The 45518-nt window shown below is 33.9% G+C and carries 36 protein-coding genes and 1 pseudogene; 15 read left to right on the top strand and 22 right to left on the bottom strand.

Annotated features, from left to right (window positions below):
• Positions 1 to 378 precede the first annotated feature (378 nt).
• Both O9307_RS14050 and gyrA read right to left on the bottom strand, forming a co-directional pair.
• Positions 379 to 1650, bottom strand: a complete 1272-nt coding sequence (locus O9307_RS14050; RefSeq protein WP_298300444.1) for a tetratricopeptide repeat protein — start codon at positions 1648 to 1650, stop codon at positions 379 to 381.
• Between the two features lie 27 nt (positions 1651 to 1677).
• A complete protein-coding gene (gyrA, locus tag O9307_RS14045; RefSeq protein ID WP_298300441.1) occupies positions 1678 to 4305 on the bottom strand; it encodes a DNA gyrase subunit A in 2628 nt (875 codons plus the stop codon).
• A gap of 259 nt (positions 4306 to 4564) precedes the next feature.
• Between gyrA and O9307_RS14040 the strand changes: the two genes are divergently transcribed.
• The 6 genes and pseudogenes from O9307_RS14040 (at position 4565) to O9307_RS14015 (ending at position 13272) form a co-directional block, all read left to right on the top strand.
• Entirely contained in the window at positions 4565 to 7114 is a 2550-nt protein-coding gene (locus O9307_RS14040; protein ID WP_298300438.1) for an ATP-dependent Clp protease ATP-binding subunit, read from the top strand.
• A gap of 129 nt (positions 7115 to 7243) precedes the next feature.
• Positions 7244 to 8623: a 30S ribosomal protein S6--L-glutamate ligase gene (rimK, locus tag O9307_RS14035; RefSeq protein ID WP_298300434.1), complete on the top strand. Its 1380-nt coding sequence runs from the start codon at positions 7244 to 7246 to the stop codon at positions 8621 to 8623.
• Between the two features lie 351 nt (positions 8624 to 8974).
• Positions 8975 to 10771, top strand: a pseudogene (locus O9307_RS14030) (pyruvate formate lyase family protein); the annotation flags it as partial.
• Positions 10772 to 10774: 3 nt separating this feature from the next.
• Positions 10775 to 11209 (top strand): glycine radical domain-containing protein, encoded by a 435-nt coding sequence (locus O9307_RS14025; RefSeq protein ID WP_298300447.1) that lies wholly within the window; start codon positions 10775 to 10777, stop codon positions 11207 to 11209.
• A 93-nt stretch (positions 11210 to 11302) separates the two neighbouring features.
• The gene (gene pflA / locus O9307_RS14020) at positions 11303 to 12085 is read left to right on the top strand and encodes a pyruvate formate-lyase-activating protein (RefSeq protein ID WP_298300431.1); all 783 of its coding nucleotides are present in this window, start codon (positions 11303 to 11305) and stop codon (positions 12083 to 12085) included.
• A 29-nt stretch (positions 12086 to 12114) separates the two neighbouring features.
• Positions 12115 to 13272 (top strand): OFA family MFS transporter, encoded by a 1158-nt coding sequence (locus O9307_RS14015; RefSeq protein ID WP_298300429.1) that lies wholly within the window; start codon positions 12115 to 12117, stop codon positions 13270 to 13272.
• A gap of 111 nt (positions 13273 to 13383) precedes the next feature.
• On the opposite strand, the gene O9307_RS14010 is transcribed toward O9307_RS14015, so the two are convergent.
• The 11 genes from O9307_RS14010 to O9307_RS13960 all read right to left on the bottom strand — a co-directional run bounded on the left by O9307_RS14010 (position 13384) and on the right by O9307_RS13960 (position 24179).
• Positions 13384 to 13851 (bottom strand): CYTH domain-containing protein, encoded by a 468-nt coding sequence (locus O9307_RS14010; RefSeq protein ID WP_298300426.1) that lies wholly within the window; start codon positions 13849 to 13851, stop codon positions 13384 to 13386.
• Positions 13852 to 13865: 14 nt separating this feature from the next.
• Positions 13866 to 14912 (bottom strand): o-succinylbenzoate synthase, encoded by a 1047-nt coding sequence (locus O9307_RS14005; RefSeq protein ID WP_298300423.1) that lies wholly within the window; start codon positions 14910 to 14912, stop codon positions 13866 to 13868.
• Positions 14913 to 15310: 398 nt separating this feature from the next.
• Complete coding sequence (locus tag O9307_RS14000) at positions 15311 to 15724, bottom strand: PIN domain-containing protein (RefSeq protein ID WP_298300420.1); 414 nt, start codon at positions 15722 to 15724, stop codon at positions 15311 to 15313.
• Positions 15721 to 15969, bottom strand: coding sequence for a DUF6364 family protein (locus tag O9307_RS13995; protein ID WP_298300417.1), 249 nt, complete (start codon positions 15967 to 15969; stop codon positions 15721 to 15723). Before O9307_RS13995 ends, O9307_RS14000 begins: the two co-directional genes overlap by 4 nt.
• A gap of 167 nt (positions 15970 to 16136) precedes the next feature.
• On the bottom strand, positions 16137 to 17336 hold the full coding sequence (locus tag O9307_RS13990; protein WP_298300415.1) for a tetratricopeptide repeat protein: 1200 nt from the start codon (positions 17334 to 17336) through the stop codon (positions 16137 to 16139).
• A 518-nt stretch (positions 17337 to 17854) separates the two neighbouring features.
• A complete protein-coding gene (locus O9307_RS13985) occupies positions 17855 to 18532 on the bottom strand; it encodes a metal-dependent hydrolase (protein WP_298300412.1) in 678 nt (225 codons plus the stop codon).
• A gap of 48 nt (positions 18533 to 18580) precedes the next feature.
• Positions 18581 to 19543, bottom strand: coding sequence for a 1,4-dihydroxy-2-naphthoate octaprenyltransferase (gene menA / locus O9307_RS13980; protein ID WP_298300409.1), 963 nt, complete (start codon positions 19541 to 19543; stop codon positions 18581 to 18583).
• Positions 19544 to 19645: 102 nt separating this feature from the next.
• Positions 19646 to 21169: a PH domain-containing protein gene (locus O9307_RS13975; RefSeq protein ID WP_298300406.1), complete on the bottom strand. Its 1524-nt coding sequence runs from the start codon at positions 21167 to 21169 to the stop codon at positions 19646 to 19648.
• Entirely contained in the window at positions 21170 to 21685 is a 516-nt protein-coding gene (locus O9307_RS13970; protein WP_298300403.1) for a PH domain-containing protein, read from the bottom strand. It lies immediately after the preceding gene.
• A gap of 83 nt (positions 21686 to 21768) precedes the next feature.
• Positions 21769 to 22599 carry a 1,4-dihydroxy-2-naphthoyl-CoA synthase gene (locus tag O9307_RS13965; protein WP_298300400.1) on the bottom strand — a complete coding sequence of 277 codons (831 nt, stop codon included), beginning with the start codon at positions 22597 to 22599 and terminating at the stop codon, positions 21769 to 21771.
• Between the two features lie 725 nt (positions 22600 to 23324).
• A complete protein-coding gene (locus O9307_RS13960; RefSeq protein ID WP_159684370.1) occupies positions 23325 to 24179 on the bottom strand; it encodes a S1-like domain-containing RNA-binding protein in 855 nt (284 codons plus the stop codon).
• A 175-nt stretch (positions 24180 to 24354) separates the two neighbouring features.
• Here O9307_RS13960 and O9307_RS13955 point away from each other — a divergent pair, with 175 nt between their 5' ends.
• Positions 24355 to 25707: a M20/M25/M40 family metallo-hydrolase gene (locus O9307_RS13955; RefSeq protein ID WP_298300394.1), complete on the top strand. Its 1353-nt coding sequence runs from the start codon at positions 24355 to 24357 to the stop codon at positions 25705 to 25707.
• A gap of 220 nt (positions 25708 to 25927) precedes the next feature.
• Here O9307_RS13955 and O9307_RS13950 read toward each other — a convergent pair whose 3' ends face one another.
• The 7 genes from O9307_RS13950 to O9307_RS13920 form a co-directional block, all read right to left on the bottom strand.
• Positions 25928 to 26338: an ankyrin repeat domain-containing protein gene (locus O9307_RS13950; RefSeq protein ID WP_298300392.1), complete on the bottom strand. Its 411-nt coding sequence runs from the start codon at positions 26336 to 26338 to the stop codon at positions 25928 to 25930.
• A 295-nt stretch (positions 26339 to 26633) separates the two neighbouring features.
• Positions 26634 to 27335: a hypothetical protein gene (locus O9307_RS13945; RefSeq protein ID WP_298300390.1), complete on the bottom strand. Its 702-nt coding sequence runs from the start codon at positions 27333 to 27335 to the stop codon at positions 26634 to 26636.
• 229 nt (positions 27336 to 27564) lie between these two features.
• A complete protein-coding gene (locus O9307_RS13940) occupies positions 27565 to 28515 on the bottom strand; it encodes a phosphoribosylaminoimidazolesuccinocarboxamide synthase (protein ID WP_298300388.1) in 951 nt (316 codons plus the stop codon).
• A gap of 82 nt (positions 28516 to 28597) precedes the next feature.
• Entirely contained in the window at positions 28598 to 30955 is a 2358-nt protein-coding gene (locus O9307_RS13935) for a prolyl oligopeptidase family serine peptidase (RefSeq protein ID WP_298300386.1), read from the bottom strand.
• A 5-nt stretch (positions 30956 to 30960) separates the two neighbouring features.
• Entirely contained in the window at positions 30961 to 31569 is a 609-nt protein-coding gene (locus tag O9307_RS13930; protein WP_298300384.1) for a hypothetical protein, read from the bottom strand.
• Positions 31570 to 31611: 42 nt separating this feature from the next.
• Positions 31612 to 32415, bottom strand: a complete 804-nt coding sequence (locus tag O9307_RS13925; RefSeq protein WP_298300382.1) for a Cof-type HAD-IIB family hydrolase — start codon at positions 32413 to 32415, stop codon at positions 31612 to 31614.
• Between the two features lie 109 nt (positions 32416 to 32524).
• Positions 32525 to 33478 (bottom strand): PhoH family protein, encoded by a 954-nt coding sequence (locus O9307_RS13920; protein ID WP_298300380.1) that lies wholly within the window; start codon positions 33476 to 33478, stop codon positions 32525 to 32527.
• A 108-nt stretch (positions 33479 to 33586) separates the two neighbouring features.
• On the opposite strand from O9307_RS13920, the gene O9307_RS13915 reads away from it, so the two are divergent.
• The 5 genes from O9307_RS13915 (at position 33587) to dnaN (ending at position 38456) form a co-directional block, all read left to right on the top strand.
• Positions 33587 to 34414, top strand: a complete 828-nt coding sequence (locus tag O9307_RS13915; RefSeq protein ID WP_298300378.1) for an SAM-dependent chlorinase/fluorinase — start codon at positions 33587 to 33589, stop codon at positions 34412 to 34414.
• Positions 34415 to 34456: 42 nt separating this feature from the next.
• On the top strand, positions 34457 to 34753 hold the full coding sequence (locus O9307_RS13910) for an antibiotic biosynthesis monooxygenase family protein (RefSeq protein WP_298300375.1): 297 nt from the start codon (positions 34457 to 34459) through the stop codon (positions 34751 to 34753).
• 68 nt (positions 34754 to 34821) lie between these two features.
• A complete protein-coding gene (gene gldF, locus O9307_RS13905) occupies positions 34822 to 35547 on the top strand; it encodes a gliding motility-associated ABC transporter permease subunit GldF (protein ID WP_298300374.1) in 726 nt (241 codons plus the stop codon).
• Positions 35547 to 37232, top strand: a complete 1686-nt coding sequence (gene gldG / locus O9307_RS13900; protein WP_298300372.1) for a gliding motility-associated ABC transporter substrate-binding protein GldG — start codon at positions 35547 to 35549, stop codon at positions 37230 to 37232. Before gldF ends, gldG begins: the two co-directional genes overlap by 1 nt.
• A gap of 105 nt (positions 37233 to 37337) precedes the next feature.
• Positions 37338 to 38456, top strand: a complete 1119-nt coding sequence (gene dnaN / locus O9307_RS13895) for a DNA polymerase III subunit beta (RefSeq protein WP_298300370.1) — start codon at positions 37338 to 37340, stop codon at positions 38454 to 38456.
• 290 nt (positions 38457 to 38746) lie between these two features.
• On the opposite strand, the gene O9307_RS13890 is transcribed toward dnaN, so the two are convergent.
• Positions 38747 to 40519, bottom strand: a complete 1773-nt coding sequence (locus O9307_RS13890) for a DNA mismatch repair protein (RefSeq protein WP_298300368.1) — start codon at positions 40517 to 40519, stop codon at positions 38747 to 38749.
• Positions 40520 to 40841: 322 nt separating this feature from the next.
• Positions 40842 to 41687: a universal stress protein gene (locus O9307_RS13885; protein ID WP_298300367.1), complete on the bottom strand. Its 846-nt coding sequence runs from the start codon at positions 41685 to 41687 to the stop codon at positions 40842 to 40844.
• 195 nt (positions 41688 to 41882) lie between these two features.
• Between O9307_RS13885 and mnmE the strand changes: the two genes are divergently transcribed.
• The 3 genes from mnmE to O9307_RS13870 all read left to right on the top strand — a co-directional run bounded on the left by mnmE (position 41883) and on the right by O9307_RS13870 (position 45408).
• Positions 41883 to 43271, top strand: a complete 1389-nt coding sequence (gene mnmE / locus O9307_RS13880; protein ID WP_298300365.1) for a tRNA uridine-5-carboxymethylaminomethyl(34) synthesis GTPase MnmE — start codon at positions 41883 to 41885, stop codon at positions 43269 to 43271.
• A gap of 148 nt (positions 43272 to 43419) precedes the next feature.
• Complete coding sequence (locus tag O9307_RS13875) at positions 43420 to 44550, top strand: site-specific integrase (RefSeq protein ID WP_298300364.1); 1131 nt, start codon at positions 43420 to 43422, stop codon at positions 44548 to 44550.
• Between the two features lie 3 nt (positions 44551 to 44553).
• Positions 44554 to 45408: a hypothetical protein gene (locus tag O9307_RS13870; protein ID WP_298300362.1), complete on the top strand. Its 855-nt coding sequence runs from the start codon at positions 44554 to 44556 to the stop codon at positions 45406 to 45408.
• Positions 45409 to 45518 lie beyond the last annotated feature (110 nt).

Here is a 45518-nt window from a genome sequence, read left to right as displayed (position 1 = left end):
TTGGTTAGTTTCCAAAGGCATCGATAAATCAAGGCTCACCGGAAAAGGCTACGGCGAATCGCAACTCATCAACGATTGCGGCTGCGAACCAACCAACCAATCCAATTGCACCGAAGAACAACACCAAATGAACCGAAGAAGCGAGTTTATTATTACTGCACTTTAATAGGTTTTTCTAAACCAAAAAAATGCCCTCTGAATTTTTTCATGAGGGCATTTTTTTTTTGGAAGTAACAAAGCAGTAATAATCAAAAAAATAACCCAGATTTAAATCTGGGTCTAATTTTGATTGTATAAATTACTAATAGCAAAAGCTTTACTTAAACAAAATTGTTAATAAACAGTCAAAAACAATTTTACTTACAGCTCAAGAGAAAACTATTGAATTTTTGCTTTTAATTCTTTATACTCTGCGGTCATTTCTAAAGCACTATACACATTTAATAATGTTTTAGCAACATCAACATTTTTAGGATCTAACTCAACTGCTTTTTTAAGAAAAGGAATGGTACTTTTAAACAACTCTTCACGCTTCTTTTTCAATATATCATAACGCTTCATATCAGCTGTAGAAGTACCTAATTTATTCATTTCATCAATAATAGGCTTTTCGTTCTCTAATTTTAAAGCAGCAATATTAATATATGCATTAGTGTAAGCAGGGTTGATTTCAATCACTCTATCATAGTATTTCTCAGCGTCTACACTGTTTTTTGCATTAGCACTTAAAACACCAAGATTAAAAACTAAATCAGCATCATTAGGATTTTTTACTAAGATATCAGCAACTAATTTTTTATAAGTATCGAAATCTTTAGCTTCCAAATATAGATTAGCTTCGGTTAATGCCAAAGAAGTATCCTCTGGATTTGCTTTTCTGGCATCTGCAACAGCCTTTTGTGCTTCTATCGCCTTACCCTGTTGCACTAAAATCAATGCAATATTTTTGTAAATTTCTCCTCTTTTAGATGGAATTACTTCTGTTCTAGGTTTTTCGTGTGTTCCTAATTTGATCATACGATCTCTTTCTGCAGCCGTTAAGTACATATCCTCTTGAGAAGTTAACTTATTTACTGCAAAATAATTAGTTCCTTTTCCAGAATAATTTAATTTCTTTAACTCGTCATAATTTTTAAGAGCAGCATCATAATTTTTTGCATTTACATACGTTGAAGCTGCATAATATAAATTGATGGTATCTTTTTTATCCAATTGATAGGCATCATACAATTTTTTGGCTGCTACTTCATACTTATCGATTTTTGAATCAGCAATCGCCTCATTAATTAATTTGTATTTAATATCGATTACGGATTTTGTAGCTTGTGCCGTGTATTTTGATTTACCCGAAGCTTTCTCAACTTCTATTAAATCTTGGAAAGCACCCGCGGCTAATGATAGATTATTGTCTTTATCAATACTCTTATTAGCTAAATCTAACATTACATTTCCTTTCACAAAATAATACTGTGCTTTTTCAGCCTCAGTAGCATTTGTAATTACTGATTCAGCATCTAACAATATTGTTTTTGCTTCATCCGATTTACCCGCTTTTAATGCTTTTTCAGCGGCTTTAATTTGATCTTTTTGTGCAAAAGTGGCTACTGAGATCAACATCGTTGACGCGAGTAATACATATTTACTTTTCATGGTATTCTATTTTTATTTAATTATTTATTAATCTTCATCATTTACTTCATCCTCCTCTTCGTTGTCATCCTCAATTACTTCATCATCTTCGTCCTCATCATCTTCTTCGACTGTATCGTCTTCAAGAATTTCAAGTACAGGTTTTACACGTTCAACAGTTGAATTTTCAGAATTACCTTCTTCATCTGCTTCATCTTTCATTACTTTTGTTACTGCTGCAATTGAGTCATTTCCTTTTAAATTGATCAATTTTACTCCTTGAGTAGCACGTCCCATAACACGTAAATCCTCAATTGCCATTCTAATTGTTAAACCAGATTTATTAATTATCATTAAATCATCGGCATCTGTAACGGCATTAATTGAAATTAAATCCCCTGTTTTCTCAGTAATATTCAAAGTTTTAACTCCTTTTCCTCCACGATTGGTAATTCGGTATACATCTTCACCATCCTCATCAACTAATTTGGTACGTTTTCCATATCCATTTTCAGTTACAACCAAGATTTGAGAATCAGTAATATCTTCTTTATCCACAGTAACCATACCTATTACTTCATCTTTTTCATCTTTCAGAGTAATTCCTCGAACTCCCGAGGCCGTCCTACCCATCGGACGGGTTTTGGTTTCTTCAAAACGAACTAATTTTCCTGATTTAACCGCCAATATAATTTGGCTTTCACCATTAGTCAATTTTGCCGCTAATAACTCATCCCCTTCTTTGATTGTAATTGCAGCTACACCATTCACACGAGGTTTAGAATATTTCTCCAAAGAAGTTTTCTTAACCTGACCTTGTTTGGTAACCATAATCAAATTATGACTATTAATGTAGTCTTTATCTTTTAAATCTTGGGTACAAATATAAGCCTTTACTTTATCATCACTTTCAATATTCACTAAATTTTGAATCGCTCTACCTTTGGCTGTTTTCGTTCCTTCTGGAATTTCATAAACCCTCATCCAGAAACATTTGCCTTTTTGAGTAAAGAACATCATATATTGATGATTTGTAGCTACAAACATATGTTCTAAGAAATCTTGATCTCTTGTTCCAGCACTTTTTTGTCCAACCCCACCTCTATTTTGGGTTTTGTATTCGCTTAGATTTGTTCGTTTGATATAACCCGCATGAGAAATGGTCACAACTACACTTTCATCTGCAATTAAATCTTCTATACTAACATCACCTCCAGAATACTCAATTAATGAGCGACGAGCATCGCCATATTTATCTCTAATCTCGACTAACTCTTCTTTTATCAAGGCAGTTCTCAAATTCACATCTGCCAATAAAGCACGCAAGTGATCAATTAATTTCATGATTTCTTCGTACTCGGCTCTCAATTTATCTTGCTCAAGACCTGTTAACTGTCTCAATCGCATTTCAACAATTGCACGAGCTTGAATATCTGAAAGTTTAAACCTTTCAATTAATTTTTCTCTTGCTTCTTCTGTATTTTTAGAGGCTTTAATTAATGCAATAACCTCATCGATATTATCAGAAGCAATAATTAATCCTTCTAAAATATGTGCTCTCTCTTCAGCTTTCCTTAATTCGAATTGCGTTCTTCGAATTACAACATCATGACGGTGTTCTACAAAATAATGAATCAAATCTTTAAGATTCAGCATTTGCGGACGGCCATTGACTAAAGCAATATTATTAACACTAAAAGAAGATTGTAGTTGTGTATATTTATAAAGCGTATTTAAAACGACATTTGGGGTTGCATCACGCTTTAAAATATAAACGATACGCATACCATTTCTATCCGATTCGTCACGGATATTAGCAATACCATCGATTTTCTTTTCATTAACTAAGTCAGCTGTACGCTTGATCATATCAGCTTTATTAACTTGATATGGGATTTCAGTCACAATGATAGATTCTCTACCGTCAACCTCTTCAAAACCAACTTTGGCACGCATTACAATACGTCCTCTTCCCGTTTTGAATGCTTCACGAACTCCTTCATAACCATAAATTATACCTCCAGTAGGAAAATCAGGTGCTTTTATATGAGTGATTAATTCATCAATCTCAATTTCATTATTATCAATGTAGGCAAGCGTTCCGTTTATAACCTCAGTTAAATTATGAGGAGGCATATTAGTAGCCATACCCACCGCAATTCCAGTAGCTCCATTAATTAATAAGGTAGGAACACGAGTTGGCATTACTTTAGGCTCATATAAAGTATCGTCAAAATTCAATTGAAAATCAACTGTTTCTTTTTCGATATCTGCCATAATCTCTTCAGATATCTTGCGCATTCTCGCCTCTGTATAACGCATTGCTGCTGGACTATCTCCATCTACAGAACCAAAATTACCTTGTCCGTCTACCAACAAATAACGCATACTCCATTCTTGAGCCATACGAACCATTGCATCATAAACAGAAGTATCTCCGTGGGGATGATACTTTCCTAAAACTTCACCGACAATTCTCGCCGATTTTTTATGGGCTTTATTTGAAAAAACTCCTAAATCATACATTCCGTATAGCACTCTACGATGTACAGGTTTTAAACCATCTCTAACATCAGGAAGCGCTCTGGATACAATTACAGACATCGAATAATCGATGTATGCTGATTTCATTTCATCTTCTATGTTAATAGGAATTAACTTTTCTCCTTCAGACATAAGTTGTTATATTAAATAATTATATTAATTTCAAAACGTGCCAATATACGGCTTTTTGAAATTTTTTAAGGCATTTTAACAGCCTAATTTCTCTAATTTATTAACAATAAAAAAACACATAATAGTTAATAAATCACTTCAATTTTAACTTATAATTTAATATTATTTTTGTCACTTAGCTGACAGCTGATATTAGTAGGAATGATTTTTGTTTATAAATACTAATTCAGTAAATTTACAAATATAAAATAGATACCACATGGATGACAATTTTTCCCCTAGAGTAAAAGATGTTATTACGTACAGTAAAGAAGAAGCCTTACGATTAGGACATGACTTTATTGGTACTGAGCATTTGATGTTAGGCATTTTGCGTGATGGAAATGGAAAGGCTATCCATATTTTAAACAATTTGGATGTAGATTTAGAACATCTCCGAAGAAAAGTTGAAATTCTTAGCCCTGCAAGTCCTATCAGCCTAGAGATAAATCTTGAAAAAAAGAATTTACATTTAACACGCCAAGCTGAAAGAGCTTTAAAAACAACCTTTCTTGAAGCCAAAGTGTTTCAAAGCACTTCTATAAGTACTGCACATCTGCTTTTGTGCATTTTGAGAAACGAAAACGATCCTACAACCAAGCTATTGAATAAACTAAAAATAGATTATGATTTAGCTAAAGAACAATATTTGAACATGACTCCAAACGAACAAGATTTTATCGACAACTTGCCAAAAAGCGAATCATACAATGAAGATTCAGGACAAGATGACAGTCTTAAAGAAGGCACCTTCAATAATCCTGTAAACAAATCCAACAAAAAATCTAAAACCCCCGTTTTGGATAATTTTGGTAGAGATTTAACCGAAATGGCCGAAGAAGGAAAATTAGACCCTGTAGTAGGTCGTGAGAAAGAAATTGAACGTGTTTCCCAAATTTTAAGCCGTCGCAAAAAGAATAACCCGCTTTTAATTGGTGAGCCTGGAGTTGGAAAATCTGCTATTGCAGAAGGATTAGCTTTGAGAATCATTCAAAAGAAAGTTTCTAGAATCTTATTCAATAAGCGAGTAGTTACTCTTGATTTAGCCAGTCTTGTAGCAGGAACAAAATACAGAGGACAATTTGAAGAACGTATGAAAGCCGTTATGAATGAGTTGGAAAAAAACGATGACATTATCTTATTTATAGACGAAATTCATACGATTGTTGGTGCAGGTGGAGCAACAGGTTCATTGGACGCATCAAATATGTTCAAACCTGCCTTAGCAAGAGGTGAAATTCAATGTATAGGCGCAACTACATTAGATGAATATCGCCAATACATAGAAAAAGATGGCGCTTTAGAAAGACGTTTCCAAAAAGTAATTGTAGAACCAACTTCAGTTGAGGAAACCATTACTATTTTGAACAATATCAAAGATAAATACGAATCCCATCACAATGTAACTTATTCTTCTGAAGCCATTGAAGCTTGTGTAAAACTAACTGACAGATATATGTCGGAACGCTTTTTACCAGACAAAGCTATTGATGCTCTTGACGAAGCAGGTTCAAGAGTTCATATAACTAACATAGATGTTCCAAAGCAGATTTTAGATTTGGAGCGTCAATTAGAAGACGTACGTGAGTTGAAGAATTTGGTTGTCAAAAAACAAAAATATGAAGAAGCGGCTAAATTACGTGATGATGAAAAACGAATTGAAAAAGATTTAGCTATTGCCCAAGAACAATGGGAAGAAGACTCAAAAAATAACCGAATCAACGTTACAGAAGACAATGTTGCCGATGTAGTTTCTATGATGACCGGCATTCCTGTTAACCGAATTGCACAGACTGAAAGCAATAAATTAGCTAAATTACCAGAGCTTATTCAAAATAAAGTAATTGGACAAAATGAAGCAGTTTTAAAAATTGCTCGCTCAATCCAAAGGAATAGAGCCGGTTTAAAGGACCCAAACAAACCAATTGGTTCCTTCATTTTCCTAGGTCAAACTGGTGTTGGAAAAACGCAATTAGCCAAAGTACTTGCGAAAGAATTGTTCGATTCTGAAGAAGCTTTAATCAGAATCGATATGAGTGAGTATATGGAAAAATTCGCTATTTCAAGATTAGTTGGAGCACCTCCGGGATATGTTGGTTACGAAGAAGGCGGACAATTGACCGAAAAAGTACGAAGAAAACCATATTGTGTAGTGCTTTTGGATGAAATAGAAAAAGCACATCCTGATGTATTTAATATGATGTTGCAAGTATTAGACGATGGATTCTTAACCGATAGTTTAGGTCGCAAAATCGATTTTAAAAATACGATTATCATTATGACCTCAAATGTTGGTGCTAGACAGCTAAAAGATTTTGGTCAAGGTGTTGGATTTGGAACAGCAGCAAAAGTTGCTCAAGCTGAAGATAATTCAAAAAGTATTATTGAAAATGCATTGAAAAAAACCTTTGCACCTGAGTTTTTAAACCGAATCGACGATGTTATTGTTTTCAATTCATTAGAAAAAGAAGACATCAACTTGATTATCGAAATTGAATTAAAAAAACTATACGCTCGAATCAAAGATTTAGGATACACCTTGAATCTTTCTGATAAAGCAAAAGCATTTATTGCAGACAAAGGTTTTGACAAACAATTTGGCGCCAGACCATTAAAAAGAGCCATCCAAAAATATGTTGAAGACGCTCTAGCCGAAGAGATTATCACTTCAAAAATCAATGCTGGTGATGAAATCTTTATGGACATTGAAGAAGGTGCAACTGAGTTAACAGTGAACGTTAACAAAACAGAAGAACCTAAAAATCAATAGATTAAAAACAATTAATTATATCTAGCCCGTTATGTATTTTTACTACATAACGGGCTAATTCTTTATATTAATTTAACTTTTTTAAAAAACAAAAAGTTACTTTTGATGTTTTATTAAAATACTTGCTGTATGCTACAAAACAAAGTCATCTTAGGAAGCGAAGAATGGTGCTCTTTCCCTGACCTAAATATTCCCACTATCAAAGCTAGAGTCGATTCTGGAGCCAAAACATCGGCTTTGCACGCTATAAATATTGCTCCTTTTATCAAAAACGATAGTAATTGGGTGAAATTCGATATTAATCCCATCCAAAATAACAACAAAACTGTTATTCATTGTGAAGCGCCATTAGTAGACAAACGAATTGTAAAAAGTTCCAGTGGGTATAGAGAACAACGCTATGTTATTCAGACCTTATTAAAAATTGGAGATGACAGTTGGAACATAGAAATGACATTGACCAACAGAGATTCAATGGGATTTCGAATGCTTTTAGGTCGTGAAGCGATGAGTGGACGTGTTTTGGTAGACCCTGAGCAAAAATACTTATTAGGACAACCTTCAGTAGACAATCTAAAAGAATTATACAAGAATGCAGAAAAAGCAAGTTCTGGTTTACGAATTGGAGTTTTAGCTAGCAACCCCGAATTATACAGCAACAAACGAATCATGGAAGCTGGTGAAATGCGAGGACATGAAATGCATTTTTTGAATATCAAAGAATGTTATATGAAATTGGATGCCAAAACACCAGAAATTCATTATAGAGGTGGAAAAATTCTTAACCAATTTGATGCTATCATTCCAAGAATTCGTCCAAGCATTACTTTTTATGGTTGTGCTTTGACTCGTCAATTTGAGGCCTTAAAAGTTTTTTGTCTCAACTCTTCAACAGCGATAACACAATCTAGAGACAAGCTCTTTTCTTTACAATTATTACTTAACAATGGTGTTGACATTCCAACCACTGGATTTGCGAATTCTCCTTTAGACACCAATGATTTAATAAAAATGGTAGGTGGCCCACCTTTAATTGTAAAACTCCTCGAAGGTACACAAGGCAAAGGTGTAGTTTTGGCAGAAACTAAAAAAGCGGCAGAGAGTGTGATTAATGCATTCAAAAGCTTAAATGCAAATATACTAGTCCAAGAATTTATTAAGGAAGCTAACGGAAAAGACATTCGTTGTTTTGTAATTGATGGAAAAGTCGTTGCTGCCATTCAGCGTGAGGCAATGCCTGGTGAATTTAGAGCCAATATTCATCTTGGAGGTACCGCATCAATAATTAAGGTCACTAGCGAAGAAAAAAGAATCGCTATTAAAGCAGCTAAAGCAATGGATTTAAAAGTAGCTGGTGTAGACATTATTCGCTCTTCTAAAGGACCTTTATTGCTCGAAGTAAATAGTTCTCCTGGTCTAGAGGGAATTGAAGGCGCAACCAACAAGGATATTGCTGGTGAAATGATAAAAGCCATCGAAAAAAACTTTAAAAACAAAGTAATAGTTTAAAATAAACTAAAAAAGTCAAGGAGTCCACTTGAAATTTCTAAAAAAAAAATTCAAGTGGACTCCTTATTTTGGGTGCTCTAGCCAAAATTTAATCAAAAAATAATGCTTTTTTAAAAGAATTACGAAACAACCATCGAACATTATGAAATAGATGTTTTGTAAAAGTAAACAAAGCAAAAAAAAAGACTTGAATTTCTACCAATTCTGAGGTCTTTTATAGTAAAAGAAAAACATTTGACACTTTTAATTTCGCCCTTTTTTTCAACGCTTTCTTTTCGTAAATTTGAATGTATTCATTTGCATAAGTAATTGACTATAAGTATTTTAATAACATTGAAAAATAATAATGAAATGGAAATTGTAACAAATACAGCAACGTTTAAAAAGGGAAATTGGACTACAACGATTGATGTTTATGATTTTGTAGTAAAAAACATAAATCCGTATGAAGGAACAGCAGATTTTTTGGTTGGCCCTTCAAACAAAACCACAAAACTATGGGAGGCATGTAAACAACAATTATTAAAAGAAAGACAAAATAACGGTTGTTTAGCCATCGATACCGAGACCATCTCTAATATTACAGCTTTTGGTCCTGGATATATTGATAAAGAAAATGAAGTAATTGTTGGTCTTCAAACTGATGTTTTACTCAAAAGAGCCATGAAACCTTTTGGTGGCATCAAATTAGTAGAGTCAGCAGTTAAAGAAAAAGGGTTACAAGTATCAGAAAGAGTTTCAGACATCTTTAATTATGCTAAAGACCATAATCAAGCTGTCTTTGACGCTTATGATGCAGAAATCAAAATGTACCGCTCTAAACACGTTTTAACTGGCTTACCAGATAATTATGCTAGAGGAAGAATCATTGGTGACTTTAGACGTTTACCTTTATATGGAGCTGATGCATTAATTGAAGCAAAAAAAGCTGATTTTGCAAATGTTGTTGGAGAAATGAGCGAACACAAAGTGCGCTTACGCGAAGAAATCACCAGCCAAATCAAAGCATTAGAAGATATGAAAACTATGGCGCTATCTTATGGTGTCGATGTTTCTAAACCTGCTACTACTGCTTATGAAGCGGTTCAATTCACTTATTTAGCTTATTTAAGTGCCGTTAAAGAACAAGATGGTGCTGCAATGTCACTTGGTAACGTTTCGTCTTTCTTGGACATTTATATTGAATAAGATTTAAAAAGTGGTTTAATTACTGAAGAAGAAGCTCAAGAATTCATTGATCAATTCGTTATGAAACTTCGAGTTGTTCGCCATTTACGTCCAGGTGCTTATGACGAAATATTTGGTGGAGATCCAACATGGGTAACCGAAGCTATTGGAGGACAATTCCACGATGGTAGAACAAAAGTTACTAAAACTTCCTTCCGTTTTTTACAAACACTTTATAATTTAGGTGCTTCACCAGAACCTAACTTAACTATTCTTTGGTCACAGAACCTTCCAAAAGGATTCAAAGATTTCTGTGCTCAAGTTTCTATCGACACCTCTTCTCTACAATATGAGAACGATGATTTGATGAAAGCCAACAGAGGTTCTGATGACTACGGAATTGCTTGTTGTGTTTCTTATCAAAGAATTGGTAAATCAATTCAACATTTTGGAGCACGTGCCAACCTACCTAAAGCTTTATTAATGGCTTTAAATGGTGGACGCGAAGAAGACAAAGGAGCTTTAGTCATCAAAAACATTCCAGAAATGAATGATGAAGTGCTGGATTATGATAAAGTAATAACTGCTTTCAAAGCAACTCTAGCTGAAGTAGCTCGTGTGTATGCTAAATCAATGTTTATTATTCATTATATGCATGATAAATACTATTATGAAAGAGCTCAAATGGCTTTAATTGATAGTGATCCTGCTATTGATATTGCTTACGGTGCTGCTGGTATTTCAATCATTGCCGACTCGTTATCTGCTATCAAATACGCAAAAGTAAAACCTATCAGAAATGAACAAGGATTAACCGTAGATTTTAGCATAGAAGGTGACTTCCCTAAATTTGGTAATGATGATAACCGTGTAGATGATATTGCTATAGAAATCACAAGCTTATTCATTGAGGAATTAAGAAAACATAAAACATATAAAAATGCTACTCCAACCCTTTCTTTACTAACAATCACATCTAACGTGATGTATGGTACAAACACTGGAGCTACTCCTGATGGAAGAAAAGGTGGTGAATCATTTGCTCCTGGAGCTAATCCAATGCACGGAAGAGATGTAAATGGAGCTATCGCTTCTTTAAACTCTGTAAGTAAACTGAAATACAATGATGCTCAAGATGGTATTTCTTATACCTTTTCAATGATTCCTAAGTCATTAGGGTCTACAAAAGAAGATCAAATCTTGAACTTAAAAACTACTCTTGACGCTTACTTTGGAAGAGATGCACATCATTTGAATGTCAATGTTTTAAATAGAGAAACTTTGATGGATGCTTATGAACACCCAGAAAATTATCCTCAATTAACAATTCGTGTTTCTGGATATGCTGTAAACTTCGTTCGTTTGTCTAAAGCACATCAATTAGAAGTAATAAGCAGAACTTTCCACGATAGAATGTAATTAAGCATTAAATTCAATGTGAATGATTAACTTTAAAACCTGTTTAGAACCTATACTCTAAACAGGTTTTTTTTAATAAATTTCTTTTTGCCTATGTATTTTCCTGAACAATCCCAACATGATGAAGCCTTAAATAATGCAGATATTGATTTGCTCCGCATACATTCTTTAGAAACTTTTGGTACACATGATGGTCCTGGAATTCGAATGGTGATTTTTGTTCAAGGTTGTCAATTTAGATGTTTGTATTGTCAAAATCCCGATACATTAGATGTTCATGGAGGTTCTTTTATTCCTATTGATGAATTGGTTCAAAAAGCAATCAATCAAAAACTCTTTTTTGCAGAAACTGGTGGTGTAACCGTTTCTGGAGGAGAACCTTTACTTCAAAGAGCTAAATTGATTCCTTTTTTTGAAAAACTTCATCTTAATGGAATTTCAACTTGCCTAGATTCTAATGGCCGTGTATTAGACGAACAAACAAAAGAATTACTAGATAAAACCGATATTCTACTACTAGATGTTAAGCATATCAATAATGATTGGCATAAAAAACTCACTGGGTTAAAAAATAAAACTACATTAAAAGTTGCCAAATACCGTGAGCAAACTGGAAAAGCAATGTGGTTACGCTATGTTTTGGTACCTGGTTGGACTGATCAAGAAGAATATTTGCATGAATGGGGACAGTACTTTACTGATTTTAAAACAGTCGAAAGAGTAGAAATCATTCCTTTTCATCAGATGGGAAAACACAAATGGGATTTATTAAATTTCGAATATGCTTTTGCAGATGTAACATCACCAACAGAAGAAATTATCCAAAAAAAAACCGCTATTTTTCAACAATATTTCAAAAATGTTGTGGTGAAATAAACTAAAATTTTTCAAAATAATTATACAAAATGTCAAAAAATAAATATTTAATGGTAGTTGCAGGAATGATTATGCAACTGTCAATAGGCTCTATCTATGCCTACAGTAAATGGATAGAACCTTTATCCAAAGAATTGAATTGGGATGCCCACGACACCAAAACAGCTTTTAGTTTAGCCATTTGTTTCCTTGGACTTACGGCAGCATTTATGGGCAAATTTGCTCAGAAAATTGGACCAACCAAAGCTGGTAGTATTGGAGCTATCTTTATCGTAATTGGTTTAATTGGAAGTAGTTTTGCTGTAAAATGGAGTTCTATTGAACTGTTCTACCTAACTTTTGGTGTTCTACAAGGAATAGGCTTAGGATTTGGTTATGTTGTTCCAGTCTATACCGTTGTAAAATGGTTTCCAGACCGACCAGGTTTAGCCTCTGGTATAATTATTATGTCTTTTGCTTTGGGGTCTTTGTTGGCTTCTTTTATAATTAATCCATTGTATACTTCAGTTGGTTTATCGAATGCTTTTTTAATTTTAGGCATTGTATACGGAATCTGTATGTTATTAAGCGCTTTTTATTTAGCAAATCCAGTAGCCGAAAATACTTCAATAGAACATCCTACCGAATTGACAGCAAAAGAAATCATTAAAGACAAACGTTTTATTGCATTATGGTTATTACTCTTTTTAAATGTTTGTGGGGGTATTGCAATTATCTCAAAGGCAGCAATATTAGGAGAGGAAGTAGTAGGAATGAGTGCTACTCAAGCAACTTTATTTGTAGCCATAATAGGATTATTCAATGGTTTAGGACGTCTGTTTTGGTCCAGTATATCAGATAAAATTGGTTGTTGGTCAACCTTCATGATTTTTTTAACTGTAAACATGATTTGTTTTGCTATGATTCCTATCGCAGCTACAAATAGTACTTCATTTCAAATAGTTACTTATATTATAATTGCTGGCTATGGTGCAGGTTTTTCGACTATGCCATCGTTTGTAAAATCAATTTATGGTGCAGATAATTATGGACAAGTTTTTGGCTATATATTAACCGCTTGGTCTGCTGCAGCTTTTGTTGGCCCAATACTCTTGGGGTTGACTCATGAAATCACGATTTTCTATTTATTCTCGCTTCTAATCGGAATCGCTTTATTGGTTGGATTTTGGCTAAAAAAGATGATTTGATCTTGAAGATAAACTCATAAAAAAAGCGCTCAAAACACTATCTTTTGAGCACTTTTTTTTATGATTTTTTACAAAACGCATCTGTTTAGAATTTATGAATTTCTTTTGTGTTTACCAACTTTTAAACGGGTGCTCACTCAAATAGCCGTTGTAATAGCGGTGATTGTTGGTAACTTCTTCTCCTAACCATTCCGGTTTGAGAAAGGTTTCTGTCTCAGATGATAGTTCTATTTCCGCCATTACCAAGCCTTCATTTTCGCCATAAAAAACGTCCACTTCAATGACGTGATTTCCAGATTGAACTTCATAGCGCGTTTTATCAATGGTTCCTTTCTCGCACAAACGCATCAATTGCAGTGCTTCTTCAACAGGAATTTCTTTCTCCCATTCAAAACGCGACAAACCACTTTCATTACCTTTTCCTTTGATGGTCAAAAAACCTTTATCGGCTTTTATCCTCACGCGAACTGTTCGCTCTGGGTTTTTGCTAATATATCCCTGAGCTATTCGATTATGAGCAAAAGCTTGCGAAATAAAATCGTTTGAAGTAACCAAAAATTTTCTTTCTATTTCTATCATCTAGACTATTTTAATTATGAAAAAATGGCTTTATCAAAATGCCAATCTGAATTTTTCCTGTACCAAAGCTGTCCCTTTTCGACTTCCAAAGGACAATCAAAATTATTGGTATACAAAGCTCCAGTTCCTAAACCCTGAGGCATTTTTGAATTTTGAAGGTACGTCCATTGCGCAATGGCATTCAATCCAATATTACTTTCTAAAGCCGAAGTAATCCACCAGCCAATTTTATATTTATCAGCTAGACTAATCCATTCTTGAGTTCCTCTAAAACCACCCACAAAACTAGGTTTCAAAATAATGTATTGAGGTTGAATATCATTTAGTAATTGTTCTTTATCAGCAAGAGAAAACACACCTATGAGCTCTTCGTCTAAAGCAATAGGAAATGGAGTGGTTTTACATAGTTCTGCCATAGTGACAGTATTGTTTTTTGCTATCGGCTGCTCAATACTATGTAATTTAAAATCAGCTAATTGATTCAATTTATATAAAGCTTCATTTAAATTAAAAGCGCCATTTGCATCCACTCTAATTTCTATTTGATTTTCAGAAAAATGAGTACGAATATAAGCCAATAAAGCCAACTCTTTATCAAAATCAATGGCTCCGATTTTAAGTTTTATACAACTAAAACCTTGTGCAATTTTTTCTTCTATTTGGGCCTTCATAAAAGAAGGTTCGCCCATCCAAACAAGTCCATTAATCACTATAGATTGTGTGCCTGAGGTAAAATCAGAAGGAAAAAGCAAAAATGGATTTTCGCTTTTGAGCGACAAAAAAGCCATTTCGACACCAAATTGAATAGAAGGAAATTCTATTAAAGCTTCCCACAAAGCGCGCTCTCCTAAATGAATATTTTCGCAAACCCATTGCAATTTCGTTTCGTAATCAGGACGGTCATCGGCACTTAAACCTCTAAGAATCCCGCACTCTCCTATTCCCCATTTTCCATCTTCTTCCAGCAACAAAAACCAAGTTTCCTTAGTGGTCATAACGCCACGTGACGTTCCTGATGGACGTTTAAAATCAAGTAAGTATTTATGATAGGTTGCTTTCAAAATTGTGTCTTTCTAAACTATTATTATATTTTATTTACTATGCTAACCCGTTGGATGAAATGAGTTTTTACCACATAGGAGGAACATAAAATTTATAGCATTTAAAAGAAAAATATAGACGTTTTACTATTCACATAGCTCATCTATGTGAAAAATAGTGCTATTTCTATTTTTTTCTTTGACTATTTAGAACTAATCTATGATTTTTCTATGTGGTTATTTTTTTTTTAAAATTACCCAATGGGAGATATACTCTACTTTTTCTTGCTTCCCATTTTGGTACTAACAAGACTGAATCATCCTTTGTATTTCAAATTATCACAATAAATCAAAGACTAAAAATCTTTCTATAAGGCTAATTCCAAACTATTACTTACTAGCGGTTAGCAACAGCTGCATTATATAAGACTACTTAAATATTCTTCAGCTGTCATAATTGGAATTGTAGCATTCTTAAAATCTTTTCCGTTTCTAGTTATAATTATTGAGCAGTTAGATTGTAAAGCGGTAAAATATTGAACAGCATCCTCAAAATCTTTAAAATTCGAATTCAACGCTTTCTCAATTATTTCTTCAGTAACTTCACAGACCTCACAGATTATTTTAAACTTTCGAAGTTTATTCAGAACAGATTCGGAACTTTCGTATTTATTCAAAACATAATCTATTGTAGTGAAAGAAAGAGGCGAGACAATTATAGCCAATTTTTTTTGATCTGCCAAAGTAGCAACTTTAGCAATAGCATCAAAAAAAGGAACTCTTTCTCCCAACAAATCTAATATTACGTTAGTATCTAAAAAAATTCTGCTCATTTGTATTTTTGTTCTAAATAATCAGCACGATCTTTTTTATAATCATAATCAGCTGGAATTTCAATTCCCGAAGAAAGACTTTTTACAAAAGGTGAAATTTGTATGTCATTATTTTCTTTATCCGAAGTCAAAGAATTAAGGTAATTTTCAACAATTCGAGATAAGCTTATTTTTTTTTCAGAGGCATAATGTTTAGCTTTTTCAATTATTTCTTGGTCAAGCTTTAATGTGAGTTTAGTATCCATAGCAGAAAAAATTTATACGTACAAATATATAAATTTAAGACGGAAAAAATATGAGTTTCTATTTTTTTCGATTGCTGCTTAAATCTATATATACGATATAGAATCGTCTAATTATTCTTTTATAATTTTATGAATTAAATTACAATTTTAACTCTGCTAAGTCTACTCTACTTAAAAAGACTTAAAACACGCTCAAAATCATCAGATTTAATTCCTAGTTTTTGAAAGGTTTCGAAATCCACTTTTGTTTTCTCAACCCAACTCAAACTATCGGTGACATTTTGATTTTGATACTTTTTGTAAATCGCTTTGGCAGATTTGTAGTTGTCGTTTAACAAATAAGCGTGGGCTAAATTCAACTTAATCAACAACTCGGTATCATCTAAGCGTTCACCGTCTTGCAAAAACTTAATGGCTTTGCCATATTGTTTGGTCAACAAATAACTGGTTCCAATAGCATTATAATCTTGTACTTTGCCTTTGCCATCATTGATAATCATCTTTAGTTTGGTGATGGCTTCACCGTGTTTCCCTTGTTTTGCTAATTGGTTCGCCTGCTTTCTTGTGTCTGCATAGGTTGTATTGGACACACTAGATTCACCAAAACAGCTGTTACCAAAATCTTTAAAAGCTTTGTTACGCTCTTCTTTTAATAGCTTTTGAAATTCGGTGTGGGTGTATTTGTTTTGGATTTTATCTAAAACACAAACACAAAAATCATCCGAATTGGTCATTTTTTGCGCCATTGTTGAGGTTTTACATTGCTCGATAATGTTTTTACGATTGCTTGCGCTCCAGCCACGGCTCAATTTGTAATCCACCCAAGGCACAACCTCTAACACAATTTTTTGCTTCATAATCCAATTTTTGCTTTCGAAGCCAAACCAAATTGCATTGGATTGCAAACAAGTTGATTTATCTGTTGATAAGCGTTTGGCGTCTTTACTCAAAGGGGTTTCTTGTAAAAAGCAAGCCTCAGTTGTTTTGCCTGTTTTTTGATAATTTGAAGCAGCCCCATTTGATGAAAAAATAGCGTATTGGCATTTATCATCGCCTGATATTTTGGACAAGATAAACACCGCGCCCGCAGAACCTTGACTAATTCCTGTAGGATCTGGAATGGACTTCAGTAACGATACTAAACTCCCCGCCATTTGTTGGTTTTCATCAAGTAAAGTAATGCGATAAACCACTTCGGTAGTTCCGATGGGTAAGTCTTCTGTTTTGATGATGATTCGGTCTCTTGCAGCAACGATACTTTCTTTTGACGTTGCTCTTTCTTTGTCCCAATAGCCCGTTTTTTGAGCTAGAAGCGATTGAGAACAACAAAATACTGTAAAAAGTAAAAGGAATGTTTTTTTAATCATAATCCAATGGCATATTTTTTAACCACATAGAAACATAGAATTTATTATTCTTTTTAAAAGTAACCAATAGACGTTTTACTCTTCACATAGTTATTCTATGCGAAAAATTATCCTATTTCTATTGATTCTTTAGCGGATTAGCATTTTTCTATGATCCTATGTGGTTTATTTTTTATTAGAATTTCACTCAACGAACAAACAGTATTAAAATGTAAAAACAAAGCGTGATGAATGCACTTGGCCTCAATGTTATTAAATTAAGAGATTTTAGAGTGAAGATTAACGATTCTTGATTTTAGATTTTGGAGCATTAGAATAAAAATTAATTGAATTTCAAAATCTTATATATCAGCAATCATTTTATCATTTAACCTTAACTTAATGATTTTGCACTTGGCCCTGATGGGAACGGCATCCTTTACTGCCGGGGTTCGGCAGTAAAGATATAGTGGACAGCAGGACACGAGCGAAGCGAATTGACGAAGTAAACAGCTCCTAACTCTTACTATATCAAATGACTATAATTCTATCGACTCGCCAATGGATAAAAGCATCAAGTCTTTTCCTTTGTCAAAAAACTTCTTGATGGCTTGTTCGTGATTGATTTCGATGAAACCAAAAGTATCAAAATGACAGCCCAACACTTTGTCACATTCCACAAAATCTGAAGCAATAAGGGCATCTTCTATATCCATCGTGAAGCAATCCCCAATTGGCAAAATGGCCAAATCCAACTTGGTGCGCAGAGGAATTAACTTCATATCCATCGTTAGTGCCGTGTCGCCAGAGATGTAGATATTTTTGGATTCACCTTCGATAACAAATCCACCTGGATTGCCACCGTAAGTCCCGTCTGGGAAGGCGCTAGAGTGTACCGCAGCCACATATTTAACTTTTCCGAAATCGAAAGTCCAATTGCCGCCATGATTCATAGGGTGGAATTTTAGTTCTTTGGCGCCGTAATAATGGGCAATTTCCCAATTGGAAACAATCACTGCATTGGTGCGTTTAGCAATGGCCTCCACATCTTGCACATGGTCAAAATGAGCATGGGTAATCAAGATATAATCCGCTTTTAGTTCATTGACGTTAATATGACTGGCTTTGGGGTTTCCGGTGATAAATGGATCTACCAAAATATGCTTTCCCGCCACTTCAATTCCGATACAAGCGTGTCCGTAGAATGTAATTTTCATGATTTAATAATTAAAAGATTGAAAGATTAAAAAATTGAAAGATGCCTTTTATCGGCCACCCATAAAAGTATTCACAATAACATCTGAGAAGAAATAAATCATACATAATGAAAAAAGTACGGATAAAAAGAATGTACTTAAGGCTACTTTTTTCAATTCAGGATCTAATTCTTTGGGGTTGGTATTTTTTTTAACGGTATCTAAATGTTTTACTAAAGGGTAAAATGCAAGTAAAAACAAGTATTGGTCAATATTAAAATTATTGAGTAAAGCAAAAGCAACAAACACTACCATAGCAGTTATAATAAGAAAATAATGGTATTGTTTGGCTTTTTCTCCGCCCATTTGAACGACAATTGTATTCTTTCCAGACTTTTTATCCGAGGCTTCGTCACGCATATTATTTAAGTTAAGTACCGCAACACTCAATAATCCGATGCCAATGGCAGGCAAAAACAAATCGAAATCCAATTGTTTAGAATACAAAAAATTGACTCCAAGCGTGCTCACCAAGCCGAAGAACACAAACACAAAAACATCTCCGTATCCGCGATATCCATAAGCCGAAGTTCCTACCGTATATTTGATGGCTGAGGCAATAGCCAAAATTCCGAGCACTAAATAGAACAACGAATACACAAAATTGGTGTCTCTAAATGCAATATAAATTAAAGTAATGGAAGATAAAAGTGTTAGTACCGAAGTGATGATTATGGCACGCTTCATGGCTGGCGCTGAAATTACTCCACTTTGAATGGCGCGTTTGGGGCCTACTCTATCGTCGTTGTCGGTTCCTTTTACCCCGTCGCCATAATCGTTGGCAAAGTTTGACAAAACTTGTAAACCCAACGTGGTGAGCAAAGCAAAGCCTAAAATAGACCAATTGAACACTTCTGTTGGTGTTAAAACAGTTTCTGTTGGATGCGCTAAGGCATACATACTCCCTACAATTATTCCCGATACGGATAATGGCAAAGTTCTTAATCGTGCGGCTTGAATCCAGTGTTTCATTTTTTTTTGTTTTATTTTTTTTTGAAAAAATGTTTAAAAGTTGATTTACGCAAATTTACTTTTCTTGTATATTCTAAACTCTAACATATTTCTTTTACTACTTTACATCCAATTGCTATCGGATGTTTCTATTTCATACAACCAAAGATTAACATATTGCTGAATTGCGGTAAAATTACCTAATTGAAAATTAATTTTACCACCAGCGGTGTGTAAAGTTAAGGAACCGATATTACTGTTTTTATACCATAAAAGTTGTGAAGTTGTAATTGCTTGAATTTTGCTTGGAATAATAATTCTATTCGTTACATCCCAAGCTCCGTTTTGAAGAATAATAAAATCTTTGTTTATAAAGAGTCGGTTATTTTTAAAAGAAAAGAACTGAATCGTACCAAGAAAAACAACACCAAAAAAGACTAAAAAATCTACTTGAGGTAGCTCTGCAATCAATAATTTTCTTGTAAATAAAAACACTAAAAGCGGAAGCCCAATGGTTAAGAAGGCTGTAAAACCCAGTTTTCTATAATTAGGCTTTAACATGATTCCCTTTTCAGGAATTTTATTGAACAATAACTTCAAAATAGCCTCTTTTTCTGGTTCATTACAACCCGGAATTTCAATGGCTACTTTATGATTGTCTTTTTCACCACTTGTAGCTTGATTTATTCTAAGATGCAACACATTCATTTTTTTTTGAAAAAAGTTCTGCGTTATACTAGTCATTTGAACCTTTGAAGGTTTTACAATAGTAGTTTTAGTATTCAACAAGCCATAAGAGAGCAACAATGAACCTTTTTCTCTTGTGATTTTATAATTAAAGTAAGTAAAAACTATTTTTATTAAATTGATTAAAATAACTGCAAGGATAACAAAGCTGAATAAAGAAAGGAATGCCGTTACCATAGTACTTTCTTCAATATAATCTTCAAGATTTTCACCATTCAAAATATTTCGCCCTGTAAATTGTTTAATATGGTCGAAAACAGTGATAAAAAAAGCCAATAAAACAAAAAAACTTTTTATATAATTGGAGGTTACTCCCATCTTCAACAAACTCACTAAACTAATTTTTATAAACTTAGATTCACTTTTAGCCTTATTTTTATTAGATAAAGTAGCTACTACATTAATAGAATCCTCTTCACGAAACTCCTTTGAACCTTCATTTTCTAGTAATCGCCCCTTTAAATGTAGTGCTAATTCATAAGTTATTGCTTTGATATTGACCTCTTTATTATTAGAACCAGCGGTATCAACATCCAATTCATAAACATCAACTATTTTTTGTAGTAAGGACTGATTAATATTTACTTGTTGAATTTTATGAAGTTGAATAGTTGTTTTGGTTTTATTAAAAACACCCTCATTAATTATAAATTCATCATTTTCTTGATCAATATAGAATGTAAAGTTCCAATATTTCAAATAAGAGACCAAACCAACCATTGCTATAAAAAAAACTATTCCACCAATTAATAGGTAGCTTTTATTTGCGTCATTAAATTTATAGATCCAAAGCAATAAAATGGGCCAAAATGCTTTTACAAATCCTTGAAGAGAAAAAACAAACATTATTAAAACACCGGCTATCGACTGACGTTGTGGCTGATTAAAATCGGTTGTCATTTATAACTGTTTTTGAATTTTTCCCATCAATAATTGTTTTATATTTTCGGCCTGCATTTTTGCTATTCCGGGTATTTCTATATCACTTGAAGCACCTCCAGCTGTAAAAATCTCTAAGTTTACTAAACCAAAAAATCTAGAAATCAACCCTTCATTTATTGATACATGTTGTATTCTGTTATATGGAACGACATGAATGTTTGTAGCTATAATTCCAGATCTAAATAAAAGGTCATGATTCCTAAATGCAAATCCTTTTTTCATGAAACTAAGTCTAGAAATAAACAGTACAAAAAAAGCCATTACTGTATATATAAAATAAATTTCAGTAACAAAATCTGAAAGGTCTTCCTTATAGAAAAGTACAAACCCGATTATTACTCCAATTATCAAAAATAAAACGATCAAATTTATCAAGATTACTTTCCAATAATTCGGCTGTAATTCAGAAAAATCTACTTCTTCAAATTTTGGAAGCTTAGAGGTATCAATAACATCGTTTGTGAAATCTTTCATTTAATTTTAAAATTAAAAATTGAAGGTTTCAAAATATAAAAAATTGAAACCTCAAAACTATAAATTACAACAATAACTCCCTTTTAAGGCAACCATTTCTTTTCGAAATTTGGTTTGCGTTTTTCTAAGAATGCATTTCTACCTTCTTTGGCTTCTTCGGTCATATAAGCCAAGCGAGTGGCTTCGCCTGCAAAAACTTGTTGTCCCACCATACCGTCATCGGTTAGATTCATAGCAAATTTCAGCATTTTGATGGCCATTGGTGATTTTGCCAATACCTGCTGTGCCCATTGATAAGCGGTATCTTCTAATTCATCGTGAGGAATCACAGCATTGACCATTCCCATTTCAAACGCATCTTGAGCAGAATAATTTCGTCCCAAAAAGAATATTTCTCGTGCTTTTTTCTGTCCTACCATTTTAGCCAAGTATGCTGAGCCATAACCACCATCAAAACTGGTTACATCGGCATCAGTTTGTTTGAAAATAGCGTGTTCTTTGCTGGCTAGCGTCATGTCGCAAACCACATGCAAACTGTGTCCACCACCAACAGCCCATCCTGGCACCACTGCAATAACTACTTTTGGCATAAAACGGATTAAACGTTGTACTTCTAGAATGTTCAAACGATGTTGTCCATCATCTCCTACATAGCCTTGATGACCTCTGGCATTTTGGTCACCACCACTGCAGAATGAATACACTCCATCTTTGGTAGAAGGACCTTCGGCAGACAATAAGACTACTCCAATAGAAGTATCTTCTTGAGCATCATAAAAAGCTTGGTATAATTCGGAAGTCGTTTTAGGCCTGAAAGCGTTACGAACATTAGGTCTGTTGAATGCAATTCTAGCTACACCATTGCATTTCTTATAGGTTATATCTTCAAATTCTCTAGCGGTAATCCATTCCATTCGTTACAATTTTAAATTTTAGTGTAAAAATAAAGCATTTTTCTATTTTATACTATTCTTATTGAATAAGCTTTGGTAATCCTAATCTGACGAATCTTTTTGAAGTGTTAAAATTGGTCAGAAAATCAGATTTTTAACAAAGAGCAATCAAAAAAATAAGTACTTTTAATCATTGCTAATCAGCGTTGTACTTCTTTTTTTTGAGCTAAGATTAGCGCGGATTTTTTCACTGAATTATTAACCTTAAAAAATGAAAGCTTTTGAAATTATTTAAAAAAAATGTCGCTCAATTTTTTTCGGAAAGAATGATAAAATCTACTTCAAAAACAATTGAGCAAATGGTTGATTCGTTTGCAAAAAATACTAGAACATAATAGTAGCACCTACAGTTAACAATAAGCGTTTCAATTTGGTTACCTAAAAGAAATAAGGGAGTTTAACCACAATCGAATCCTTACAATTTATATAAGAACTAATGGTTTTATTGCAAGGTTAATTCTATTATTTTTGAACCAATCGAAAATTCCATTTAAAGACAAAACATTCAATAGGTATTTTACACTTAAGTTAATCTATTATAAGCAGTTACTTTACGTTAAAAACTGTTGTTTTTCAGGTGATACAAAGACCTTACGAATGCATCCTTTTTGAAGACAATATGTCATCAAAAGAGAAAAGGCTAACCGTATATCGATTAGCCTTTTTTTTATTTTATGCTGTTAGAATTACTCTTGAATCAAATAAATCCCGTCTTCTTTAATCTCGATTACTTTATCTCTGTATAATGCACCAATAGCTTTTTTGAATGTTTTTTTACTCATCTTCAAAACAGTTTTAATGTCTTCTGGATGCGAATTATCATTTAATCGCAAGAAACCGCGACTTGCTCTTAATTCATTCAAAATCTTTTCAGCATTAGGCTCAATGTTTTGATAACCTTGAATTTGCAACGAAACATCAATCTTATTATCAGGACGAATATTTTTGATGTAGCCTCGCATTCTGTCCCCAGTTCGGATGGCATCATCATACACTTCATCTTTATAAAGTAAACCTTTATGCTTTTCGTTGATGATTACGTTAATCCCAATCTCGGTAATATGCGAAACAATTAAATCTACTTCTTCTCCTTTTTCAACAGTAAGCACATCATTACTCAAAAACTGATTGGTTTTACTAGATGCAACCAATCGATTGGTTTTTTCATCCATATACAAATACACCAAATAACGCTTTCCTTTTTCCATAGGACGCGCTTGCTCTTTGAAGGGAACCAAAATATCTTTTTCCATTCCCCAATCCATAAAAGCACCTACTTGGTTGATGTAATTTACTCTTAGTAAAGCAAATTCATTCAATAAAATATAAGGCTCTAAAGTTGTTGCTACAGGTCGTTGTTCATGGTCTAAATACACAAAAACTATCAATTCCTCTCCAATTTCAAATTCGTTTGGAACATATTTGTTAGGCAAAAGAATATCGTGTATTCCTTCTGGGTCTTGCTCAGGGTTACCCAAAAACAAACCTACTTTGGTATCTCTTAAAATGGTTAGGGTATTGTATTTTCCTATTTGAATCATTTTCTTCTATTTTCTATGGCGCAAAGGTACAAAGACTTTGCTTTATTCTAGAGTTAAGCGTTGAGATTCTTCAATGTATCTTGTGAAGCTCATCATTGTACAAGTGTTAATCTCTAAATCAAAATACCTAAAACTATTTTAATTGTTTAAATTTGAAAAAATCAAACTAACTCCAATGAAACCAACTGTACTTTTTCAACTCTTTTTACTACTCTTTGTAGTTCCAAATTTACACTCTCAAAACACAACTTCCGACCCAGAAATCTTCAAAATGGTGAATGAAGTCAAAACCGAAAACCTAGAAGCCATTGTAAAGAAATTAGTTTCTTTTGGTACGCGACATACTTTAAGTGATACTAAAAGTAACACCCGCGGAATAGGTGCTGCTCAGCGCTGGGTAAAATCAGAATTTGACAAATACGCATTAGCTTCTAATGGGCGATTGACTTCTAAAATTGACTATTTCACCATCAAGGCCGATGGCAAACGAATCGCTGTGGATAGCGAACTAGGCAATGTAATGGCAACCCTAAAAGGAACTGACCCAACCGATAATCGTGTATTAATAATTAGTGGGCACTTGGATTCCCGTGCTTCTGATGTAATGGATGCCAAATCGGATGCGCCAGGAGCAAACGATGATGGTTCGGGAGTGGCTTGTGTAATGGAACTAGCCAGAATCATGAGCCAAAGAGAATTTCCGTTTACCCTTATATTCGTTACTGTAGTCGGAGAAGAACAAGGATTATATGGAGCAAAACATTTAGCTGATATAGCCAAAGAACAAAAATGGAACCTGATTGCCATGCTCAATAATGACATGATTGGCAATAGTTTATCAAGCGGTACACAACTGCGCGATAACACTCAAGTTCGCGTATTTAGCGAAACAATTCCTTATACCGAAACGGAGGCAGAAGCCAAAATGAGAAAAGCTACCAATCGCGACAATGATAGTCCGTCCCGACAATTGGCCCGTTATATCAAAACCGTCACCCAACAATACGTGCCTCAATTAGACATTCAATTGGTGTATAGAAATGACCGCTTTTTAAGAGGTGGTGACCACACTCCTTTTAGTCAAAACGGATTTACAGCGATTCGTTTTTGTGAAATGAATGAGAACTATGACCATCAACATCAAAACGTTCGTATAGAAAACAACATACAATATGGCGATTTACCCGAGTTCATGGACTTTGAATATATGCGCAAAGTAACCTGCTCTAATTTGTCTACTTTCAGCAATTTAGCTTGGTCACCAAAAGCACCAGAAAACGTCGGAATTGAAGTTAAAGAACTAACCAATTCATCGGTATTAGTTTGGCAAGCTCCACAAGGAAAACCCGTTTTTGGACACATCATTTTAATAAGAGAAACGAGTGCGTCCCATTGGCAAAAAGCAGTTTTCACAAAAGAAAACAAAATAGAAATCCCCTACTCAAAAGACAATTACTTCTTTGCCGTACAGTCTGTAGATGCTTTAGGACATGCTAGTTTGCCCGTATTTCCTATTCCGATTCGTTAAAATACGCATCGCATAGCTAAAAATGAAAAAGTTTTGATATTTTTGAAAACAACAAAAAAAACAATCATGAGAAATTCAAAATACTTAAAAGTAGTAGTCATTGTTTTAATCGTCCTTTTTCTGGTTGCAAGTGTAATCAGTTAAAACTATAATGATAATAAACGAAAAGAAGCGGCCTCGTTGAGACCGCTTCTTTTTTTTTGATTGATGATTGCTGTTATTAACGTTGAGCCACAGCGTTTTCTTTGTTCAATTGAAGAAAAACATAGGCTTCTTTTGCATTGGATAATTGTGCATACTTTAAAGCATCGGCACCAAAACTTGTTTTTTCTTCCACTTTTGCTCCTTTGGCAATTAGTAATTTCATGATTTCAACTTTGTTGTAGCGAGCTGCAATCATTAAAGGTGTCAAACCGTATGATTTTTCATTAACATCGGCTCCAAAGTCGATTAATTTTTTGATGAATTCCAAATCGCCTTTATAAATTGCGACGTGCAAAGGTGTTGCTTCTCCATATGAAGGAGTCATAACTTTTACTTTAGCAAATGATTTAACGTTTGCCGCTTCAACTTTTGTAGCAAAACTTGACAGTACTACTACTAAACCTAAACAGATGATTGCTTTTTTCATGATGATTGTGATTTTTGATTGATGATTTTTGTTATTATTTATTGATATAAATTCTATTCAAATGTATTCATTTTTTATTTATATGCATTACAAGGTACTATTTATTAACCAATATCTAACTTTATACTTAATGACTTGACATTTAAGACATTTCAAATTTAAAATACTCTATTTCAATAGACGTTATAGAATGGTTATTGTTACATTACATAAAAAATATTAACTTTTATTTTGCATTTATAATAAGTTTTACATTCATAAACTATTTGACTTAAGTAATCTAAATAACTAAATACTATTCGGTTAGCATTTGCTGTGGAGTCACTATAGGTTCATCAAACATTTGCAAGGTTTCAATCCAATTAAAATCTAGCGGCTGTTCTGACAAAGAACTGTCCTCACCTACCACACTAAAGTCTACACTATTGCTTTCTTTAGTTGATGAAGGTGAAACTATAGCTTCATCGTACATAGCTAACGTATTGATCCAATTAAAATCTAATGTTTTACCTTCGCTCTCTTCCGTTTCTTCGATGATTGCATTTTCTTGACGTACCTTATCATTAAAAGAAGTCTCTTTCTTTGCCACTACAGCTACTACAATCACTTCTTCTTTATTCGAAACAGTATTGCTTTCGTTATCAACTAAAGTTTGGGTTTCCTCACTATCATTTTCTTCAATGATTGCACTTTCAAAAGACCAACTTCTTTCTGTTGTTGGAACCAAAGTATAAACCACAGGTGATGCTTCTAAAACAAGTTCAGGTTTTACTAAAACTATTGGACTTTCCTTTTTAACTTCAAAATTTGTTTTAACCAATTTAATTTTAGTAAAATCTGCTGTTGCTTTTTGGTTTTTATTTTGTCCAAAACTAGTATTGATTTTGGCTGCTCTTCTAGTTCCTATTTTACCGAAATTATTTTTGTTTAAACGAATTTCTAAAGTTGAAATTAAAACTACTGATACTGCTACTGTGTAAATGATTGATGCTTTCATGATTTTTATTTTTTTAGTTTTTTAATTTGTTGTTTTAAATAATAATATCCTATGCAAATATATATCTTTTAAACAGTATCTTGTTTTGCATAGTACTTATATTTAACAAATAATTAACAAAACACAAAGGATAACCCCCTAAAACAAGGAAATTGAAGTATTTACAAACAAAAAAACCTCATACTATTTTCATAATATGAGGTTTTAAATAATATGTTTTAGTCTCGTTTTATCCTTTTAGATACTCCAAAACATTGTTTTCGATACGTTCATTTATATTTGTAATATCAGCTTTCACAAACTTTTCGCCAATAATATTTTCATACAATTCAATGTAACGATCAGAAACTGATTCGATGTATTCCTCTGTCATTTCTGGGATTTGCTGTCCTTCCTTACCTTGAAAACCATTTTCAATCAACCAACGACGCACAAACTCTTTAGATAATTGCTTTTGTTCTTCCCCTTTTTCCTGTCGTTCTTGGTAGCCTTCAGTATAAAAGTAACGAGAAGAATCTGGCGTATGAATTTCATCTATTAAAACAATTTGTCCCTCTTTGGTTTTACCAAACTCATATTTGGTATCCACTAAAATCAATCCACGACTAGCGGCAATTTCAGTACCACGTTGAAACAATGCACGTGTATAATTTTCTAATACAAGATAATCTTCCTCGGTCACAATACCATTTGACAAGATAGCTTCTCTTGATATATCAGCATCGTGTTCACCGTTATCTGCTTTTGTTGTTGGCGTAATTATAGGTTCAGGGAACTTATCGTTCTCTTTGAGTCCTTCTGCCATTGTTACTCCACAAAGAGTTCTTTTACCAGCGGCATACTCACGAGCGGCGTGACCCGATAGGTATCCTCTGATTACCATTTCTACTTTAAAAGGAGTACACAGATGACCAACAGCTACGCTTGGGTCTGGAGTAGCCACTAACCAATTTGGAACAATGTCTTTAGTCAACTCCATGAACTTAGTAGCAATTTGATTTAGAATTTGTCCTTTGTATGGAATCCCTTTAGGCAATACTACATCGAATGCTGAGAGTCTATCTGTAGCGACCATTACTAAAAGTTCATCGTTTATATTGTATACTTCACGAACTTTACCGCGATAAACGGATTTTTGATTCGGAAAATTAAAATTGGTAGTCGTAATCGTTGTACTCATTGTGTTGTTAGTTGTGTGTTTTTTTAAGATTGCAAATTTAAAACTATTTCTAGGAGGAAGCAAAGAAAAGCGTTGGTATAATTTACTTGGTCTCTTTTTTTCCGATGGTTGATTCGAACAATTGCAAAATTCTACTGTACTCGTCTATCCAAGAATAAGTTTCTCTAAATCCATGAGCTTCGACTGGAAATGAAGCCAAGCTCCAATTCTTCTTTCCTAGTTCGATAAAACGTTGAGAAATACGAACAATATCTTTGTATTCTACATTATCATCAACCATTCCGTGAAGCATTAACAGATTTCCTTCCAATTTGTCTGCGTAATATATTGGAGAGCTTTTTTGAAACGCAATAGGATCCGTTTCAGGGAAATTCAAAATATTACCCGTATAGCCATGATTGTAATGTGCCCAATCGGTTACAGAACGTAAAGCTGCTCCAGAGGCAAATTCTTTTGGAGTCGTTAGCATCGCCATCAAAGTAATAAAACCACCATAAGATCCGCCATAAATCCCTACCCTGTTTGGGTCAATTCCGTATTTGTCTACCAATACTTTTTTTCCATCTATATGATCTGAAAGGTCTTTTCCTCCCATAAAACGATAAATACCCGTTCTTACCTCTCTTCCATACCCATCACTACCCCTATAGTCTATATCCAATACGGTGTAACCTAAGTCGGTTAACAAATTGTGAAACATAAATTCTCTATGATAATTACTCCAATAATTGTGAGCATTTTGCAAATACCCAGCACCATGTACAAAAATTACTGCTGCTTTATTTGCTTTAGCTTCTTCTGGCTGGTACACTCTTGCATAAACGGTAGCCCCGTCTTGTGCTTTATAGGTAATCACTTCTGGTTTTCTCCATTTGTAGCTTTTGAAAGCTTCTGATGTTGAGCTTGTAATAGGACTAAGCTTTGCGTTTTTTACATTAGAAGCTACGTACAATTCCCATGGTTTATCTTTATAAGAATAACGAACCAATAATGTAGCTTCATCAGGAGACATACTTACTTCATGCGCTCCATCGGCAGTCAATATTGGTTGCAGAACGGTATCATTGACATTCAATTTATAAAACTCACGATTTCCAGGATGCGTAGTATTGGTCGACAAATAGAATGTTTTCTTATCTTTTGACAAGGTAACGTCACGAACTTCCCATTTGCCAGTTGTTACTTGTGTTTTCTTTTTTGTCTTCAAATTATAGGTATACAAATGAGAAAAACCCGTAGCTTCAGATTGGAAATAAATGGTTTCATTGTCATACAAAAAGCCCAAATTCCCCGAACCAAATGAATAGGAAGGAATGCCAGGTCCGCCAATCCAAGCCTCGTCATGTTGATGATCTATTTCTTCGAAAGTACCGTTTTCTAGATTGAGATTTACCAACCAACGCTCTTTGTTGTCTTGGCTTCGGATTTCTACCACCGCAAAGGAACCCGTTTCGTTGTAGACTGGCTCTTGTGCAATAATTAATTTTTCTTCTTTGTCTTTCTTTTTCAGATTATCATATAACGCATAATATTCTGGTTGCTCTTTGATATGCGATAATTTTGAAAAATTAATCATATATACCGTGTCTTTGGCTACATTATAAATTCCCATTTTAGAATTTACTAAGTTTTTGACAGATACTTTCTCTTTGGTATCTGGCCATTGGTTATAACCGTCAGCAGTGATAAAAACTTCCATTTTTTCGCTTTTATTTTTCGCTTCTTGTGTCAGTCTAAAAGTAGCAAACCTTCCATCAGGGCTCATCTTGAAAGCTCCCAAATCATCTTCGCCGTACAAATATTCTTTAGGGAAATCAGATTTAATGGCCTTGGCTCGATCTGCATTCCACTTCTTTTTGGCTTCTTGGTCTCTAATAAATTGAAATAACTCGGTTTGTTGTGTTTTCAAAAATGATTTTTCTTCCTCCTTTTTGGGTTTTGAAGTCCCTTTTTTGAAATTAGTCATCTGAAGTAACGTCCCTGCTTTGGTGTCGAACTGCATCAAATTATCATTTTGTCCAAAAAACAAAACTCCTTCTTTACTTCCTAACTCTAAATTAGTGATAGAAGCAGTAGTAGCATATATTTTTTTGGTCACTTTATCTTTAATACTATAAGAAAAAATAGCACCTTTGTTGCTATAATATCCGACAGTACCACTCTTGTTGATTTTGATATTGTATCGAGAGAAAGCAGCTTCTTCAGGTGTAGCCAATTTTGGTGCTGTGGCTCCTTTTTGCCAAAAATACGTACTTGCTCCCCATTCTTTGTCGGGATTCCATTCAAAAAAAACTTTTTGACCATCTACTGACCAACGAGGGTTTTCGGGTTGCCAGCCAATGAAATCATTTCCTTTCATGATTTCTTCTAACTTAAGTGATTGGTTATATCCGATGAAAGCGGTTAAAAGTAAAAAGAGGGGCCATTTTTTTTTAATCATTTGTTTTATTTTTTAATTAATTCTAAAAATCCTTCGCCGTTTGCATTAATCGACTTGATAAATTCTTCTTCGGTAACCGAATTCAATGTTCTAATATTTTCTATTGAAGTGAGACAAAAACCAGTTTCTGAAAAGACACTAGCATTCGAAAAATATACAATTACCTCACCATTATCATTCTTTTCTTTTAAAAATGCGGGGATCCAACTTCCATTAAATTGAAACAAAACAGGTATCTTTTCAGGTATTATCGGCGTTTCTTCATTTTTATCTTCATTTATTAACTTTTGCTTAGCCATCTCTTTGTGTTTTTCATATCCTGGTAGATAAATCTTTAACTTTTTATCAATAGAATCACTAATACGTTTAAAGAAGCTCAACCGTACCAAAAAGCCACAAATAAGCAGAAAAGAAAAAAGAAAAAGAACACCAAAAATATTAGCCATGTTTTTTCCTAAAATTGTATCCAAGCCTAAAAACTTAGCCATTCCACTACCGAACTTAGCAAAGAAACCAAAAGTTTTTTGAACGATAATCATTAAAACAAATAATGGTAATAAAAATAAAACTCCAGCAAATAAATTATTTTTGCAATTATCAATAAGTTTTTCCATGTGATAAAAAATTTGTTACTAGTTAAATTATTTGATATTTTTCTATAAAATATTTTGAGCGAGGTAAGTGGCTACCGCATTGTCATTATTAGAAGCTATTACTTCTAAATGTTGCAATTTGTCTTTTAAAGTATCCGGAGCATTTTGCATGATTACCCCTTTGGCTACAGCAGCCAGCATTCTTTCATCATTAAATCCGTCTCCAAAAGCAATGGCATTGTTAAGAGAGTAACCTTCTCTATTTACTATTTTTTCAATGGCGACACTTTTGTCTACCGACTTATCCATGAACTCTAAGCAAAAAGGCAAACTGAAAGCATGAGAAAGATACTCCGAATGATGCTCTAGAATTTGATCTTTTAAGTCTTGTAACACTTCGTGACTATCGTGCGTAAAAAATAGCTTTATTGCACTATAATCTGTTAAGCTATTGAAATCAACCACTTCTGGAGGATAAGACAAATCCCGCTGAAAACTATTGATTTTCTTATTCGTTTTGGATGTTAACCAAACTTTCTCTTTGAAAAGTACGGTAGTAATAGTAGAATCAATATCTAATTGAAAAACAGAAGCAACGATTTCACTTTTGATATCAAAAGCAAACAAAAGTTCATTATTGGGAGCATGAATTCTAGCACCATTTGAAGTGACAAGGTAGACCGGAATATTTAATCCTTTGATAATTGCCTTTGCGTCAAGGTGGTGTCTGCCAGTAGCTATGATAATTAGATATCCTTTTTGATGCAATTGATCAAAAACTGCTTTGGTTTCGGCTGTAATTTCGTGATTTGAATTGAGTAATGTTCCGTCTAGATCAGAAACTATTACTTTGATGTTTGAGTGCATATCCTTCATTATAAATCCCTCTTCTTCCTTTTTTTTGAATAAATAACAAAGCGAAAAGAACCGCTTAAAACTGGCAAATTCTTTTCGCTTGTTTAACTAAATTTAAAAGCTAATAATCATTATTCTCAATCTGTTTGTAAGCATCGATTACTTTTTTAACCAAACGATGACGAACGATATCTTTGTCATCCAAATAGATGATTCCAATGCCTTCTATATCTTTCAAAACTAATAAAGCTTCTTTAAGTCCCGAAATGGTTCTTCTAGGTAAATCAACTTGTCCCGGATCTCCAGTAATCATGAACTTAGCACATTTTCCCATACGTGTTAGAAACATCTTCATTTGTGAGTGTGTGGTGTTTTGTGCTTCATCCAAAATGACAAAAGCATGATCTAAGGTTCTACCTCTCATAAAAGCCAACGGTGCAATTTGAATGATTCCTTTAGTGATATAGTCCTCTAATTTTTCATTAGGCAACATATCTCGAAGCGCATCATATAAAGGTTGCATGTACGGATCCAGCTTTTCCTTCATATCCCCAGGCAAAAAACCTAAATTTTCACCTGCTTCTACGGCAGGTCGTGTCAATATGATTTTTTTGACTTGTTTTTCTTTTAAAGCCTTTACTGCCATGGCCACACCTGTATAGGTTTTCCCAGTTCCTGCAGGACCAACTGCAAATACCATATCGTTTTTATTTAAGGTATCTACCAACAATTGCTGGTTTGGCGTCATGGCTTTGATAATCTTGCCACCTACTCCATGTACTAGAATTTTGTCGTAATCAGCCATTTTTCGATTGTCTTGAGCGTCGTTCATAATCACTCTTTCAATCACATTCAAATCGATATTGTTGTATCTAGTAAAATGCAACATCAGTCTTTGGAATTGTTTTTCAAATTCATCCAGAACTTCTTTTTCCCCAAAAGCTTTCAGAGTAGACCCACGAGCCACTATTTTTAGCTTGGGATAATATTTTTTAATCATTTCAAGATGAGTATCTTGAGCGCCCCAAAACTCTTTCGGAGCGATGTCGTTTAACTCAATGGTTCTTTCGTTCAAAATGGAGTAGTATTTAATTAAAAAATAATAGCTGAAATTAGTAGCTTTGCATATCTCAAATTTAAGCAAAATAGCTTTAAATTGCCCGAAATAGTTATAAACAAAATTATGTCAATAATTACTCTTACTACCGATTACGGCTTAAAAGACTACTTTGTAGGTGCTCTTAAAGGTAAGATAATGTCGACAAATCCCAATACAACTATCATCGATTTATCTCACGAAATTGACCCATTCAATATCGTTGAAGCCAGTTATATTTTAAGTGCTGCTTATGCCAGTTTCCCCAAAGGAACCGTTCATCTAATTGGCGTAGATATTGAATTAAACAAAGAGAATCAACATATTGCCATCCAATGGAACGACCATTACTTCATTGCCGCCGATAATGGTATTTTGAGTATGTTGTGTCAAAAAATAGTACCACAAAAAATGGTCGCTATCAATATCCATGACCGTTTACATCATGGAGCATCAGATTTGGATGTATTTGTTCAAGTGGCCTGTCACTTAGCTAATGGCGGATTATTAAATGTGATTGGAAAAGAGATACAATCCATTAAAGAAGTAACCGAAATGCAAGTCGCCTTGAACGATCAAGGGAATCAATTATCAGGTTCTGTAATGTACATCGATCATTTTGGCAATGTGGTGACCAATATTACCAAAACTCAATTCACAGAAGCTGCCAAAGGACGAAATTTCGAGATTGTTTTAAAAACCAAAAGCATCAAAACAATCGTCTCAAATTATTCGTCAATTGCCGTTTCAGACAAATATCCAATGAAATATTACGAAGGAGAAAAACTGGCACTTTTCAACGAAGCTGGGTATTTAGAAATTGCCATCTATCGCAGTAACCCTTCAAAAGTAGGATCAGCACACAGTTTATTGGGATTAAATTATAGAGACACTATTACCATCAAGTTTTCATAAAACTCACCACAGAAATCATTAAAATTTAATATAAAAATCTACATGTTTGTACGAATCGTAAAATTGAGTTTTCATCCAGAACACCGAGCGGCTTTTTTGGCCAATTTTGATGTAATGAAAGACCAAATTCGGAATGCGCCTGGGAATCGTTTATTAGAATTGTATCAAGACAAATCCGATGAAAATGTGTTTTTCACTTACAGTTATTGGGAAACTGAAGCTGATTTAGAAAACTACAGACAATCGGCTTTATTTAATGACGTTTGGACGTTTACCAAGAAACTATTCAATGCCAAACCTGAAGCTTGGAGTGTTGATAAAGTAGTAAGTTTAGCTTAAATTTTCTGGTTTGAACTAGCATCAATAAACGCTTATACCGTTAAACAATTGAAATAAAAATTTAAAAAATGAAATCAATCGTAATTAGAGAAATAAAATCCTTTTTTGGCTCACCAGTGGGCTATTTGGTCATCGCCTTGTTTTTACTTATCAATGGTTTGTTCCTTTGGGTATTTGAAGGAGATTATAACATTCTCAATTCGGGCTTTGCAGATATGACACCTTTTTTTACTGTGGCTCCATGGATTTTACTTTTCTTAATTCCAGCAGTGACTATGCGAAGTTTTTCGGATGAAAAAAAACAAGGTACTTTAGAATTGTTATTGACCAAACCCTTGAGTATTTGGGAAATTACAAGCGGTAAATTTTTTGGAGCGGTACTTTTGATTGTACTCGCCATTTTACCCACTTTACTCTATGTCTATATTATTTCTAGTTTAGGTTTTCCAGAAGGTAATATTGACATGGGAAGTACCATTGGTTCCTATTTTGGGTTACTTTTCTTAATTGGTGGCTATACCTCAATTGGTATTTTTACTTCTACACTTTCTGAAAACCAAATTGTAGCGTTTATCATCGCTGTATTTTTGTGTTTTGTTTTTTATTTTGGTTTTGATGGATTGGCCAGTGTTTTTAACGGATGGAGTTCTTATATCACAGTTTTTGGGATGCAAGATCACTTTAAAAGTATGAGTAGAGGCGTTTTGGATACTCGAGACATTCTTTATTTTGTCAGCCTAACTATTTTATTTTTATCCTTTACTGTTTTTAACTTAAAATCTTTTAAAGCGTAATGAAGACTTCTAAAAAAAATAATCTTACTCAACTCCTTTATATTTTTGCAGTATTGCTGGCTTTGCAAGTAATAGGCTCTTTTTTCTTTTACCGTTTTGATTTGACCAAAGACAAAAGATACACTCTTTCTGCGACTTCATTGCACATTCTAAAAGAAGTTAAGAATCCATTAGCTGTAAAAGTGTACATGCAAGGAGATTTACCTGCAGAATTCAAGCGTTTGCAACAAGAAACCAAGCAAATTCTAGAAGAATTTCAGGCTTACAATAGCAATATTGTATTTGAATTTGTTGATCCGATGGAAAATAAAGAAGAAAGTATGGATCTCATTAAAGATTTGTACAAAAAAGGATTAACCCCAATTAACATTACTGTAGATGACAAAGGAAAACAATCCCAAGCCTTAGTTTTTCCTTGGGCAATTGCCACTTATGACAACAAGGAAGTTTCCATTCCTTTACTCAAAAACCAAATGGGAACGTCAACTACTCAAAAAGTAATAGGTTCGGTTCAGCATTTAGAATATTCCTTTTCAGATGCTTTTAATAAAATCACGAAGGCCAAACAGAAAAAAGTCGCTATCATCAAAGGAAATGGAGAGCTAAAAGAAGCTTTTATTGCTAAGTTTTTATTACAAGTGAGAGACAGTTATTTTATTGCCCCTTTCACACTTGACTCAGTAGCAAAAAATCCTTTAGGGAGTTTAGCATCACTAAAAGAATATGATTTAGCTGTTATCGCTAAACCTACAGAAGCTTTTAGCGAAAGCGAAAAACAAGTTTTAGATCAATACTTAATGAATGGCGGAAAAACGATTTGGTTAGTCGATCAGGTCGTTGCAGAAATGGATAGCCTTTACAATCCATCAGGAGCGAGTCTTGCCTACCCAAGAGACCTGAATGTAAATGACATGTTCTTTAAATACGGTATCCGTGTTAACCCAGATTTGGTAAAAGACGAGCAAGGAAGTCCAATCCAATTGGCATCTGGAGAACCAGGTAGCGCCACTCGTTTTCAACAATTCAATTGGAAGTACGCACCATTAGTGACACCAACGAGTAAGCATCCCATTGTAAAAAACTTAGGAGGTATCAAATTTGATTTTGCCAATGCCATAGACACTTTAAAAAATGGAATCAAAAAAACAATTTTGTTGCAATCCTCACCTTATTCTAAGCGAATAGGAACACCTACAGCAATAAATTTATCCATAGTTTCTGAAACCACAAGCCCTGCTGATTATCCCAATACAGGCGGGATTCCGATGGCTGTTTTATTAGAAGGTTCTTTTCATTCTGCTTTCGAGAATAGAATAAAAGCTTTTGAACAAGCTAATTTTCAATCCATTAGTAAGCCAACCAAAATGATTGTCATCTCTGATGGCGATATTCTTCGCAACCAATTGGATAAAAACCAACTTCCTGTAGAGCTAGGCTACGATCAACGCTCAGGAAATCTCTATGATAACAAAGATTTTCTGATGAATAGTGTAAATTACTTATTAGATGATAGCGGACTTATTAACATTAGAAGCAAAGATTTAGACCTTCCGTTATTGGATAAAGAAAAAGTATATGCCAATTACACCTCCATCCAAGTCTTAACTATCGGGCTTCCAATTCTAATTTTAGTCGTTTTCGGGGTACTATTTACCTATCTTCGCAAGCGCAAATATGCCCGTTAAGTGTTAATAAAAAAAATAAAAATATAAACTAGTTTAAGATATATTTGTAATCAGGTATTCTACCCTAGTTATTATAGAATCCAAGAAAAAAATAAAACAATACAGATGAAATTTATAGTATCGAGTTCGTACTTATTAAAACAATTGCAAGTTTTAGGTAGTGTAATCAACAGTAGCAATACTTTACCTATTTTAGATAACTTTTTATTCGAATTAGACAATAACCAACTGATGGTTTCAGCTTCTGATTTAGAGACCACCATGTCTGCCTCTTTAGCAATTGATTCCACCAGCAAAGGAAGTGTTGCAGTACCAGCAAAATTACTTTTAGAAATCTTAAAAACGTTCCCAGAACAACCTTTAACGTTTACTGTAGAAGAAAATAGCACTATAGAAATTAGTTCTAACTCTGGAAAATATGCTTTAGCTTATGCGCCAGGTGATGAATTTCCAAAGGCTGTTAGTCTTGATGAACCTTCAGTAACCCTTGTTCCTGCTGATGTTCTAGCAACTGCCATTAGCAAAACTATTTTTGCAGCTGGTAATGATGATTTACGTCCAGTTATGTCGGGAGTATTTTTTCAGTTCTCGCCACAAGGATTGATCTTTGTGGCAACAGATGCCCATAAACTAGTAAAATATGCTCGTACAGACGTTACCGCCTCTGAAGTAGCAGACTTTATAATGCCCAAAAAACCATTGACTATTTTAAAAAGTATTCTTTCTACTTCGGATGCGGAAGTGAAAATTGAATACAATGATAGCAATGCCACTTTCTCTTTTGACAATTACATTTTAATGTGCCGTTTAATCGACGGAAAATACCCAAATTACGAAGCGGTTATTCCAAAAGAAAACCCAAACAAATTAATCATCGATCGTACTTTGTTTTTAAGTTCAGTGCGTCGTGTGGCTATCTTTTCTAATAAAACAACACACCAAATTCGCTTGAAAATCGCTGGTGCAGAATTAAACGTATCTGCTGAAGATATTGATTACTCCAACAAAGCCGAAGAGCGTTTGACTTGTGATTATCAAGGAGACGATATGCAAATTGGCTACAACTCTCGATTCTTAACCGAAATGTTGACCAACCTTCAATCAGATATGATTATGCTTGAAATGTCTTTACCTAACCGCGCTGGAATTTTAACTCCAGTAGATGGTTTAGAAGAAGGCGAAACCGTTACCATGCTTGTAATGCCGGTTATGCTTAATAGCTAATCACTACTATTTTAAACTAACCAAAATCAATACTATTTCTTGAATCCGTAATGCCTAACCAGTTTTGCGGATTTTTTTTGGAGCAGAAAGAATGGGGATTTTCCAGAAACATCGTCCCGCTCTCCGCTGCAATCTTTGTTGCCGAACCCCAGCAACAAAGGATTTTCACTACGATCGGGGCTAAAAGGCAACATTATGTTTCTTTGCCCGCTCTTCAAAAAAACTAAAACTATAAACCAACGGATTAAAATCCGTTGCTACAATAGGAATCGTTCCTACGGAACTAAAGACTAGATGACACCCATCTTTTTCATCAAAAAGGTAGCACTCTTGTTTTGGCAAATACCTTCTCGCAATAGGTAATCGAAATGCAATTCGTCATTTTTAATTTCGACTTCGAAACATTTATTGGTTAATATTTCAGGGAATTCGTTGGTAGTCAAACACACTTCGATATCGTGGGTTGCGATCGCTCCAATCGCTTTCTTGCCAATCACTCTTTTGACCACCTCAATCGTTCCGCTACGCTTGTCATCGGAATTCGTGCCACGCAAAATTTCATCCAATAAAACAAAAGCAGGACTTTGGTCTAATCCATCCATAATTTGTTTGAGGCGCTTAATTTCTGCAAAAAAGTAGGATTCACTGTCCGATAACGAATCCGACAATCGCATCGATACTAACACTGGCAAAGGATGCACATTCGCTTGAGTAGCACAAACAGGCGCTCCCATTCCTGCCAAAACCATATTGACTCCCAAACTTCTCAAAAAAGTACTTTTGCCTGACATGTTGGAGCCAGTCAAAATCAAGAACGATTGCGGCTGAAAGGCAACAGTATTCCCTAATCTAGTTTTTGGGTTCAATAACGGATGACTCAACTTTTCAAAAGCAATTTTATATTCATCATTCAATTTTGGAAAAGCAAAATCAGGATTGTTGAATGAAAAATTGGCTAAACTATTGAGCATTTCAAATTCGCCAATTATAGCTAAGCTTTGTTCCAAATTGATGGCGTGATTTTTTTTCCAATTCACAATGGCTTTTAAAATATGAATATTATATAAGAAGAAACCATTAAAAAGTATAGCTATCAAGAAATTACTAGTGCTATCCATTTTTGAAAATAAATCAGATAATTGTTTTAACTGATGACTTACTTTGTGATTTTCATGCACTAATTGTTGTTGCAAATGATTTGCTTTCTGACTGCTGAACTTTTCATTTTCTATTTTTTCAATCAGTAAGCTGTAATTATGGACAATCGTATTGATTTCTGATGAATGCGCTGTTTCAGACAAAATTCGTTTTAGAAAGATACCGGCTACTGCTAAATTGACCATAAATAAGAGTCCGAAAAACTTAGCTAAAACCAAATTAAAGGTCAATCCATAACTTATACCCAAAACTACTAAAACAACTGGCGAAACATAAGCAAAAATCACTGCAAATCTAGACACTGACTCACTATTGAAAACACTCCAACGCAATAGTTTTTGATACATGGCTTCACAATCCTTCCCCACTTTGGCAGTTGCCAAAAAGCTTTGTCGCCAATCTAATTTTTCGCGTAATTCTTTTGTTGCTTCTTGAATTTCCTCAATTGCTGTAGCCGAATTTACATTTAACAATTGAGAAGCTAAGATTTTTTTTCCCATGAAAGTTCCGGTACGGTTCAGACTTTGGAATAAAGACTGTTGGCCGAAAATATCCAAATCATAAGCATACGGATGATGAAAATCATTGTACTCGATGCCGTCTTCAAAAGGGATGTTTTTACGTTCAAGAAAATCAATTTCATCAGCATTTATGGTAACTAAAGCTTGAGCGATATTCTTTTGGTACGCCACCCGAGTATGCCAACGCATTAAAACAAAAAAAACGACAACGGCTAAAACACCTAAAAATATCAAACTACTATTATTATTTTTTTGATAGCTATAAATAGTCAAAATCACAACTAAAACTGACCCTAAACGACCAAGACTGATACGATTGTAGTATTGTTGTAATTGTTTTACCTGAGCTTCATAAAGCGCTTTTTTTTGTATGTAAATTTCCATTGTATTCTTTAGAATGAAAAGCAAATATAAGTGTTTCAAAACTTATGAATGAAGAAAAAAATCAACCATAGATTAAGACTTCTTAGCAAAAAACTAAACACAGCTTGCACAGATTTCACAGATTAAAACTTTGTAAAAAAAAAACACGAATGAAAAAATCAATTGTGTGGTGTTATGCGTGAGGGATTGTAGTGGAGCTCTTTTTTTATCCCTTTTTTTCAAGGGATAAAAAAAAGCGGGAACGTAAAGCCCGACCCGAAGTTTTTACGTAGGGACACGCCCAAACTAAATATTTTCTCTTAGCTATATTTTTGTTTATTTTTTACGCTAAAGTCGTACCGCTTTGTAGCGCCAAAATGGGAATCTCGGAATAGTCTGAAAATTTTCGGGTGAGACTTGGACTAAATAATTCGACAAAAAAGTTGCGTTTGTAGGTCACCATGGCCAAAACATCAATGCTCTTTTGAGACACAAAATCAATAATGGTGCCTTGTACATCCTCTAGCGGAAGAATCGTAAACTGAACCGGTTCGTTGGCAAAATGAGTTTCCCATTCTTTGATGGTTTCTGGTTTTACATCGGATTGATTGGTTTTTACGTACAAGCATTTTACTTGTGCTTTCGTTTTTTTGGCAATGCTACAAACTAATTCTAAGGCTTTTTTGTCTTTTTCTCTAAACTTGGTGGTAAAACCAATGGTTGCAATTTTTTGATACGTTGCCGTGATGGGTACGCTCAAAACGGGTACTGAAACGGCTGACAAAACTGAGCCCGTATTTGTACCAACAAAAAATGTATCCCAACCCGTAGCTCCTGCGGTTCCCATGACCACAAAATTGATATTCTCTTCTTTGATTGCCATTTTAATATTGGTAACCAAATCTCCATCCATCAAACGATGGGTGATTTTGACTTTGGCCAAGCCTTCTTTTTCGGCTATGGCTCTCAGCTTTGGAATTTCGCCTTTGAAAGCATCAAATTCAGCCAATTGCAACGATTCATATATCATATAGTAGTTATCAGGCGTAAACTGACTATCTACTATAGGAAGCTGAAAAGTGTGCAATAGAACTAATTCTCCATCGACAACATCAGCCAAATGCAGGGCATGAACAAAAGCGTTAGTAGCCACTTCAGAGAAATCCGTTGGAAATAATATCTTTTTCATAGTAACTATAGTTTTAAGATTTATCGTTTAAATATTGTTTAAATATAAGAAACGTTTAATCCAATTCAACTGATATTTGTCAGTTTGCCATATATTTAACTGTAAGATAATCCTTTGATAACAAGTTGTGATTCGCAAAAGGAAATTGCAAAGCCAATACTTTTGCTTACTTTTGCAGGCAAATAGACACCTCCCATGATTCCAAACGATTCTATAGTTGCTTTAGCTACTCCTTCAGGTGCTGGAGCCATTGCCATCATTCGTATTTCTGGTCAAGATGCCATTCAAATTGGTCATACTGTTTTTCGTTCGATCAAAAACAAAGATTTGACTACTCAGAAAACGCATACCCTTCATTTGGGACATATCGTGGATGGTGCGAAAACGTTGGATCAGGTGTTGGTTTCGATTTTTAAAGGTCCAAATTCTTATACTGGAGAAAACACTATCGAAATTTCCTGTCATGGTTCTACGTATATTCAGCAACAAATTATTCAGTTGTTGTTGCGTAAAGGCTGCAGAATGGCCGATGCGGGTGAATTTACGCTTAGAGCATTTTTGAATGGAAAACTAGATTTATCCCAAGCCGAAGCCGTGGCCGATTTGATTTCGTCAGATAACGAAGCGAGTCATCAAATTGCGATGCAGCAAATGCGAGGCGGTTTTTCAAACGAAATAGCCAAATTGCGTGAAGAGCTATTGAATTTTGCCTCCCTTATCGAATTGGAATTGGATTTTGCCGAAGAAGATGTAGCATTTGCAGACAGAACTCAATTTTACGAATTAGTCAACCGCATCGAATTTGTATTGAAACGCTTGATTGATTCTTTTGCGGTGGGAAATGTTATCAAAAACGGAATTCCAGTTGCTATTGTGGGTGAACCCAATGTTGGAAAATCGACTTTATTGAACGCTTTACTAAATGAAGAACGCGCTATCGTTTCTGAAATTGCAGGAACTACACGTGACACTATCGAGGACGAATTGGTGATTGGTGGTATTGGTTTCCGATTTATTGATACGGCTGGTATTCGCGAGACTAACGATTATGTAGAGAGCATTGGGATTCAAAAGACTTTTGAAAAAATTGAGCAAGCGCAGGTCGTACTCTATATAAGCCCCCTAACCCCCAAAGGAGGAACTTTGGATGCCGTGAAGTTAGAACTTGAAAAAATAAAAAATCAGTATCCGTTAAAACCTTTGGTAGTAATCATGAATAAAAAAGATTTACTATCTGAAAATGAAATTCAAAGTATTCAAAATCAAATCCCAAATATTCTTTTGATTTCAGCCAAAAACAAAGAAGGTATCGAGGATTTAAAGCATCAATTACTTTCCTTCGTTAACACTGGTGCGCTACGAAATAATGAAACAATTGTTACCAATACAAGACATTACGATTCTTTACTTAAAGCCTTAGAGGAAATACAAAAAGTGAAATTTGGACTAGAAACCAATCTATCGAGTGACCTTATGGCTCTAGATATTCGTGAAGCCTTGTACCAATTTGGATTGATAACTGGGCAGGTTACGAATGATGAATTGTTGGGGAATATTTTTGCTAATTTTTGTATCGGGAAATAAAAGCACTTTCTTTAAGTTTCTTATTCTTTCTTTTAGTTGACTACCATTGATTTAGAGGTATTTTTATTTTCCTTTATTAACTTTAATTTATATATTTGGTACATTCAATGTACACCTCATAGTAAAAAAGGTGTAAAAATGTACACCTATGAATATTACTTTAAAGAAAAAAAAACTACAAAACGGTAGATACAGTTTATTCCTGGAATACTATAAAGGCTCTACTCAAAACTCAGAAGGTAAAAGAATTCATTTGAGGGATTTTGAGTATTTAAAAATGTATCCACATCAAGAGCCAAAAACTGCTGCTGAAAAAAAAGAAAATAAAGAAATTGATACTTTAAGCGAACAAATATTATCTATTCGAAAAGCTGAGTATTTTCAAGGTAGATTTGACATCAAAAACACCACTAAATCTAAAAAACAATTTTTAGACTTCTTTACTGAGAAAACTGAAGAAAAAATTGATTCTCCAAAAAACTATGGAAATTGGACAGCAACATTAATACATTTAAAAAAATGTATTTCTGCAAATTTGACATTTGATGAAGTAGATGAAAATTTTGTAAAAAGAGTTCGATTATACTTTGATAAAGAAGCAAAAACAAAAAGTGACACCCCCCTTTCTCTTAATTCGAAGTACTCCTATTTTAATAAATTTAAAGCATGTCTAAGATCAGCATTTGATGAAGGCTATTTATCTATTAACTATGCATCAAAGACAAAATCTTTTGAGCAAGCCGAAAGCCAAAGAGAATATTTAACTCATCAAGAGCTACAATCATTAGCAAACACTCCTTGTAAATATGAAGTTTTAAAACGAGCATTCATTGCTTCTTCCCTATCTGGCCTAAGATGGAGTGACATAAATACTTTAGTATGGTCAGAAGTTAGAGACGAGGACAATGGTGTGAGTAGGATAAATTTTCGTCAAGAGAAAACAGATGGCGTAGAATATCTCTACATATCAAAGCAAATCAGAGAATTGTTTGGAGAAAGACAAGCCCCATCTGAAAGAGTTTTTAAAGGCCTAAAATATAGTGCTGTTTACAACAATGAAATAGTCCGTTGGTGCAATCGTGCCGGAATATCAAAGCACATAACTTTCCACAGTGCAAGACATACGAATGCTGTACTTTTACTTGAAAACGGAGCTGATATCTATACTGTTTCTAAGAGATTAGGTCACCGTGAAATACGCACAACAGCAATTTATGCTAAAATTGTTGACCAAAAAATGAAAGAAGCTGCTAATTTAATACCTACTATCAATATCTAATCCATGGAAAAACACACTAAATATTTAAAATTTTACTTATTACTAATCATTACCCTAATAATTTTTTATACATATTCTTTTTCATATTTATCTTTAAACTATTTCTATATCATTACTATTTTAATAAAAACTATATTTTTAGGAATTGTATTTTTCAAATTAATAGTTACTTACAGTATTTATTTTGTCTACTACATGTTTAATTCCACATATCATGAGTACAATAAAATTGTCGAAAAACCTCGTTTACTATTTCATCTTATTTTTATTCCGCTTGCTTTAATTTTCTACAACAGTTTTTTAGAAATAATTCTTACCCATTTTAACTTTAAAGAATTACCTACTTATTGGTATACTAATTATATTCCACAAAATATTGAATCAAGCATATACTTAAGTGGCTTTACAGTTTCTATTTTGGTTGTTTTTTTTACAAGAACTAAGCAATTTGAAAACCTTTTAATACCACTAATTGAAAAAAAGTTAACTGATAAAACAATATTACTAGAATTTAACGAAAAAAGTGATTTGAAAAATTTATACGATAAAGAACTTATTAAAAATAATAGATGCGAAATTACTTTTGAAAATCTTAAACTTTTTTCAGAGGGACAAAAAATGAGTGAAAAAGCAAAATGGATTGATATAAAAGGACAAAAATCCACTAAAAAAGCTCCAAATAAAGAGATTAACTATGGTTTTATTTTTGATATGCTGCATGAAAATATAATTAAAGGAGGAATAAAAAATTTATCAACTGAAAGAAGAAAACTCGTTATGAATCTCATTGTAGATAATTTTCTAAAAGGAGACCAAGAAATAGTTTATAACCTGAACTCGATTAATAATTTGGGTTGAAAATATTGCACAAAAAGGTAAAATTTAGTATATTTAAATCTCTGACAATTAAATATTTAACTAAATTCTACCTTATGATTTGTTTCGATAAAATTACTGATATTTTTTCT

Source organism: Flavobacterium sp. (assembly GCF_027531905.1).
In the GTDB taxonomy this organism is placed as follows: Bacteria; Bacteroidota; Bacteroidia; order Flavobacteriales; family Flavobacteriaceae; genus Flavobacterium.
Note: the sequence above shows the minus strand (reverse complement) of the source record. Positions and strands in the feature narration are given on the sequence as shown.

What these genes read in the sequence shown, in the direction of transcription:
- O9307_RS14000 (WP_298300420.1), bottom strand. Translation starts at nt 15,724, where the DNA reads ATGAGCAGAATTTTTTTAGATACTAACGTAATATTAGATTTGTTGGGA.
- O9307_RS13915 (WP_298300378.1), top strand. Translation starts at nt 33,587, where the DNA reads ATGTCAATAATTACTCTTACTACCGATTACGGCTTAAAAGACTACTTT.
- O9307_RS13890 (WP_298300368.1), bottom strand. Translation starts at nt 40,519, where the DNA reads ATGGAAATTTACATACAAAAAAAAGCGCTTTATGAAGCTCAGGTAAAA.
- O9307_RS13925 (WP_298300382.1), bottom strand. Translation starts at nt 32,415, where the DNA reads ATGCACTCAAACATCAAAGTAATAGTTTCTGATCTAGACGGAACATTA.
- O9307_RS14025 (WP_298300447.1), top strand. Translation starts at nt 10,775, where the DNA reads ATGTATGGTACAAACACTGGAGCTACTCCTGATGGAAGAAAAGGTGGT.
- rimK (WP_298300434.1), top strand. Translation starts at nt 7,244, where the DNA reads ATGCTACAAAACAAAGTCATCTTAGGAAGCGAAGAATGGTGCTCTTTC.
- menA (WP_298300409.1), bottom strand. Translation starts at nt 19,543, where the DNA reads ATGAAACACTGGATTCAAGCCGCACGATTAAGAACTTTGCCATTATCC.
- dnaN (WP_298300370.1), top strand. Translation starts at nt 37,338, where the DNA reads ATGAAATTTATAGTATCGAGTTCGTACTTATTAAAACAATTGCAAGTT.
- O9307_RS14040 (WP_298300438.1), top strand. Translation starts at nt 4,565, where the DNA reads ATGGATGACAATTTTTCCCCTAGAGTAAAAGATGTTATTACGTACAGT.
- O9307_RS13910 (WP_298300375.1), top strand. Translation starts at nt 34,457, where the DNA reads ATGTTTGTACGAATCGTAAAATTGAGTTTTCATCCAGAACACCGAGCG.
- O9307_RS13995 (WP_298300417.1), bottom strand. Translation starts at nt 15,969, where the DNA reads ATGGATACTAAACTCACATTAAAGCTTGACCAAGAAATAATTGAAAAA.
- O9307_RS13975 (WP_298300406.1), bottom strand. Translation starts at nt 21,169, where the DNA reads ATGACAACCGATTTTAATCAGCCACAACGTCAGTCGATAGCCGGTGTT.
- O9307_RS13945 (WP_298300390.1), bottom strand. Translation starts at nt 27,335, where the DNA reads ATGAAAGCATCAATCATTTACACAGTAGCAGTATCAGTAGTTTTAATT.
- gyrA (WP_298300441.1), bottom strand. Translation starts at nt 4,305, where the DNA reads ATGTCTGAAGGAGAAAAGTTAATTCCTATTAACATAGAAGATGAAATG.
- O9307_RS13940 (WP_298300388.1), bottom strand. Translation starts at nt 28,515, where the DNA reads ATGAGTACAACGATTACGACTACCAATTTTAATTTTCCGAATCAAAAA.
- O9307_RS13930 (WP_298300384.1), bottom strand. Translation starts at nt 31,569, where the DNA reads ATGGAAAAACTTATTGATAATTGCAAAAATAATTTATTTGCTGGAGTT.
- O9307_RS13970 (WP_298300403.1), bottom strand. Translation starts at nt 21,685, where the DNA reads ATGAAAGATTTCACAAACGATGTTATTGATACCTCTAAGCTTCCAAAA.
- O9307_RS13965 (WP_298300400.1), bottom strand. Translation starts at nt 22,599, where the DNA reads ATGGAATGGATTACCGCTAGAGAATTTGAAGATATAACCTATAAGAAA.
- O9307_RS13885 (WP_298300367.1), bottom strand. Translation starts at nt 41,687, where the DNA reads ATGAAAAAGATATTATTTCCAACGGATTTCTCTGAAGTGGCTACTAAC.
- O9307_RS13870 (WP_298300362.1), top strand. Translation starts at nt 44,554, where the DNA reads ATGGAAAAACACACTAAATATTTAAAATTTTACTTATTACTAATCATT.
- pflA (WP_298300431.1), top strand. Translation starts at nt 11,303, where the DNA reads ATGTATTTTCCTGAACAATCCCAACATGATGAAGCCTTAAATAATGCA.
- O9307_RS14050 (WP_298300444.1), bottom strand. Translation starts at nt 1,650, where the DNA reads ATGAAAAGTAAATATGTATTACTCGCGTCAACGATGTTGATCTCAGTA.
- O9307_RS13875 (WP_298300364.1), top strand. Translation starts at nt 43,420, where the DNA reads ATGAATATTACTTTAAAGAAAAAAAAACTACAAAACGGTAGATACAGT.
- O9307_RS13990 (WP_298300415.1), bottom strand. Translation starts at nt 17,336, where the DNA reads ATGATTAAAAAAACATTCCTTTTACTTTTTACAGTATTTTGTTGTTCT.
- O9307_RS13955 (WP_298300394.1), top strand. Translation starts at nt 24,355, where the DNA reads ATGAAACCAACTGTACTTTTTCAACTCTTTTTACTACTCTTTGTAGTT.
- gldG (WP_298300372.1), top strand. Translation starts at nt 35,547, where the DNA reads ATGAAGACTTCTAAAAAAAATAATCTTACTCAACTCCTTTATATTTTT.
- mnmE (WP_298300365.1), top strand. Translation starts at nt 41,883, where the DNA reads ATGATTCCAAACGATTCTATAGTTGCTTTAGCTACTCCTTCAGGTGCT.
- O9307_RS13960 (WP_159684370.1), bottom strand. Translation starts at nt 24,179, where the DNA reads ATGATTCAAATAGGAAAATACAATACCCTAACCATTTTAAGAGATACC.
- O9307_RS13950 (WP_298300392.1), bottom strand. Translation starts at nt 26,338, where the DNA reads ATGAAAAAAGCAATCATCTGTTTAGGTTTAGTAGTAGTACTGTCAAGT.
- gldF (WP_298300374.1), top strand. Translation starts at nt 34,822, where the DNA reads ATGAAATCAATCGTAATTAGAGAAATAAAATCCTTTTTTGGCTCACCA.
- O9307_RS13935 (WP_298300386.1), bottom strand. Translation starts at nt 30,955, where the DNA reads ATGATTAAAAAAAAATGGCCCCTCTTTTTACTTTTAACCGCTTTCATC.
- O9307_RS14010 (WP_298300426.1), bottom strand. Translation starts at nt 13,851, where the DNA reads ATGATAGAAATAGAAAGAAAATTTTTGGTTACTTCAAACGATTTTATT.
- O9307_RS14015 (WP_298300429.1), top strand. Translation starts at nt 12,115, where the DNA reads ATGTCAAAAAATAAATATTTAATGGTAGTTGCAGGAATGATTATGCAA.
- O9307_RS13985 (WP_298300412.1), bottom strand. Translation starts at nt 18,532, where the DNA reads ATGAAAATTACATTCTACGGACACGCTTGTATCGGAATTGAAGTGGCG.